Raw genomic sequence first — 50,714 nt, 5'->3', positions numbered from 1 at the left:
CTTCGCTCAGGATGACACGGCTTGTTGTGGGTGGGATTTGTGGTCAGAGGAGCGAAAGGTGTTCGCCCTTCGCTCGATGCCCACCTTAGCGACGAAGAAGCTGTCGCGAAGGTGGTTCCCGACGTTTGTGGTGATAAAGGCGAGATACAGGGATTCTTCGGCTACGCCTCAGAATGACGAGGGCAGGAAATAGCGATGGACTCGGAATGACGAGGGCTGGAGATAGCGATGGGCTCAGAATGACGAGGGCTGGAGATAGCGATGAGCTCAGAATGACGAAGAGATGCGTAGCTCATTCCGATTTATGTGTAGAGCTCGGCGGTGACGAGTTGGTTGCGGAACTTGCCGTTGGGGTCGTACTGCTGGGCGAGTGACTTGAAGTCGGCAAGTTTCGGGTAGACCTGACGGAAGTGTGCGCCGTCGTAGGTGGTGAGCTTGGCCCAGTGCGGACGCGGGTTGAAGGGGGCGAGCTTCTGTTGGATGAGCGGAAGGATCTTCTGGACCTCGGGCCACTGGCGTTTCCAGGTGAAGTGGATGGCGAGGGAGTCCTGCTGGTAGGCCATGCTGAGCCAGAGATCGTCGGCGGCGATGGTGCGCAGCTCGGTGGTGAGCAGGTGCGGGGTGATGTGGTCCTTCAGTGTTTCGACAGCGCGGATGGCCTCGTAGGCGTGGCTGCGGGGGACGAAGTATTCGGTCTGGAGCTCTTCGCCGCTGGACGGGGTGAAGTTCATGCGGAAATGCGGCAGGCGCTCGTACCAGGGGCCGGGGACTCCCATCTGGGGGGTGCAGTTGACCGCGTCGAGAGCGGGGATGGGATGGAGATTTTTCGTGGCCAGTTTTCCGTTGTAGAACATCTCGGGCGTATCGAGCTTCTGGTCAGCGGTCACCTTGCGCTTGAGCCATAGCTCGGTGCCGCGGCCCTGCTGCCAGTCGGTGAAGAGGCTGACGCTGTAGCCGGCGCCGAAGATGTCGTCGAAGTGGTGCTCGAGCTCGGCGAAGGGAAGGTCGGTGTAGACGGTCTGGGCGATCTGGAAGGTGGGTTCGACATCGAGCGTGACCCTGGTCATGACGCCGAGCAGCCCCAGATTGACGACAGCCCCGTTGAATTTGTCGCCGTCGGCGCGCGAGAGGGTGTGGAGGTCACCTTTGGCGTCGACGAACTCGATGGCGGCGACCGAGGAGGAGAGATTTTTGTTGTGGATGCCGGAGCCGTGGGTTCCCGTGGCGATGGCGCCGGGGACCGAGATGTGGGGAAGGGAGGCGAGATTGTGGAGCGCAAATCCCTTCGCGTCAATGACCGGGGCAACATCGCCGTAGCGGACACCGGCGCCGACCGTGACGGTTTTGGCCTTCTCGTCGATGCTGATGTCTTTGAATTTGCTGAGCGATACCTGGGCGTGGGTGCTGTCGGCCAGCCCGTTGAAGGAGTGGCGAGTTCCGAGAGGACGGATGCTGGCGTTGTCCTTGACGACCTGCTGGAGCTCGGCAACGCTGGAGGGCTCGAAGAGATTGTCGGTGTGGTAGGTGAGGTTTCCAGACCAGTTGGTTCGATGTGTCATGTTTTTTTGTTCAGCAGCGGAAAAACCGGGTAAAAGGGCGGTTGCGGCAAAGGCGCCGGAGGTCTTCAGAAATTCTCGCTTATCCATGATCCCTCGAAGGTCAATAACGGAACGCGGCCATGGTAACGGCTGGAGCGCAGGGGAGGGAAGTGCTATGGACGCGAGATTCTTTACAATCAAAGGATATGCCAGAGATCGAGATTAACGAGACAGAACGACAGGCCCGGTACAATCCGGCTGAGATAGAACCGAAGTGGCAGGCGCGGTGGGACGCCGACCCGAAGCTCTACGCAGCCGAAGGACACGATTCGGGCAAGCCGAAGTTCTATTGCCTGGAGATGCTGCCGTATCCGAGTGGCCAGCTGCACATGGGGCACGTCCGGAACTATTCGATTGGCGATGCGCTGGCACGTTTTATGTGGATGCGCGGACACAATGTGCTGCACCCCATGGGCTGGGATGCATTCGGTCTTCCGGCGGAGAATGCGGCGCTCAAGAACAACACGCCTCCGCGGGAATGGACGCTCCAGAACATCGCTGCGATGAAGAAGCAGATGCGCCGCATGGGCCTGAGCTATGACTGGTCGACCGAAGTAACGACCTGCCTGCCGGATTACTACCGCTGGAACCAGTGGTTCTTCCTGCAGATGTACGAGAAAGACCTGGCCTATCGGAAGAAGAGCAAGGTGAACTGGTGCCCTGACTGCCAGACGGTGCTGGCGAACGAGCAGGTGGTGAACGGCAGGTGCTGGCGGCATGAAGATACCATCGTCGAGCAGCGCGACCTGACCCAGTGGTTTCTGCGAATTACGAAGTATGCTGACGAGCTGTTGGATGGCCTCGAGAAGCTGGACGGCTGGCCCGAAAAGGTTCGGACGATGCAGCGCAACTGGATCGGCCGCAGCGAGGGTGCTCTGGTGAACTTCGCGGTCGCCGGGGAAACGGGAACAGAGAACAAGGAACGGGAAGACTGTTCGAAGATCACGGTGTTTACGACGCGCGTGGATACGATCTATGGGGCGACCTCGGTTCAACTTGCTCCCGAGCATGCTGTAGCAAAGGCATTTGCTTCTGAAGATGCGGAGCTGGCTGCGAAGATCGAAGCGCTGCTGGAGGAGCAGAAGAAGGCGCGCGAATCAGATGACTTCGGCGCGATCGAAAAACACGGCGTGAATACCGGGCGTTTTGCAATCAATCCGTTCAATGGCGAGCGCGTTCCGATCTGGGTGGGTAACTACATCCTGGCGGACTATGGCACGGGCGCAATTATGAGCGTTCCGGCGCATGATGAGCGCGACTTCGAGTTTGCGCAGAAGTATGGTTTGCCGGTGCGCCGCGTGATTGCGGCCGAGCAGGGAGATCAACCGGAGCTGCCCTTTACGGCGGAAGAGAATGCCGTGCTGATCAACTCGCGGGAGTGGGACGGGCTGCGCTGCATCGAGGCGCAGCAGAAGATGGCTGCCTTCGCGAAGCAGAATGGTTTTGGCGAGCCCACAGTGACCTACCGGTTGAAGGATTGGGGCGTAAGCCGCCAGCGCTACTGGGGCACGCCCATTCCGATGGTGTACTGCGAGAACGGTCATGACAGCCCTGAGCCCGGAAAACCACGAGTCGAGCCGGGCGGAGTGGTGGCACTGCCCGAGAGTGCGCTGCCGGTGCTGCTGCCGGATTCGATTGCGATTACGCAGGAGGGCGGATCTCCTCTGGGCAAGGTGCCGGAGTTTCTGCACACGACCTGCCCGGTCTGCGGCGGTCCTGCACGGCGCGAGACGGACACGATGGATACCTTCGTGGACTCAAGCTGGTACTTCTACCGCTACACGGACGCGAAGGACGAAGCTGCACCCTTTGCCAGCGATAAGGCGAACTACTGGTTCCCCATCGATCAGTACATTGGCGGGGTCGAGCACGCGATTCTGCACCTTATTTACTCGCGCTTCTGGACCAAGGTGATGCGCGACCTGGGGATGATCACCAACGATGAGCCTGCGGAGCGGCTGTTCACGCAGGGAATGGTGATCAAAGACGGCGCGAAGATGTCGAAGTCCAAAGGCAACGTGGTCTCGCCTGACGACATGATTGCGCGCTACGGCGCAGACGCCACCCGCATGTACGCATTGTTCGCTGCGCCGCCGGATCGTGATCTGGAGTGGCAGGAAGAAGGGGTTGCAGGAATCAGCCGCTTCCTGGGCCGCGTGTACCGGCTGGTGACAAAGTATGCGGAGACGACGCGCAAAGCTGGCATACCGCGCCTTGCAAGCCGAACCATAACCGATCAAGCGCTGCTGAGGACGCTGCACCAGACCATCGCAAAGATCACACTGGACTTCAGCGGTCGCTGGCACTTCAACACGTCCATCGCAGCAATCATGTCGCTGGTCAACGAGATCGTCGCGGCAGAGACAGCGATTGACGCGGAGCAGGCTTCACCCGTTGCCGTGGCCGAAATTATCCGCAACCTGATTCTGCTGCTTGCACCCTTCGCTCCATTCTTTGCGGCGGAGATGTGGGAACAGATCGGCGAAGAGGGCGTCGTCTTCCGGACGCCGTGGCCTGTCGCCGATGAAGAGCTTGCACGCGAGAACGAGATCGAGATTCCCGTGCAGGTGAATGGCAAGCTGGTGAACGTGATCAGAGTGCCTGCAGAGAGCGACGAGGCCGCAATCAAGAGGGCCGCGCTTGCAGATGAAAAGGTAAAGGCGCGTGTGGAAGGGAAGAACGTCGTGAAGGTTATTGTGGTGCCGGGCAAACTCGTCAATCTCGTGGTGAAGTAATGGATCGGGACCGGGGCGAGCTCGTCTCTTCTGCGGATGGGGAGGTCCGAGGGACACAGTCGTTCGTACGAACCCTGTCGGAGTGTTGGTCGCGTCCGTCACTGACGTTGCTCGAGGTCTTGTGGCGCTGGACCTTCGGAGCGCCGGTCGCGCTATTGTTGTGGCACATCGGGAAGCGCATCTTTGCTAACACTCAGCTGGATGCGTCCGCGCTTGAGGCTATGACAGTGACGCGACCTCTTGAAGCGGCGCAGACGCTGGCTTCTGCCGGGGCGCTTCTTCTACCGCCGGTTCTGCGAGAGGCCGTCTGGCTGGTGCCTCTGCTTCTTATCGCGTGGGTGGTGTGGTCGACGCTGGGCAGAACGTTTGTTCTGCGTCGCGCCGATCCTGAGCTGTACGTTCGCCTGGGAACGACGATGGTGCTGCAGCTCCTGCGCGTGGCTGCCCTGGCGGGAGCCTTCGCCTTGTGGCTCGTCTCTCTGCACTGGGCCGCAACAACGGCAGTGACGCGGCCACTCGAGCGTGGCGGTGAACCGAACCTGGTGAGCTACTTCGCCCTGGTCATCGTAGGCACGCTCGCGGTCTTCGCGTTATGGGCGGTGGTCAGCTGGTTTCTCAGCATTGCTCCGCTGCTTTCCATGCTGAGGAACCTGGGGATTGCAGCGAGTCTGTCCGCTGCTCTCCGCCTCGGCGAGGTAAAAGGGAAGCTGGTGGAAATCAATCTGGTGATGGGCATCGTCAAGATTGCGCTGCTGGTGCTGGCCATGGTCTTTTCGGCGACGCCGCTTCCGTTTGAAAGCGTCGCAACCCCGGCCTTCCTCAACGTGTGGTGGACGATCGTGGCCCTGCTTTACTTCGTCGCGTCCGACTTCTTCCATGTGGCACGGGCGGTGGCCTACCTCAAATTGTGGGGAGCGTATGAGCCGCAGAGCATCTCTGGTCCCCGGAACGGTTCCGAAGCGCAGGTGTCGAGCGAAGGCGCCAGACAGACCTCGTTGCGCCCTTAGTTTGCAGGCCCATTTACACTAGGCATGTGGACACCTCAACGATCGTCATCCTGGATTTTGGATCGCAATATACCCAATTAATCGCTCGTCGTATTCGCGAGTTCAATGTTTTCTCGGTCGTTCTGCCCTGCACGGCATCTCTCGATAAGATTCGAGCGCTCAACCCGAAGGGCCTGATCCTCTCGGGCGGTCCGTGCTCCGTGTATGACGCAGAGGCACCTGCGGCTGATCCTGCAGTGCTTTCGCTGGGGGCGCCCGTGCTGGGTATCTGCTACGGGCTCCAGTTCATAACGCATCACCTTGGAGGCAAGGTGGAGTCGGCGTCGGCACGGGAATATGGCCATGCGCAGGTGAACATCGTGGCCGAGACGGCCCTGTTTCGCGGCTTGCCGCAGACCATGGATGTCTGGATGTCCCATGGTGACGAGGCGCGGTCGCTTCCCGAGGGCTTTGAGTTGACGGCGAAGACCTCCAACGCTGTCGCCGGAATTGCGAATGAGGAGCGGCGTATCTGGGCGGTGCAGTTTCACCCTGAGGTCGCACACACGCGTCAGGGCATGGAGCTGCTGAAGAACTTCTGCATCGACATCTGCGGAGCAAAACCGGACTGGACGCCGGAGCACTTTATCCAGGCGACGGTGGAGAAGATTCGCGCGCAGGTCGGTGACGGTCATGCGATCTGCGGTCTCAGTGGTGGTGTAGACTCGTCGGTTGCGGCTGTGCTGGTGGCGCGTGCCATCGGCGACCGGCTGACCTGCATCTTCGTGAACAACGGTGTTCTGCGCAAGGACGAGTTTGCCAAGGTGCAGAAGACGATGCGCGAAGGCCTGGGGCTGAACGTCGTGGCCGTCGACGCCGGGGAGCGCTTCCTTACGCGGCTGGCTGGCGTGACCGATCCTGAACAGAAGCGCAAGATCATTGGGAACGAATTCATCTCCGTCTTCGATGACGAGGCTGCGAAGATCCTCAAGGCCGAGACGAGCGCAGGGCAGGAGATCGCCTGGCTGGTACAGGGAACGCTCTATCCTGATGTCATCGAATCCTCGAGCGTGCACGGACCGTCGCACACTATCAAGAGTCATCACAACGTCGGTGGGCTTCCGGAAGACATGAAGCTGAAGCTGATCGAGCCGCTGCGCGACCTCTTCAAGGACGAGGTTCGACGCATCGGACGCGATCTTGGAATGCCGGCTGAGATTCTGGAGCGGCAGCCGTTCCCCGGACCGGGGTTAGCAGTGCGCATTCTCGGCGAGGTGACGGCGGATCGCGTTGCGCTGCTGCAGGAGGCCGACGACATCGTGGTCAGCGAGATCAAGGCGGCGGGCCTCTATCGCAAGGTCTGGCAGAGCTTTGCCGTGCTGCTCCCGGTCAAGAGCGTAGGCGTGATGGGCGACCAGAGGACGTATGCGTACACCTGCGCGATTCGTGCGGTCGAGAGTGAAGATGGCATGACGGCGGACTGGGCTCCGCTGCCGTATGAGGTGCTGCGGACCATCTCCAGCAGAATCGTCAGCGAGGTACGGGGCATTAACCGCGTCGTCTACGACATTACTTCGAAGCCGCCGGGAACGATCGAGTGGGAGTAGACCGTGCTGAGCTTACGGCTTCAGCACGGCTGATCTGCGTACTGTCGCCTGCAGGACGATGCGGGTGTCGCGCGGAAACGCAACTTGTTTTCCGCTTGCAATCCAGCGGCGATAGACAGACAGGGCGGTACCGTAGGCGCCGATGCCCGCTGCGAAGTAGCGCGATCCTCCGGCTAAGGCGCTGATGTTGCCGATCAGGCCGATTCCATTGGCGCCGACGAAGTTGCGGCCTCCCTGGAAAGCCCCATCCTCGTCGAGAGTTCGAGTAGCGAGGGCTGCGAGAATGAGCGGGACGACGATCTTATCCTTAGGCTTAGGTTTTACTTTGCCTTCGGAGTTCATCTGGAAATCGCTGCCGGCCGCGTCGACTCCCGTCAGGGCTGTCTGAACATTTTCCTTCTCCCCTCCGGGCAGGACGATCTGCTTGAAGTCGAAGCGGAGCTCGCCGGCACGCCCGAACGACCGCGCTCGCTTGCAGGTGGTGACTGCGCCGATCAAGGTGGCTCCCTGAGGAACAGCGATGGAATGGTCCGCGTTATAGATGGGTTCCGCGACGGTTGCCTTGATGGGCTGACCGACCTTCGACGTCGCAGATGAGAGGCTTTGATCGAGGTAGGCCTGGACCAGCCAATCCGCACGACCGGCTGGCAGTTCAGCGGGAGCTGTTGTGCTGTGGGATGGCGTGACCATCTCCTGCTTTGGAACGGAGATAGGTGCGGTCGTCTCTACCGTCCAGGAGGTTCCGCTCTCGATGCGCTCGGGATGGTAGGGAAGTTGATGATAGAAGAGCTGCAGCAGACGGTCACCCTTTTCAGGAGCGGTGAACTGGCGAAGCTGGTCGTGGAAGATCTGCATGCCGGCATCGTACTGCTGATGAATGAAGCCTCCCTTGGGTGGAGGAGGGGCGACAAGCCGGTAGATGGGGGCTCCGTCCGTAGCCGGACCTGCTGAGAATGCCAGCGATGTGCCATCAGCCAGTGTGAGACGGGTAAAGCGAACCTCAGGCGTATGGAAGGGAGTGAAATCTCCGTTCAGCCTTGCGTTGTTGCGTTGCGACCGATTAGGGTGCAGACCTGTGATCGTTCCGGTAAGCGGGGTCTTTTCCGGAAGGATCATGACACCGTTCACAAAGACCGGGTAGCGAAGATAGCCGTGAACCGGTTCATTAAGGCGCATCGGAAGATGCGTGTCGATGCTGACGACGAACGGGGTGCCTGCAGGGATGGTCGCAGCGGGAGTCTGGCACCAGCCTGTCAGCCCAGGGAGAAGGCCCGCAAACGTAAATCCAGCGAGGAGGTTGCGATAGAGACCTGGCATTACATTCAAGCCTAGCAATCGAAGATGAAGGGAGCCTGAAGGCGCTCTGGAGATTTAGATCGAGAAAAATAAGGGATGTAAGCAGTCTGCCATTGCAGAATTACAGCGGATCTGTCACTTTTTAGAAACCCGCTGTTGACTTCTGCGTCTATACGGGTAGACTCCACATAGGATTGCCTGGTATGCGACACAAACCCATTTCGCACAAGCTTCTGTTCGGCGCTATATTCGCCGGACTGAACCTGCTGTGCTTCCTGGGTGCAATGCATGGCCACAAGGTCGTCCACCACACCCGCATCAACTACTCCCACATTCCGGCACAAGGCTCACGCCGGTCTGGTGCTCGGAGTAGCGTAGTTGCATTCGTCGACGCCGCCGTTGAGCATGCGGTCGTCATTCACCCATCGAACAGCCAGGCGATTCATGTAGCCCATGCCGGACCGTCTGCTTTCTCGCAGCCGGCTCTCGCACCTATTCGCTTTGCGCTGCCGGTTCCCGAAGAAAATATCCAGCTGCTGGCATGCGAAAATGTGCTGGCGCTGGGAAGTGCACCTCGCGCTCCCGGTCTCGGTCGCGCTCCTCCAACTGCATAGTCTCTCTCGCACAACTTCGCCAGACGTTGCTGATCTGATTTGCTGATCGGTGAACGTATGCGGAGATCTCCCTGTTGGGATCGATCTCTTCGCTGCTCTGGCGTCTCTGTTATCGCGATATTTCAGAGCTTTCGGCGCACCCTGCGCCAAGGTTCATGGAGAGATCTATGCAGAAACTCATTGATGGTTATGCACGATTCCGTTCTAACGTCTTCCCCAAACAGTCTGGATTGTTTGAGAAGCTGGCCAAAGGACAGCAGCCTCAGGCGCTGTTCATCTGCTGCTCAGACTCCCGCGTAGTTCCCGAAGTTGTCATGCAGTGCGAGCCCGGAACGCTGTTTCCCTGCCGCAGTGTAGGGAACCTGGTTCCGCCTCCGACCGAGACCGCGAGCGGTGTCGCCGCAACGATCGAGTACGCGATCCGCGTTCTCCGAATTCCCGATGTTGTGATCTGCGGGCACTCTGACTGCGGAGCCATGAAGGGAATTCTCGAGAGCGAGAAGATCGAGTCGCTTCCGGCGGTCCGCTCCTACCTTGAGCATGCGGGGCCTTCTTCCAAGTGGCTTACGCGCCTGCTGAAAGATGCCACGTCCCTCTCGTTCGAGCAAAAGCTGAAGCTGCTGACCGAGGCGAACGTGATCGCGCAGCTCCAGAATCTCCGAAACCACCCCGCTGTGGATGACGCCCTGAAGAACAACACGGTGCAGGTCCACGGATGGGTCTACGACATTGGCACGGGCGGCATTCTGCAGTTCGATGCGGAACAGGGCTGCTTCCGGCCGTTGCTGCCGGAAGAGAAGACCGTCGTTGTAACGTCCTCAGACCGCGGACGCAAGATTGCATAAGGGAGAACCCATGTCGACCACACTTCATCACGTCAAGACGGAAGTAAAAAAAGAAGAGAAGAGCGGAGCGTTCATGCGTGATCTTTCCGCCTCGCTTGTCGTGTTCCTGGTCGCGCTGCCCCTGTGCATGGGGATCGCGCTGGCCTCGGGAATGCCTCCGGCGACTGGCCTGGTTACAGGAATTATCGGCGGACTGGTCGTCGGTTTCCTGGCGGGCCAGCCGCTACAGGTCAGTGGTCCGGCAGCGGGTCTCGCGGTCATCGTGTTCGAGCTGGTGCGCGAACATGGCATTGCATCACTCGGGCCGCTGCTGATGATCGCGGGAGCGATTCAACTGGTGGCCGGTCTGCTGAAGACCGGCCGCTACTTCCGCGCCATCTCGCCGGAGGTCATTCACGGCATGCTTGCGGGAATCGGCGTGCTGATCGTGATCCAGCAGTTTCACGTTGTGCTGGATCGCTCGCCCAAGCACAGCGGCCCGGCGAACATTATCGGAATGTGGGATGCGATCTTCGGCGGCCTGTTTCCGTTGAACGGAAGCAAGGAAGAGGCGGCGGCTCTGGTCGGCCTGACCACGATGGCGGTCATGATTCTGTGGGAGAGGTTCCGCCCGGCGAAGCTGAAGCTGATTCCGGGAGCGTTGCTTGGGATCAGTGCTGCTACGGCACTGGCCCAGGTGTTTCATCTTGGAGTGAACCGCATCAAGGTTCCGGACAACCTCTTTCAGATGGTCTCGTTTCCCCACCTGAGCGCACTCGCGGGGATGTCACTCTCCTCGATCGCCGGAACGGCGCTTGCGCTTGCCTTTATTGCGAGTGCGGAGACGCTGCTGTCGGCTGCCGCGGTTGAGCAGATGCAGACGCGCTGGAAGACGAACTACGACCGTGAGCTGACGGCCCAGGGAGTGGGTAACCTGCTCTGCGGGGCGGTCGGCGCGCTGCCGATGACCGGGGTTATCGTCCGCAGCTCGACCAATGTGCAGGCGGGCGCGGAGACACGGCGCTCGGCGATTCTGCACGGCGTCTGGATGCTGCTGGCGGTGCTGGTGTTTTCTTCCGTGCTGCGATTGATTCCGACCGCGAGCCTAGCCGCGGTGCTGATCTTCGTCGGCATAAAGCTGGTGAAGCCTGCCGAGGTACGGAAGCTAGCGCGCTTCGGGAAGGTTCCGGTTCTCATCTACTTTGCGTCCATGCTGACGATCGTTGGCACCGATCTTCTGACCGGCGTTCTGGTGGGAGTGACCCTTTCACTGCTTCGGCTTCTCTACACGGTCACGCATCTGGAGGCGCGAGTCGTAGAAGAGGCCGGCGATACGCACGTTCATCTCTCCGGGATTGGAACGTTCATCTCGATCCCGAAGATCACGCAGGCTCTCGATCAGGTCAGCCCCCACAGCTCCATGGTGCATGTTCACTGCAGCAATCTTCGCTACATCGATCACGCGTGCATCGAGGTGATCGAGAGCTGGACCGAGCGTCTTGAGCGAAACGGACAGACGGTGAACATCGAGATGGAGAAGCTCCACCTTCGGTATCGCGCTCCGGTCAGCGAGACGGTGGTTTAAAGGTTTGATTTTTCGCAAGAGCGGGGCTGCAATCCCGTCGGCCCCGCTCTTTTTTTTACAGATCCTACGAGGTTGTACCGAGAGCAGTTGAACTACAGACGATGCAGTAAGAACAAAGTAAAAAGAAAGAAGCGGCGGACTGGGGTCCGCCGCTTCTTTTTGTGCCGGTCTTCGGTTCAGAGGTTAGCCAAGCTCGTCCATGCTTTTGACCCCGAACTTCTCGTACCAGGGCGAGGCAGCCTTGAGAGCGTTGTTGACGTTGGTGATGTTCTCGACGCCGGTGGTCTCGAGCCAGTCGCGGAATGCCTTGGTTCCCTTGGTCGCGTAGATGGGAATGCCTTCCTTCCAGGTGGCGCGGCCGCAGAGTACGCCGTTGAACCTGGTTCCGGATTCCCCGGCGAGCTCAAGGGTTTCGATGAAGACCGGATTGGAGACGCCAGCTGAGAGATAGATGAAGGGCTTGTGGGTCATCCCCTCAGCGTCGCGGAAGTGCTGCAGCGCCTCGGCGCGGGTGTAAGCCTTTTCACCCTTGAAGGACCGGGTGCCCTCGACGAAGGACATCTCGATGGGGACCTCAACCTTGAGGACGTCGACGTTGTAGCGTGCCTTGCCGAACTCTGCCATGGAACCGGAGACGATCTCAGGCTTCTTCTTAGCGTAGGCAAGCGACTTCTCATCGCCACCCTCGGCGTCGTAGCCTACGGTCTCGAGGAAGAAGGGAATGTCATGGGCGAGGCACTCATCGCCGATGCGCTCGATCCAGGCGTGCTTGTGGTCGTTGACAGCGGTCTTCTCGTACGGGGTGTAGTAGAGGAGGATCTTGATGCAGTCTGCACCGGCTTCTTTGAGACGGCGGACGCTCCAGAGGTCGAGCAGATCGGGCAGGCGGCCCGGAGTCGCGGCATCATAGCCGGTCTTCTCGTAGGCCAGCAGGAGACCCTTGCCGTTCCGAACCTTGGAGGCGGGGAGACCGTACTCAGGATCGAGCAGGATGGCGGAGGCGTAGCGGGTGAGAACATCGGTGACGCAGATCTTGAACTCTTCCAGATCCTGCGCGTTGGCGGCGGCACCCCGCTCTTTCGCCAGCGACTTCTGGAGTGAGCCGCGCTGGTCCATGGCGGCGGCGGCGATCACGCCACGCGGATCGGATACGGCTTTGAGTCCGGCGAGTTTCCCTGGGGTCAGCTTCGACATGTTCTCTTATTCTCCTAAGGTTAGGTCTCTGTGGGGCCATTTTACACAGGGGGCGGGAGTTCTGGCTGGAACTGGATTGCGGAGGCCACCCACCCCGGCAGTTTGTGTGCAAAGTATTCGAAGATTGGGAGTTAGCCTTGGACCTCGTGTTGAAGCCCTTACAGAGAGATCCGATCCACTACTTCCATTCTAGCGGCGACGGTGAATTGATCGGCATTCACAAGCTGCTTATTTCACAGGGTTTGAGCGAGGCGAGAGGTTGACAGGATCAAGAGGTGTTCGCGGGTGGAAGAGAATCCGCCATCCTTCGGCGTCCATAGATGGGATGATACGTGTGGATGGAATCGAGGGCGCGAATGCCTCGGATGAGGTCGATAAAGATGAATGCATGGAGCAGGATCGCAGGAGTGGCGTTGACGGTAGGGACAGGAGTGATGAGCCTGGCGCAGGATCCGGCTGCCCACCCGAAGCAGGTGACCCCTACCACATTGACGGTAGGCGGCTACGATGGGCAGGTTCCGGTCATTCTGCGCAACGGGCACGCCTATGTCGAGGTTGAAGGTCTGGCGCGGATCACGCAATCGTCACTGGCGTTTCACGGCAGCCGGATTCTGCTGACCCTGCCGCAGGCGGCGAGCTTCGCCACTCCTGCGCCTGCAGGTGGTCCTGAGTCGGCGAAGGAAGATAAGGGATATTCGCGTGAATTTCTGCGGGCGGCACTGGAGGAGGTGGGCGTGATCCGGGAGTGGAGGAGCGCGATTGAAAACGCCATTCGCACGAACAATCCGGTAGAGCAGAGCTGGGTAGCGGGATACCGCACGACGGCGGATACGAGACTGGAGATGGCAGCGGCGTCGGCGACGACCGATGCAGACCGGCAGGCCGTTCCGCTGCTGCAGAGCGCGAAGGGAATGGTTCAGCAACTGAGCGACCGCTTTTTGTCGCTGCGATCGAACCTGACGTATGTGTCGCCGGATTCGCTGCAGAACGATGCTCTGGACCAGAAGATCCTGGCGTGCGCGCAGGGGATAGCGGCACAGGCGGCTCCGGGAGGAACATTTCAGGATGTGAACGCCTGCCACTAGGCGCCGCCGCGGACATCTTCAGGCTGAGGTACGCTGCCGGTCTCGAAGCAGAAGCAGGCCGACCATCCAACCGAAGGAACTCATAAATCCGATGTAGGCCAGGACCAGTGCGAGCCGGGTGAGGCTGGTCTGGGTGTCGCCGAAGTAGCTGTCGATGACCGTCTGGTCGAACCCGAGCCGGTCGGCGATGCAGGACTCGCGGGACCGATTTTCGCAGGGAGGCCGTTGCGGGGAGCTGAAGCCGACGGCGAAGGAGACGGTCTGGCCGACGGCAGGCACTTCGATATGAGCTACCGCCATAACCTCGATGGTGATGAAAAGAACCAGGGTGAAGATGGCCGCCGATGCCGCCCTTCGGAACTCTACGGGACTCGAAGAGTCGCGCTTCTTCCACTGAACGAAGACGGCGACGATACCCATCGACGCGATCGAGATGGGAATGGCGATCTGCTGGAGTGTCTGGGGAATGAGTGAGAGAAGAGGCGTAAAGAGGGGAACGCCGACCAGGCCAAGATAAGGTGCAAGACCGACTCCGACGCTGACGGAGAAACCGAGAAGATACCGGAGCCAGTCGGAGGCAAGGTGCGGCAACCTCGGTTTGACGGTCAGCTCGGAGTTTTGAGAGGGCTCGGGCATCACGTGGGTTATTGCGCAGCGACCAGCTCGCACGGAAGCGGGGTTGAAGTGCTGGACGAGTGCACGAAGGTGCAGCGAAGAAGATTGCCCTTTTCGCGCACGAGGTTGATGGTTCCGTTGATGGTCTTCTCCCCATCTTTGACGACGGTGTAGTTGTAGATACCTCGCCAGACGTTGGTGAGGGTTCCGCGCGAGGCCCGAGCCAGTTTGTCTCCTGCGACCGGGGTGAGTTCAAAGACTGCGCCGGCAGGACTGCTGTCGACGATCAGGTCGAGGCGATAGGCGTTTACGCTTTTGAGCGTGCTGAGGACGTCGTTTGCGCTGGCGAGATAGGGTCCGCAGACCCGCATGTCGATCTGCTTGTTGTGGGGAACGTTGGGGATGGAGGCAGGGAAGTTCTCGAGGATGTAGGCGCGAAGTGGAGCGGCGTCGCGGGGAAGACTATCGAGCAATTGCTGGCGGGTAACGGCAAGGATACTGTCGAGCTGGCCGGCGGGATAGGCGTAGCCCTGATAGTAGTAGCGGATACGGCCTTGAAACTGATCCGCAGTTCGAGCGATGCCCATGGCGATCTGAGCATCTGTGGCGGAAGGCTGCTGTGAGTACAGGGGCCCGATAGACAGAAGAAGAAAAAGAGCAATCGCGGAGTGTTCCACGTTCGACTCCTTGCCTGACGGATTGTTGCCTGATGGTACGCACGCCATCAGGAGTATGCAAGGATCAACTTGTCGTGGAACGCCCGGTGTCGGGAACTAGCGGCTGGAAGCGAGTGCCGCCTGATGAACCTCAAGAAGTTTCCGGATGCCCTTTTCCGCATAGTCGAGCATCTCGCCCAGCTGGGTCCGGCTGTAGGATTCCTTCTCGGCGGTGGCCTGGGTCTCGATCAGACCGCCGGAGGCGAGCATCACGACGTTCATATCGACGGTGGCGCGTGAGTCCTCTTCGTAGCAGAGATCAAGCAGGACATTTCCGTCGACGATGCCGACGCTGGTGGCGGCGACCATCTCGCGCAACGGAGAGGTTTTGAGGGTTCCCGCCGCGACGAGCCTGCAGGCCGAGGGCGGAACCCGCACCGCCGCCATCTCAGGGCCTGCGTCGCTCTTGCTATCGCGCTTGAAAAGCTTCTTCGGCCGAGCGTTACGCTCGAGAGGCTGTGCGGTTAGGAAGCGCGATTGGTTTATCGAATGGGTTTGAAGGTGCGGTTCCAGCGGGTTTCGTCGATGAGATGAAGGACCTGGTGGAGGGCGAAGGAGCTTCGCTCGGCGATGGTGGTCTTGTACTGTTCCTCCTCCGGAGTTTTGAACGACCAGTAGATGAACAGAGGGCGTCCGATGAGGTTGGCGCGAGGCACGAGTCCCCAGTAACGGCTGTCATAGCTGTTGGTGCGGTTGTCGCCCATCATGAAGTAGTAGCCGGGAGGGACGACGAGATCTTCGCCCCGGATGTGGGTGGGGAGATCGAGGGACCAGGAGGCGAGGACGTCGCGTCCCTGATCGGCCGGGATGGCGGGGAAGTCGTCGTTGTAAGGGTCGTAGTTGGCCGCGGTGGGCTGGGCGGCGTAGGGTTCGTGCAGCGCGATGCCATTGCGGTAGACGATGCCGTGGAGAAGATGGATGCGATCGCCGGGAAGTCCGATGACCCGCTTGACGAGGATGTCGTGGTCGCCGCCGGCGTTGGGCGCGGGGCGGAAGAAGACGATGGGCTCATCGTGTTGAAGCTGGCCGTAGGGAAGAAAGCCGGCGCGAGGGGAGGACGGCGCGAGGGTAACGCGCTCGACGAGGACGTGATCGCCGACCAGCAGGGTGCTCGCCATGGAAGAGGAGGGAATGGCGAAGTTCTGGAAGAGGAAGGTCATGACGAAGAAGGCGACGGCGAAGGTGGAGCAGAGCGAGGCCAGCTCCTGAAGCCGGGTGGTGGATTTTTCCTGGGGGTTCTTCATCCGGGTCCTCTTGCAGGTTAGACGGCGCTTTTGAGAGCGGTTTGCTGGGCGACGAGAAGTTCCCGGATGCCTTTTTCGGCGTAGTCGAGCATCTCGCCCAGCTGGGTCCGGCTGTAGGATTCCTTCTCGGCGGTGGCCTGGGTCTCGATCAGACCGCCGGAGGCGAGCATCACGACGTTCATATCGACGGTGGCGCGTGAGTCCTCTTCGTAGCAGAGATCAAGCAGGACATTCCCGTCGACGATGCCGACACTGGTGGCGGCGACCATCTCGCGCAACGGAGAGGTCTTCAGGGTTCCCGCCGCGACGAGCTTTTCAAGCGCGATGGCGAGGGCGACGCATGCTCCGGAGATGGCAGCGGTGCGGGTTCCGCCATCGGCCTGCAGGACGTCACAGTCGAGGATGATAGTGCGTTCGCCGAGAGCCTTCATGTCAACGACGGAGCGAAGACTGCGGCCGATGAGCCGCTGAATCTCATGGGTGCGGCCGCCGATCTTGCCGCGCTCGGCCTCGCGGGCGGTGCGGGTGAGGGTAGCGCGGGGAAGCATGCCGTATTCGCCAGTGACCCAGCCGCGGCCGGAGTTGCGCAGCCAGGCGGGCACGCCCTGCTCGACAGAGGCGTTGCAAAGGACCCGGGTGTTGCCTGACTCGATCAGAACGGAGCCTTCGGCCATCGCAATGAAGCCGGGAGTGAGACGGACGGGGCGAAGGGAATCGGCGGAGCGGCCATCGGGACGAAAGAGCTGGGGTGGTGCAACGGGCATTCCGAGATTATAGACGGGGCGAAAAGGGAGGTGGAGATTCCCGAATCGGGCTTGCAGTTCCGTTTTGGGAAGCGATGAAGGGGCGGATTTGTAGCATTTTGGGAGTTTTGCTTCCCATGTATCCCGAATTGGGAATTGCCATTCCTCGTGACCCGTGGTTGTCTGTTAGCAAACATGAAACCTGGATGGGGTTGCACCCGCTGGATCAGTGACTTAGCGTCAGTGTTCCAGTTTGGCACAGCGCGTGATTACGAGAGTTTTGTCTGTGCAGCTTTACGAAAACAGATTGGAGTAAGAGAACGATGACCGTAGCAATGCAGAGCAGGGATGTACGGTACAGAGGTTCGGAGTCGGGCGCGGGGATGCGGATGGCGGAACCTGCGGCGGGGAGCGGAACGCGCAGGGCAGCGGCAAGCGGAGAAGGCGAGAGTACGAGGACTCCCGAACTGCATGTGCTGGTGGTGGACGATGATGCCTCGGTCCGCCAGGCGTGCACGTCGATCGCAGAGAGCATGGGGTGCGCTGTTGCAGGAGCCGAGAGCGTGGCACAGGCGAAACGGATTCTGAAGCACAGGAAGATCGATGTTCTGCTGCTGGACCTGAAGCTTCCGGACGGCGGAGGTCTGACGCTTCTGGAGCAGGTCAATGCGCTGTATCCCGACACGGCGGTGATTGTGATGACGGCGTTCGCTACGGTGTCGTCGGCTGTCGAGGCGATGCGGATTGGCGCCCGGGACTATCTGACCAAGCCGTTTGCGCTTGAAGAGCTGACGACGGTGCTGGAGAGGGCGGGCCAGCGGGTGCGCTTCGACGATGAGAGCCGTCAGCTGCGGGAGCGGCTGCGATCGCAGCACGACACCAATGGCCTGGTGGGACGGTCTCCGGAGATGGAGAAGCTGTACCGGATTCTTTCGAAGGTGGCATTCTCGACCCACCCGGTGCTGATCCTGGGCGAGAGCGGGACGGGCAAGGAGCTGGTGGCGCGGTCGATCCATGAGAACGGACCGAATGCGGCCAAGCCATTTGTTCCCGTCGATTGCGGCTCTCTGGTGCCGAGCCTGATTGAGAGCGAGTTGTTCGGCCATGTGAAGGGCGCGTTTACGGGCGCGGATCGTGCGAAAGAGGGTCTGCTGGCCGCGGCGGAGGGAGGAACGGTCTTTCTGGATGAGATTGGAGAGCTTCCCCTGGATCTGCAGGCAAAGCTGCTGCGAGCGCTGCAGGAGAAAGAGGTGCGGCCGGTCGGTGCGACGCAGGCGAGACCGATCTCGGCGCGCGTTCTCGCGGCGACCAATCGCGATCTGGCGGCGATGGTGGAGCAGGGGAAGTTTCGCAAGGATCTCTACTTCCGGCTGAATGTGGTGAACCTGCGAATCCCGCCGCTGCGGGAGCGGAGGAGCGATATCCCGCTGCTGGCGATTCACTTTCTGGGGCGCATGGAGAAGGAGACCGGCATTCAGCGAACGTTATCGGATGATTCGCTGCGGCTGATGGCGGACTATGACTGGCCGGGAAACGTGCGGGAGCTGGAGAATGCGATTGAGCGCGCCTGTGCGCTCTCGAGCGGACCGGTGCTGCACCTGGGCGACATGCCGACGCAGCTGCAGGATCTGAAGATGCAGCGTGCGGCAGCCGCAGCGGAGGAGGCGCCCGCCCCGACGCTCCAGGCAGAGAATGCCCCGGGCAGGTCGGGTGGCGGAGGCGCGGAGATCCTGTCGATTGCCGCAATGGAGAAACATGCGATTCTGAGCACGATCAAGCAGCTGAATGGAGACAAGCTGCTGGCGGCCAAGCTGCTGGGAATCGGCAAAACGACCCTGTATCGGAAGCTCAAGGAGTATGGAATCGCCGATGTGCCGATGGACTGATCGGCCCCAGACGCTGCAAGCCCTCGGTAATCTTCCAGGCATTTGCGCTAGGATCTGAGGAAGCTGTGGCGGACGGGAGGTTGACGATGAAGTGTAAACACCTGGACCAGATCAGGGATGTGGAACCTTCGGCGGATGGGTGCGAAGACTGCCTGAAGATAGGCGGGCAATGGGTGCATCTGCGCATGTGCGAGATCTGCGGGCACGTGGGCTGCTGCGATTCGTCGCCGAACAAGCATGCGACCAAGCACTTTCACGGAACGAAGCACCCGATCATGCGCTCGATCGAACCCGGCGAGAGCTGGGGATGGTGTTATGTGGATGAGGTAGAGCTGGACTTCAGCTAACGGCGGGGTGATGCTTCCCCCGCTCATCTGAAACGCCATGGTGGAGAGCTTCACGCTCACGAATGGCGTTGATCCCATTGACTGGTTCTATGACCAGCACCTTCCCGCATTCGTCGGATCGGCGACCTCGGGGATCTTCTCGCTCGCGGTGATGGACAATGGGTTCAACCGCATGGTCGTACCCAAATACCTCTTCTGGCACCGACACTCCCTGTTACACAACCGTTCCCATCCTCGATCAACGAGAGTGCGAGAACGGTGACGTTTTTGTTCCACGATGTTCTGCGTCCAGCCAGTACTCTTCCTGGGGCGGCAGCACCACGGCGCTTGCCAACGGAGATCTTGAATACGATCTTTGCGATGAAGGTACGAACTCTGAGGTGGATGAGGTGAAGATTACAGGAGATACGCCGCAGACGGTCTGGCAGCTCAAGACGACAGGCACAAATCTGTATCGTGCAAGCCGTCTGCCCAGTCTGTATCCGGGCGTGCAGTGGTAGATCGACCGGAAGCGGACGGCTCTGCTTCGGTTTTTGCTATGCTGGGCTCATCCTTTCAAGAGAGAGAGTGAGCAACACGATGGCAGACGAGGCAGTAAAGATTACGGTTAAGCCGAATGGACCTCTGCGGGTGGAGGGGCCAATTTCGTTGACAGATGCGGATGGAAAGCACTGGGACCTGACAGGCAAGCCTGCGGTCTCGCTTTGTCGCTGCGGAGCGAGTGGAAAGCGTCCCTTCTGTGACGGTTCGCATAACAAGATCGGATTTCAGTGCTCGGCTTCGCCGGCGCTGCTTACCTAGATCACCGAGACTGCCGCTTTGGCCTCCCCCCGAAAAGAGGGAGGCTCAAGCGGCAGCTCTGTCTTGACAGGAGTAAGACTCCGACAACGCTGACACCGAGGAAGACTTGATGAGACGTTTGACCTGGTCCGTAAAGATGTTGTCGGTTGCGCTGCTGCTCTCTCCCGCTGTTCTTGTGGCGCAGGCAGATGAGGCGGAGCCTCAGTCGATCACGCTGCCGGCGAGCAAGCTGGCGGAGTACGCAGGGCAGTATCGCGGTGTGGTGGAACCGGATATCGTCAACGTGATTCGCGTGCAGGGTGGAGCGCTGTATGCCGAAGGGGAACGTACGCAGCCGGTTGAGCTGACACCGGCTTCAGTGGACCACTTCTTCATCCGGGGAACACCGCTTCGAGTGTCGTTTACGCGTGATGCGAAGGGAAAGATCAGCGGGCTGACCACGACCGTGAGAGGGCCGCGAAGCACGGGCGCAGCCATGGAGATGGTTCGCTTCAGCAACAAGCCCACAGCGATCAATCATTTTCGTGACTACACGCGCAACGAGGTCATGGTTCCGATGCGCGATGGAGTGAAGCTGCACCTGGTGATCCTGCGGCCCAAGGGCTCGGAGAGCGGGGGCGAGCCGCTTCCGTTTTTGATGGAGAGAACACCGTATGGGGTAGATGGCGAGACCTCTACCAGCGTGAACGCCGCCAAGCCGGAGCTGGCGCAGAGTGGCTACATCTTTGTCTTTGGAGACATACGCGGAAGATATAAGTCGGAGGGCCAGTTTGTGATGAATCGTCCCATCGTCGACCACAAGACGAAGAACGATATCGACGAGACGACCGATACGGATGACACGATCGACTGGCTGCTGAAGAATGTTCCAAACAATAGCGGACGCGTGGGCGTGTATGGAATCTCTTATCCGGGATTTCTCGCGATGATGGCCGGGATTGACGCCAACCCGGCGGTCAAGGCGATCTCTCCGCAGGCCCCAATGACCAATATCTGGATTGGTGACGATTTCTTTCACAACGGAGCCTTTCGCGAGACGTACGGTTTTGACTACGTGCAGCAGCTCGAAGGACAGAAGACGGATGTGCGCGTTGAGTCGAGCGAAGATACCTTCGACTTCTTCCTCAAGAATGGGAACTTCGCCGGGGCGGCGAAGAGCGCGGGGATGAGCGATCTTCCGACCGCGAAGGCTTTTCTGACGCAGCCCGCCTATACGAAGTTCTGGCAGGATATGGCGGTGGAGCCGCACCTGACGAAGGTCGAGGTTCCGACGCTTGAGGTCGGCGGTTGGTGGGACCAGGAGGATATGTGGGGACCGCAGGCAGAGTACGCGGCGCTGGAGAAGCACGACAGCAAGCACGAGGTTTTCCTGGTACTTGGTCCCTGGAACCACGGCGGATGGGTGCCAACGACGCGACATTTAGGAGCCGTGGACTTCGGGTCGGCGACCGGCGAGACCTATCGCAAGACGATTGAGGCTCCCTTCTTTGAGAAGTACCTGAAAGATCGTCGAGGGTTCGATCTTAAAGACACCGCCAGCTTTCGCACCGGGGTTAACAAGTGGGAGCGCTATGACGCGTGGCCCCCGAAGTCCGGCTTCAAAGAGACGAAGATGTACCTGGCCGCGGACCACGGCATGAGCTTCGACGCTCCGAAGAGCGAGAGCAAGACGGAGTATGTCTCTGACCCAGCAAATCCTGTGCCTTACCGGCACAGGCCGATCCAGCCTACCTACGGAACCGGATCGAAGTGGCGCCCGTGGCTGGTGGAAGATCAAAGGTTTGTCAGCGACCGTAAGGATCTGGCGAACTTTACGACTGCGCCCCTGGACCATGACGTTACGGTTACTGGCGATGTGATGGCCGACCTGTTTGCAGCGACGACAGGAACGGATAGCGACTGGGTTGTGAAGCTGATCGATGTCTATCCGGACGATGCTCCGGACGGAATGGGCGGCTATCAATTGATGATTGCAGACGAGATTCTGCGAGGCCGCTACCGTAACAGCTTCGAGAATCCGGAGCCGGTGAAGCCGGGCGAGGTGACGGAGTACCGCTGGAGTCTCCATGGAGCCGATCACACCTTCCAGAAGGGCCACAGGATCATGGTGGAAGTGCAGTCGACATGGTTTCCGCTGTATGACCGCAATCCCCAGACGTATGTGCCGAATATCATGACGGCTCCTCCGTCAGCGTATAAGGCGGAGACGATCTCAATTTATGAATCGTCAAAGTATCCATCGCGAATTGAATTTGAGATGCCGGAATAACTGAAGGCAGAGGAGACTGCTTGAGCATTAAAAAAATCAGCAGCCGCGAGGTGTACCGCAACCCGTGGACGAGTGTGCGCGAAGACATCATCGAGCGCGCAAACGGTCAGCGCGGGATTTACGGCGTGATCGATAAAGACCCGGCGTCCATTATTATTCCGCTGGAAAAGACGGATGAGGGCGAGTTTCTCTACCTGATCGAGCAGTTTCGCTACACGGTAGGTGGGCGGTTTGTGGAGTTTCCGCAGGGCGGCTGGGAACAGGCCGATGTTGTCCCGGAGGACCTGGCTCGGGGAGAGCTGCGGGAAGAGACGGGCCTGCAAGCAGAGCGGATGACGCTGCTGAGCACGCTGCAGATAGCGTACGGTGTGATGAACCAGAAGCACTACGTCTTCCTCGCCGAAGGACTGACACGAGGCAAGCCGGACCCGGACGCGGAAGAACACGATCTCGAGGTGCGCCGTGTCAGCGTGGCGGAGTTCGAGCAGATGCTGCTGGATGGCAAGATTGTGGATAACTGTTCGGTGGCTGCCTGGGGTATGTACAAGGTGTGGCTCGAACATGGACGCCCGGCGAGGTAGTGGGAGTGAGCGAACTGAAGAACGAGGACGGTCAGAAGTCTGAGCCGGCACAGGGTCCAGTGGCTGCAGCAGAAGGCACAGAGAGCCGCCTGCGATGGGCGAACGCCGGTAGTCTTCTGTTCGCGCTGATACAGAGTGCGTGCACGGCTGTACTGGCGATCAGCGGATTTCGTGTGCTGATTGGCCTGAGCGCACTGGCGGCGGCGAGTGGAGTGTATGCGCCGCCTAAGGGGCTTCATCAGGACGCTATTCGCATTCCCATGATGTGGCTGGCGCTGCTGGGATCCCTGGCGAATCTCTACTCAGTGTGGAGGGTGCGGTCGCTGCGGGCGCGGCCTGCAGCACAGTGGAGGGTTCGACCGGTCACGCGGGAGAAGATTCGATCGGAACGGCTGCAGATTGTGCTGGCGGTAGTAACGCTGGTTCTTCTGGCGGCAGAGTGGATCACCCATCCGATGATCCATCGGGTGTGAAAGGCAGATCGGCGTCAGAGGCCTCTGCAGACGGGCTCTCGAGCATGGCTTTGGCCAGACGCGCGTGAAGGCGCTCGCTGTATCCGATGGGTAGCTCGAAGACGCGATCATCTGCCGTGAGGATGAGGATGTTCCGCGTGGAGTCGAGAACGGCCGAGCAGATCTCGCAGTGCTCCAGATGATTTTCGACGTCATGGCGGGTCTGGTCGTCGAGAGTGTTGTCCAGATAGCCGGAGATGTATTCCCAGACATGGCGGCAGTTTAGAACCATGGGAACCTCCGTCGGCCCTTAGGCTCGATGTCGGACAGTTGCGGCGCAAGTTGCTTTTGCAGCATCAGGCGGGCGCGATGCAGCCTCATCTTTACAGATGCGATGGTGATGCCAAGAGTCTCCGCGGTCTCCTTTACATTCCGCTCTTCGATCTCGCGGAGGACGAAGACCTCGCGATAGGGAAGTGGAAGCGTAGCAAGTGCATGTTGGATGAGGCTGCGAACCTCTTTCCGCTCCAGGCTCTGCGAGGGAATCTCGCGCCAGTCGGTGAGTTGTGCCGGAACGACGGAGCCTTCCGGATCGTCAATGGAATCTGTCAGGCCGGGCTGTTTGCGGCGTAGACGAGCGCGAGCCTCATTGAGTGCGATGGCGATCAGCCAGGTGCTGAAACGAGCCTCGGAACGGAAGCGGCTGAGATGACGATAGGCCTTGATGAAGGCTTCCTGTGCGACATCCTCGGCTTCGGCCTCATTGTGGAGCATCGAGAGTGCCATGAGGTAGACGCTTCGCTCATAGGGGCGAATGAGCTCGTGGAAGGTCTCGGTATCCCCTGCCAGAATTGCCGAGATCATGGCAGCCTCGTTCCTCTCGCTATCGGCCAAGGGCATCTGCTTCCAACCGTGTTGTGCTTCCCGCAGAGCAGATTGGTTCGACGTGATGCGCAGCATATGCGCATGAATGCTGAACGGCCTGTCTCTGCCGGTAGCGCGGGTGAATCACTGCCGGACTCCGGTGCATGCCCCAGGCATATCGGCCTTCGGAAGCAAAAGATAGTGGCGATCGTTCCCTTTCACATTCTGGAAGTCGACGATCATACAGCGTGACCAGTCCTCGAGGTTGAGGAAATGGCCCAGAGTGCGTTGCTGCTCGGTGGTAAGGAACAGAGCTTTGGCCCTGGATTCTGCGCATCGCTGGTAACGCATGGCTGGGGCCAGCGCAGCGATCTCGCGGCCATTTACCAGCCCATCGACGTCGCATACGTCGCCCTGGGTGAAGTAACTGATGAAGCCTACGTCTCCGGCAACGATGATGTCATCGTGGAGAGAGGCCAATCCGCTATTCCGCATCTGCAGAAAGGTTTTCGTTCGACCCATCATTGCGTGAAAGCCATACCAGGCATCCAGAGGGCCGATCAAGAGGACGAGTAAAACGTAGGCCCAGGTGAGCGCCGTGGTGCTGCGAGGGACCGACGCCCGTGCAGGGAAGTCCGGCCCGAGCTCTTCCAGGGTAAGTATGTTCCATATCGTGCTGAATACGAGGGGCCACAGGATGTAACGGATGCCCTGGATTGCTTGTCCGCGCACGCAAGCGAGAACGACAACGATCCAATAGTTGACGTTGGCGACTGCCCAGAGGAACAGTCGTTCCCTGGAGACACGAGCCCGGATCATTTTGAGCAAAACGATCACAGCCGATGCGATCGACACGACGGTGGTTCCGATTCCAAGCAGGAAGGAGCTTCCCGTAACGTGGGCGATGCCGAAGACAGGGATGATGGACGGACTCCCGCTCTTTGCCAGCGCAGTATCGGGCAGAAGGTGTCCGAACACGATACGGATAGCGAGTACGACGAGCCCAGTGCCGAGCAGGAGAGCGATCGTTCGTCCACGAGCCTGTCGGCCTTCTGCAGAGGAAGACAGCAGCTCAGGACCTCCCAGAAGAATGCTTACCAGGAAGGCGAGCATCACCAGTTCGATACGCATCAAGACGAGGAGTGCGCCGAGAACCGGCAAGGCGATCCATCCCCAGACCGGCATAGTCTTCAGGCGCGGCAGTCTCTTGCAAAGAACGGCGACCCAGGTGATCAACAGGAGGGTGAGACTGGTCTCCATTCCGTCAGTGAGCCATCGAATTGCCATGGGGGTGAGGAGTGCAATCAGAAGCCCGCACCAGAGCCGCTTTGCCCACAGGCTCTCCCGAAGACTGCTGCCGAGAGACCACAGGCTTCCGAGCAGCGCGAGGTACGCGCAGACGGAGACGGCCTTCGGCAGCAGTGGGCTAGTCGTGAGACCGCGCAGGAACGCAAGCAGGCCGACATACAAGAGGCTGGAGGTACCGTAATCCGGATGGACACCGTCGAAGGTGATGTGATGTGTTGTCCTGAGGAATGCGGCGTAGCGCAGGTGGATCAGGGCATCATCCAACATGGCGTAGCGTGTCGTGAAAAGAGCCCATACTAACCAGAGAATCGCAAGAAATAACCATGTTGTACGCTTGAAAAACAGGCTGCGCATGCGAGAACTTTAGCATAGACGACTCATGCCGCCGGGCGGAAAAGCGTGATCGATCCGGACAGCATGTGTCGTGGGTAAAGGTGCTTCAGAGATTGGAGATAGCTGGGGATCTCGGCTAATTCGCTTCAGGATCACGGAGCAGTTTCCCTGAAGGTGAAGAGAATCATTCGATTCCCTCGGCGGTAGTCGAGAGTTCGTGCTCAAGCGATCGAGATATCTCGCCTGGTTTGCAGCGCCACTGTGGAGCGGTGCTGCAGGAGATAGTCGAGCGACAAAAGGCCCGGACCAAACGCAAAGATCAAAATGGCGGCAAACAGAAACGTAAAGGGATCGGCGGCATAGAACTTGCCCGGGTCGGAGAAGATTGCGAGCAGGGCATCGCGGCTCGCAGTCCAATATGCCACCAGCATCGAAAAGGTAAGCATCAGGGAGATAGGACGCGCAAGAAATCCGATGATCAGCAGCATCCCGCCGAAGAACTCAAGGCCAGAGACGAAGTGCGCGTTGAGGGCGGGAAAGGGAATGTTGAGCGAGGTAAAGAACTCAACAACCCGGTCTTGATTCCGCAGCTTTCCGAGGCCGGTCTGGACCAGTTGCCAACCCCAGTAGAGGCGAATTGCAAGAAGCAGGGGGGAGCAGAGCTTTTCGGCGAAGCTGCAGAAGACCGCGTGTATGTACGCAAGTTTTGACAGGACTTTCATGAGGACTCCGTGCTGCGTGACGTGCAGAGCCAGCCCATCTGCATCAGGTAGTGAAAGGACGCCTGGATGTGTGCCGCGCGTTCGGACTCAGAGAGGGGGCTGTGGGCGAACGCAGCTTCAATCGCGCCGCCAAGGGTCTCACCGTGTTCAAAGGCGCGCAGCAGAAGATAGTCCTCTCGAGTGAGACGCTTGTAGTAGACGGAGTTCTCGTGCCTGTGAACGGCGAGATAGGTTCGTCCTGGCACGGGTTTACGCGAACGTGTGCGGCGAACCAGGTGGATGCTGACGGCGTTCGATGCCTGTGCACCGGCCCCTTCCGAGGCATCGCGCACGGCGAGTAGGGTATCGTCGACTGCGCTCGGGGCTTCGAGAAGGCGCAGATAGGGTTGCAGCTCCAGATGCGATCCGTCATCGAGCGCGGCAATCTCGGCCGTCGTCAACGAAGGCCGCTGCTCATTATCGAACGCCTCGATGTGAGCCCATTCCAGTTGCGCCATGGCAACTGCATCAGCGGTCATCGGGTGCGTGTACTGCGGATTGTCCTGCAGCCAGCCGACAAGCGAGGAACCAAGATTGCGCAATGTGAAGGAGCGCGAAGGATGCGCTTCAAGATAGGCGCGCATCAGCCGTTCAAAGCGTCGTGTCCCGACAATAGCCTTTAGGCCGGGGAAGTCTTCTTCGAAGGAAGAGAAGAGGCGGAACCAGTACTGCCGGTTGTAGATCTCGAGCCGTTCAAAAGAGGTGAGGCGATCGTTCGGCTTGATGAACGAGTCGGCCTCCTTCTCGACGGACTGATTCTTCGCGTCTCGCCGACGCATCTGTTCGTCGCGGGTGAGTGGGCTCATTACGGCAGCGGCCATCCGCTGCTGCAAGGCCCGAAGCTCCGGTGCGTCGCTCATGCTGTCACCGCGAGGTCCGGCAGATTTATCTCCGGCCTGAGATAGCGGTTCGCCTTGAGAGCTTCCGCATGGACTTCGTCGAAGGAGGGGATGGAGTCATCCCACTCCAGCAGGGTAGCCGTCGGACCGCAGCGCTCAATGGCCCGGGCATAGAGATCCCAGACGGGATCGAGGACCGGATGATCGTGCGTGTCCAGGATGTATCTCTCGAACTTCGAGTGCCCGGCGATGTGGATCTGGGCGACGCGTTCGGCGGGGACGCTGTTGACGTAGACGTGCGGGTCGAAGCCGTGGTTCTGCGAAGATACGTAGATATTGTTTACGTCCAAAAGAATTCCGCAGTCGGCCTGCTCGACCACCTCGTTGAGGAACTGCCACTCCGTCATCTGGGAGACGTGGAACTCGGCGTAGCTCGAGACGTTCTCGACAGCGATGGGGATCTCGAGGAAGTCCTGAGCCTGACGGATCTTCTCGGCGGTCACGCGGGCAGCCTCGAAGGTGTACGGCATGGGAAGAAGCTCGTGGGTATAGGTTCCGTCGACGGAGCCCCAGCATAGATGATCGGAGAGCCAGGGAGTGTTGGTTCGGCGAACCAGCGCCTTCAGGCGGCGGAGATGTTCGCGTGAGAGGGGTTCGGCTGAGCCGAAGTACATGGAGACGCCATGTTGCACGACGCGATATTGATCAAGGATGCTGTCCAGCACCGTCAGCGGGCGGCCGGCATCGACCATGTAGTTCTCTGAGATGATCTCAAACCAGTCGACCACTGGCTTCTTCTCAAGGATGTGGCGATAGTGGGGTACGCGCAGGCCGATCCCTACACCATAGTCTTTGTAGCCATTGAAGCGATTTGCCGGCATGCCTTGATCCTCTGGAAGGTAGACGCCCAGGCTGTACCGCCGCGAAACCAACATCACGGCGATACAGCATCGTCGTGATGACCTTAGTGCTTCTTTGATCCGTCGGTCGCGCAGCCGCCCTTGCCCTTGCAGCTGTTCTTGCCCTTGCAGCCATTGTCGCCGGCCTTACAACCGCCCTTGCCTTTACAGTCGTTCTTGCCTTTGCAGGAGTGCTTATCCGTGTCCTGTGCCATCATGGCAGATGCACCGAGCATCGCCTGTCCTACCTGAGCACCATTGTGGGTGACCGAAGCGTGAACCGGGGTAGCGGAGCCACTCAACAGTCCGGTGACGGCGGCGCCTAACATCATTGCCTTAAAAGAGTTCTTCATGAAGTCTCCTTGTCGTTCAGGGAGAAATTCTTCCCTGTATGCCTCGTTAGATACGAGGTGACCAAAAGGGTAACAGCTTTCCGGATGTCATTTGTCACAGAAACGGAATGCCTTTTGTCATAGAAAGGCCGAAGAATGAATCCATTAACGCCATGAGGCCGGATCCATGCATCCAATTCTGTGTGAACGATCGTACGCACGACGCTAACAGCACATCATCTTCTTCTCGACGCAAGAAACGGGGAGTTTGGGGCTGGATCTTTATCTCTGCCCTCTTTGTAGTAATCGGCCTTGCTGCAGCTCTGGAGATCATGCTCCATCGGGCGGACCCCATTCTGCGGGGCAGGGTTATCGAGACACTGAGTACGCGTTTCGACAGCAGGGTCGACCTGGATGCGTTCCACGTCTCGGTTCTCAAAGGCCTTGAAGTCACGGGTGACGGGCTGCGCATCTTCCCTACGGATGAAGTTGTCGCCGCCGGCGCCACTGCCCCGCTGATCGCGATCAAACACTTCGCCTTCCACGCGAACGTCTTGGGTCTGTTTCAGAAGCCCATGCACGTTGGAACCGTAGAGGTAAGTGGCATGACGATCAGCGTACCTCCGCGCGAGATGCGGAACCAAGCCCCAAAGAATGGCCGGCACGTTGGAAAGATAAAGATTGTGGTGGATGAGATCGACTGTGATGATTCCAAGCTAATCATCGGCACCATCAAGCCGGACAAGGATCCGAAGCTCTTCGATCTGCGCCATATTGTCATGCACAATGTAGGACCCAACGATCCATGGCGTTACGATGCCACGATTGTTAACGCAATTCCGACTGGAGATATCCATGCCGTGGGAACGTTTGGGCCGTGGGTGAATGACAGCCCCGGCGACTCGACAGTGACTGGCAAATATACGTTCGACCATGCGGACCTCAACACTATCAAGGGGATCGCAGGCATTCTCACTTCGACGGGCGATTTCACGGGCCAGCTGAACCGAATCACAGTCGATGGCAATGCGGACGTACCCGACTTTTCCCTGGACACAGCCCAGCACGCCATGCCGCTGCATACCAAGTTCCACGCAATCGTGGATGGCACCAGTGGCGACACGTATCTCCAGCCGGTTGAAGCCAAGCTTGGAAAGTCGGAGTTCACCTGCAAGGGAGCGGTCATCAACATCAAAGGCAAAGGACACCAGATCGACCTTGACGTTGATGTTCCTAACGGCAGGATCCAGGATTTTCTGGAGCTTGCGGTTAAGCAGCAGCCTCCGATCATGAGCGGCAGACTGAATATGAAGACGAAGCTCTCAATCCGGCCAGGAAAAGAGAGCGTAACCCAGAAGATTGGCTTGAACGGAGGGTTCACGCTGCGGGCGATCCACTTCATCAATCCCGAGTGGCAGGATAAGGTCGATATGCTTAGCCTGCGTGCGCGCGGTGAACCGGACAAGGCCAAGCCGGGAGCCAACGACGTTTACTCGCACATGGTCGGCAGATTTGGAATGGGACATGGGAAGCTGCACATCAGCCGCCTGGACTACACCCTCCCGGGCGCGGACGTGAATCTTGCAGGTATTTACTCGCTGGACGGAAACGAACTGAACTTCGACGGCAAGGTCAGGACGAAGGCCGCCCTGTCCAACATGGTGGCAACCTGGTGGAAGTCGTGGCTGCTGAAGCCAGTAGACCCATTCTTCCGGAAGCACGGAGCCGGGGCGGAGATTCCGATCAAGATCAGCGGCTCAAAGGGATCGCCTAAGTTCGGGCTCGACCTGCACCACAAGGATAACAAGGACAAAGAAGGGAACTGATCGCGGCTAGAAGCTGTTGTCGTCTCCTCCGGAATCGAAGTCATCACTGATATCGGAGCTGTCGTCGAAGTTGGAATCGTCAGCGAAGTTGTCGCTATTGTCATCGCTGTCGTTGGAGGAATCCATGAGGCCGTCGCCGTGATCGTTTTGATCGACTGCCTGGGAGAATGCCGATTCACCACGGCGATCTTCGATGTCAGGCGAAAGGTGGCTGTCGCCCGGTTGGCCGCTGTCGCCGTAGTAGTTGTTGATGATCTCGGGGCGATCGGAGTCGCCGAAGCCCCCGAAGCCGGAACCGTAGCCCGCCGCATGGCCAAACCCGTGCATCAACCCTTCGATTCCCTCAAAGGCTAGAGCGCCCGCGGCGACTCCGGCGGCAGTCTGCATGGCGGAGCGCAGGAATCCACCCGATTGTGGCTGGGCATAGCTCGGCGAATACCCGTAGGACTGAGGCGCGTATTGTGCCTGGGAAGACTGCGGCGGCGGTGGAGGTGGCGGCGGCGGGGCATCTTCGTTACGTCCGAGGAGATTGCCCAGGAAGCTGCCAGATCGGCGTGGCTGCTGCTGACGAAGCTGCTCGATCTGATTTTGAGCCTGATCGAGTGCGTACTGCTGTACGAGCACGGTCTGTGCCAGGATGTACAGGGCGTCAGGATTCCGCCCCAGCGTCTGCTGCAGCATCTGTTCGGCGTCGAAGTCCTTCTCCTGAAGCTGGGTCTGATTGACGCGCTCGATCAACCCCTGAAGCATCTGTTGTTCCTGCGGTGTCATGGAACTCCCTCCGTGCGCTGCGCACACTCGCACGTATGACGCGAGAGATACGAAAAAGGTAGGAGCAAGGTTCCCTTTCGTATCTGACAGGCCGCAGGAGCGGTCCTTCCTAGTGGACGGTCTTCATACGGCGTGACATGAAATCCATCAGGAGATAGTTCCCGAGCGTCTGCGGCGTGGTGAAGTAAGCCTTCCCGCGGCACATCGCACTGACCTTCTGGACAAACTGCATGAGAGTGAAGTCATTGGCCAGCATGAAGGTGTTGATCATGATTCCGGCTCGCTTGCAACGCGAAACCTCTTCCAGGGTCTCTTCGATGACCAGAGGGTCGAGGCCGAAGGCGTTTTTATAGATGCGTCCATCCGGAAGCGAAAGCGCGGAAGGCTTGCCGTCGGTGATCATGACAATCTGCTTCATGTCCTTGTTCTGCTTGGCCAGGATGCGTTGTGCCAGCCGCAGACCGTCTTTGGTGTTGGTGTAGTGAGGGCCTACCTTGACGCGGGAGAGCTGCGATACCGGGATCTCCTCTGCGGTGTCATGGAAGAGAACCAGGTTCAAGGTATCGCCGGGGAACTGCGTCCGGATGAGATGCGACAAGGCCATCGCCACTCGCTTGGCCGGAGTAAAGCGGTCTTCGCCATACAGGATCATGGAGTGCGAGCAGTCGAGCAGGACGACGGTGGCGCAGGAAGACTGATAGTCCGACTGATGGACCTGGAGGTCGGAGTACTCGATGTTCAGCGGCGTGTGCTCTTCTCCTTCAATGGCCGTGCCGATGCCTTCGCGCGCAAAGACGCTGGAGAAGGTGGCCGTGACGTCGAGGTTCAACGTGTCGCCGAACTCGTAGAGTTTGGAAGAGCCATTCACCTCGACCCCGGCGGCCTCGTGGCGGGTGTCGTGACGGCCGAAATTAGATTTGCCGAGCGGGCCCAGAAGATCGCGAAGAGCCTTGTAGCCGAGGAAGTCCATTCCCTTGTCGGTGACCTCGAAGCGGGCCTCGCCGTTACCCTGGCCAAAGTCGCCCTTACCCTCCTCGGGGCTCTCGGCGTTGATGAAGTTCTGATCCTGCATCTTCTGGATGATCTGATCGATCAGCTCTTCAACCTGATCTTCAGACAGAGCTTCGAACTTCTCCTGTGCCTCTTCGTCCAGAAGCTCGCCTGATTCGAGCGCCTGCCGGATGGCATCACGAAGGCTCTCAAGTGTCTGGTCGTTGAATTCGCGGAAGTTAGAGTAGGGATCCGTGAAGCCGGAGTCGAGCAGGAAATCTGAGAGAGCCTGCATAAGATCCTCAAGGCCGAAGCTCGAGGATAGATCGCCGGTGAACTTTGTATAGCGGACGCGCTTCATAGGGCCCCCTATACCTATTCTAGCCTTCATTTCCAAATGCTGAGTGTCGCGAATCTCGCATCGAAGAACGAGAGGAGGATCGACCATGAAAGCAGTCGTTTTTTACGACGTGGGCGATATACGCCTGGAGAATGTCGCCGAGCCAAAGATTCAGCAGCCGGAAGACGCAATTGTGCGCATCACTTCTTCCGCGATCTGCGGGACGGACCTGCACTTTATCCGCGGAACCATGTCAGGGATGAAGAAGGGCCGCATCCTTGGCCATGAGGCGGTAGGGATCGTGGAAGAGGTCGGCAACGCGGTGAGGAACTTCCGCAAAGGCGATCGCGTCATTATTCCGTCCACTGTAGGTTGCGGAAGCTGTAACTACTGTCGTGCCGGCTACTATGCGCAGTGCAATCGCGCCAATCCCGGCGGCCCTCTGGCCGGGACAACGTTCTTTGGCGGACCGGAGGATGCCGGCGGTCTGGATGGTCTGCAGGCCGAGTATGCGCGGGTTCCCTTCGCTGCAACGAATCTAGTCATGCTGCCGGAGGAGATCTCTGACGACCAGGCCATCATGATGAGCGATATCCTGCCGACCTCGTATCAGGCCGCCAGCATGGCTGAGATCAACTCGGGAGATACCGTTGCCATCTTCGGCTGCGGTCCGGTGGGAATGATGGCCATCGCATGCGCTCAGCATCTCGGTGCAGGCCGCGTATTTGCCATCGACCAGGTGGCCTCGCGGCTGGAGATGGCAAGGAAGCACGGCGCCGAAGCGATCGACTTCAGCAAAGAGAGTCCGGTGGAGGTGCTCCGCGAACTTACCATGGGCTCTGGCCCGGATCGCGTCATCGATGCGGTCGGAGTCGATGCCACCTGCGGCTCCGCAAAGCAGCAGGAGAAGAAGAAGTTCGAAGCTGAGATGAAAGAGATCGACCCGCATGCCAACGATGCGAAGAAGAAGGGATGGTGGCTCGGGGGAGCTCCTACGCAGGCGCTGGAGTGGGCCGTGGAGTCTGTCGCGAAAGCCGGGACGCTCTCGGTCATCGGAGTGTATCCGCCCACGCTGAACTCCTTCCCGGTGGGGCAGATGATGAACAAGAACCTTACCGTCAAGTCAGGGAACTGCAATCACCGCAAGTACCTGCCGCGACTGGTTGAGCTTGTTCGTTCAGGTGTCATCCGTCCGGAGCAGTACTTTACGCAAAAGATAGGTGTGACCTCCGCAATCGACGCCTATCATCACTTCGATCAGCACGAGCACGGCTGGCTGAAGGTCAAGCTGGAGCCCGCCGCCGCTGAAAAGGCGGCCTAAAAAGAGATCGAAATGGAAAAGGTCTTCGAGTTTTCTCGAAGACCTTTTTTTCTTTCTCGGGAACAGGCTGCGGCTAGTTGAAGCCTCTCCGCGTACGGTTGCGTGGATTGAATTCGTCCTGCTCGCGCTCGCGCACGCGCTCCGCGTACTGCGAAGCCTGCTCAGTACGCTGCTTCTTCTCTGCTGCCGTGAAGACTCTCTCCTCCGCCCGGCTGATGCGCTTATGCGCCGTCATGCCTTCCAGCAGAAACTCTGCGGCGCTCACGGTCACCTCGGCATCGGATGTGCCGTTGACATTCAGCGGAGAAAGCTTATCGAGCAGTCCCTGGATCTGCTTGAGCTCGCCGAGCGACGCCGCTGCAGGCTGAGTGTCGTTCAACTGGACCGTGCCACCCAGGTTGAACCACTCTTCAATCTGCTGCGTGTCGGTCCCGGCGAAGTACTTGTCGAAGACCTGCGCAACGGCGAGCCGGATAATCTCGCGAACGACGGTATCGGCACCTCGCATCTCGCCTTCATACTCGAGCTCGATCTTTCCGGTGATGCCTGGAAGCGCGGCATAGATATCGCCGATGCGCGGCACCGCCAGCTCCTCTCCATGAAGGAGCGCACGTCGTTCCGCATTCGACAGGACCAGCTCCATCGTCGTGATGGGCAGTCGCTGAGAGACGCCGGAGCGCTTGTCGACCTTCTTGTCCTCGCGTGCGCTGAAGGCGATCTGCTCTACCACCTGCCGGACATAGTGCGGTATCTCGATCTTCGCTGCCGGACGGTCTGACCATGCCTCCTGCGTGGTGATGCGGATGCCTTCTTCGATGTCCTCGGGGTAGTGGGTGCGGATCTCCGAGCCGATGCGATCCTTCAGCGGCGTAACGATCTTCCCGCGCGCGGTGTAGTCCTCCGGGTTGGCGCTGAAGACGATAGCCACATCGAGAGGAAGCCGCACAGGATAGCCCTTAATCTGCACGTCTCCTTCCTGCATGATGTTGAACAGGGCGACCTGGATCTTGCCGGCCAGGTCGGGAACCTCGTTGATGGCAAAGATTCCGCGATTCGCGCGGGGGAGCAGACCATAGTGCATGGTCAGCTCGGAACCGAGGTCCTGGTTTGAGCGGGCCGCCTTGATCGGATCGATATCGCCCACCAGGTCGGCAACCGTAACGTCCGGGGTCGCCAGCTTCTCTACAAAGCGGTCCTCCTGGTTGAGCCATGCGATTGGGGTCTCATCGCCCAGCTTCGCAATCAGATCGCGGGAGTACTTGCTGATGGGCGCGTAAGGATTGTCTCGAACCTCGGATCCGGCGACATAGGGGATCTGCGGATCGAGGAGCGTAGTCAGGGCCCGCAGGATGCGCGATTTGGCCTGTCCGCGGAGTCCCAGCAGGATGAAGTTGTGTTTGGAGAGAATGGCGTTCACGATCTGAGGAACGACCGTGTCCTCGTAACCGACGATTCCAGGGAAGATCGTCTCCCTGGAGCGCAGCCGGGCCATCAGGTTTTCGCGAAGCTCGTCCTTGACGCTGCGGGCCAGGCGTTCGGGAGTGAATTCGCTTTTACGGAGTGCGCCTAGAGTCGACGGGAGTAGATTCGCCATAATTCAAGTATAGACGCCAGCCGTGCCCGGAACGGCTCTAGTCCCGCCAGCAGAGCGCCGAGACCGACGGCAGGGCGGCTAACTCCCGCAGCACCTTGGGCGTATTCGGGTGCATCTGGTCCCGGTGAGGCCAGCGTAGTTCACAACTTAGGGATGCAAGCTCCGACTCCCGATAGCGAACAGTCCAGGTGCGGATCTCATAACCTGAACTCCGCAACCTCTGGCGAAGCTCCTCTTCTGTAGGACGTTCCGCCATCGTCGCCGCCTCAGGTGTGGCGAACTCCACAGAGAGACTGCCGGTGTGAAGCGTGGGGATGTGTCTCTCGACGCGTTTGAGGACCCACAGGATGATGAGCGCAAGACCCGTGCTGAAGGTAGCCAAGATGAGCTGACCTCCACCAAACAGCAGGCCGAGCACCGTCACGAACCATATCGTTGCAGCGGTGGTGACTCCGTGAATCAGGCCGTCCTTGCGCAGGATGGCTCCCGCACCGATAAATCCGATTCCCGACAGGATGCCAAGGGGAAGACGCATCAGGTCCAGAACCACGAAGGAGTTCGGAGCTTTTCCCGTTGTGTTCATCAGCTGGTTCGCCTGCAGCATAGCCAGAGTCGCGGCCAGGCAGACCAGCATGGTCGTACGAATCCCGAGACTCTTGCCTTGCTCGTCTCGGTTATAGCCGATGGCAAAGCTGGCAATGGTTGCCAGCAGGATTCGGAGGGCAATCTGCTCCCATGGCAGAACGACCGACATCTCTGGTTAGATGTGGAATCAACGGCGAAGGTCTTCCCGGAGGGCCTCCATCTCGGCCAGAGCGTGCTGGTTACCGGTGCGGTTGGCTGCAGCGATTCCGCTGTGCAGGCGCTCCAGCGCATCTTTCGTGCGGCCCTGCTTGGCGAGGGTCTGCGCCGACATCTGGTAGGCGGGAACGTAGTCGGGATTGTGCTCGATCGAGCGGGCAAACTCGATGAGAGCGGCGTCGACGTTTCCACTGGAAAGATGAGCCATTGCCAGCCCATAGCGGGCGAACGCATCTTTCGGGTTCTGGTCGAGCACCTGGTTGAGAAGTGCGATTCTGTCCATCCGTTGATGTTCCGACGAGGCGACCCTCCTTGGCAAGCCGGTCAAAGGCTCATGGTCGGATTACACTGGTAGAAATGAGCGAAGTCGTCCTGGAAAGAGCGGTAAGTGAGTCGCAGTCTGAACGCAGCGAGATTATTTTTCCTTCCGACGCAAATGCCCTCGGGAATCTCTTTGGCGGTCGGCTTATGCAATACATCGACCTGGTAGGAGCCATGGCTGCCAGCAGGCACGCCCGGGCGATTACGGTGACGGCCAGCATGGATCACCTGGACTTTGTCGCTCCGGTTCGCGTAGGTGATCTGCTGATCCTCAAGGCAAGTGTCAACCGTGCGTACCGCACCTCCATGGAAGTGGGCGTGAAAGCCATGGTCGAGGACGTCCGTCATAACCGGATGCGTCACGTCTCCTCGGCTTATCTGACGTATGTGGCTATGGATAAAGATGGAAACCGGCTCATGGTTCCGCAGGTGATTCCTCAGACGGAACACCAGAAGCGCCGGTATGAGGACGCCGGTCGCCGACGCGAGATGCGGGCCGGTGAGACACTTCGCAAAAAAGAGATACGTGCCGCCCTCGGCGACGAATGGCACGTCTGAAGATCAGGAAGGATTGTTTATGGGACATATGGGAGCAGGAGTTCCGCCGGCACCGCAGCCGTTGCCGGGAGTAGCGCACGTCGTAGCCATTGGTAGCGGCAAGGGTGGGGTAGGCAAGACCACGGTCGCGGTTAACCTCTCGGTGGCTCTGGCCCGGCTGGGGTACAAGGTTGGTCTGATCGATGCCGATATCTACGGGCCCAACGTTCCAACCATGTTGGGAGCGACACGGCAGCCCAACATCGTAGGAGAGAACCGAATTGAGCCGATTCTGGCTCACGGTGTGAAGTTCATCTCGATCGGTCTGATCTCGCCCGGCGACAAGCCCCTGGTGATGCGCGGACCGATGCTGCACCAGATCATCCGCCAGTTTCTGCAGCAGGTGGAGTGGGGCGAGCTTGATTTCCTGATCGTCGACCTGCCTCCGGGAACGGGAGACGTGGTCATCTCGCTGGTCCAGACGGTCCCCCTGACAGGCGCCGTGGTCGTCTCTACGGGTTCGAACGTCGCTCTGGAAGACGCTCGCAAGGCCCTCGAGATGTTCCACCAGGTAAAGGTCGAGGTGCTTGGGATGGTCGAGAACATGTCCCAGATGACCTTGCCCTCCGGAGAAGTGATCGATGTCTTCGGCGCGGGAGGCACCGAGCGCACTGCAGCCCAGTTCGGTCTGGACTTTCTCGGAGCGCTGGAGCTGAACCCTGCGATCCGCGAGGGAGGGGACAAGGGACTTCCGATTGCGCTTGCCGGGCCCGATTCCAAGCTATCGGCGGAGGTCTATGCCGTGGCGCGGCGGGTGGCAGACAAAGCCAAAGAGGTTGCGTCTAAGAGTGAGAACGTCTTCGAGATCAGCTAGGCTGCAGCGCTCCGCTTGACGGGGACGCGATAGACTGGTCTCGACGGGGGTACGAGATGGCAGACACAGTGCGGATTACGGTTCGGCAACGTGCCATTCTGACCGCCATCATCGAGAGCTATATCGAGACGGGGGAGCCGGTGGGCTCCGGCACGATTGCTCGTCTGCAAAGCCGGGATGTCTCCGGAATGAGCCCGGCGACCATCCGGAACGAGATGGCCGAACTCGCAGAGGCGGGACTCCTCGAGCAGCCGCACACCTCTGCCGGAAGAGTGCCTACGGCGCAGGCCTTTCGGATCTACGTGGAACAGCTGACAGAACGCGTCCAGCCCGCCGGACGTGCCGAACGGTTGCCCGCGCGGTCGCGACAGCAGATCGACCGGAGCTTCGTCGGAGTTGCCGGAACCCAGGCTGTCCTGGAGCGAACCTCTCACGTGCTGGCTATGCTCTCGAGCGGCGTAGGGGTGGCGATCGCAGCAGCAACAGAGGGCGATCTGCTGGAACATGTCCACTTTTCACGGCTGGCCCCTACGAGCGTTCTGGCTGTCGTCGTGACACGTTCCGGCATGGTGCGGGATCGAGTGCTGGCGCTGGATCGCGATCTTTCGCTGGGAGAGCTGGAGATTGCGGCGAACTTCCTCAACGAGAACTTCCGGGGCTGGGGCATCGAAGACGTTCGCATCGAACTCGCGAGGCGGGTCGAGGAGGAACGCAGCGAATACCAGAGGCTCCTGGAATCGGTGCGGCAACTCTGGGGTAAGGCAGTTCCGGCGGCGCAGGCTTCAATGCCCCCGGTTTATGTGGAGGGCGTGGCCAACCTGGTTGGCTCTCGTGTCGATGGCGAACGCCTGCGGGAGATGCTTGGAGCTCTGGAGGCGAAACAGCGTCTCGTAGAGCTTTTGAACGCCTATATCGATACGCAGCAGGAGAGTGTCCGGGTCGTCTTCGACCTGGAAGAGCAGGCTCCCCAAATGGCTGGCCTTGTGCTCATTGCCGCCCCCGCCCGAATGGCAGGGGAGAACAGGGGCACTATCGGGGTGATCGGTACTCCCCGGATGGATTATGAGAACACGATGAACGCGGTCAGCTACCTGTCGCGCGTCTTCGATCGGGTGATGCTGCATCCTTCTGAACAGTAGGAGCTTCCGTTAGAACTCCGCGGGGCCTGACTCGGGCTTGCACAATCAGCGATAATAGAAGAGGAAACCAGATATGAGGAGACATGATCCCATGCAGGATGAGACGACTGTGCAGGCTGTACAGGAGGGCGAAGTTGTCGCCGGCTCTCCGGAAGAGCCAGTGCAGGAAGGGGCTTCCGCCCAGCAGGCGGAGCTGCAACAGGTAAAGGGTGAGCGCGACCAGCTTCTGGATAGGCTGGCGCGGCTGCAGGCCGAGTTTGATAACGCGCGCAAGCGTGAGGCGAAAGAGCGCCAGGATGCGCGGGATTACGTAGTTTCGAGCACGGTAGAGCCATTCCTGGGAGTGATGGATAACTTCCAGCTCGCTCTCAAGGCTGAGGGCTCACTCGAGCAGCTGCGGGCCGGAGTGGAGTTGATTCTAAAGCAGATGGAAGACGCTCTGAAGAGCCTGAACGTGGTTCCGGTCGAGAGTGTCGGGGCGCAGTTCGATCCCCGGGTCCATGAAGCTTTGGCAAGCGTTGAAACCAAGGAGTTCCCCGATCATCAGGTATTAGAGGAGATCCGGCGGGGCTACAAGGTTCGGGAGAAGCTTCTCCGGCCCGCTCTGGTGAAGATTGCTTCCAATTCGTCAGTCGTCAGTGAGTAACCACCAAAACTGCGATTGAGGGTTATCGATTTCAGAAGGTTCTAAAGGATGAGTGCGACGGCAAACGTGACCAAAGTCGATTTTTACGAAGTGTTGAGCGTCTCCCGGGACGCCTCGGACCAGGAACTGAAGACGGCCTATCGCAAGCTGGCGATGCAGTACCACCCTGATCGTAATCCCGGCGATCACGCGGCCGAAGAGAAGTTCAAGGAGTGCAGCGAGGCGTACCAGGTGCTGAGCGATCCGGAAAAGCGTGCAGCCTACGATCGCTACGGGCATGCCGCGTTCAGCGGAAGCTCGAGCGGCAATGGCGGCAGCCCGTTCGGCGGCGGCTTCGGTGGCGCGCAGGACCTTGGCGACATCTTCGGCGACCTGTTCGGCGAGATGTTCAACATGGGCGGATCGGCCCGGGGCGGCAAAGCCTCGCGGGTCCAGCGCGGCCGTGATCTTCGCTATGACCTGACCCTTGAGTTCGAGGAGGCGGTCTTCGGGATGGAGCGGGAGATCAAGATCCGCCGCAACGAGACCTGCACGGAGTGTCATGGGACCGGGGCGGCCAAGGGAAAACAGCCCACAACCTGCACTCAATGCGGTGGCCGAGGCCAGCAGAGGTTCCAGCAGGGATTCTTCTCCGTCGCCAAGACCTGTTCTGCATGCGGTGGGACGGGAACCCTCATAACTGACCCCTGCTTCAACTGCCATGGCGAGACCAGGGTGCAGGCGGAGCATACGATTCTGGTGAAGGTTCCGGCAGGCGTCGAGCAGGATACACGAATCCGCTACCAGGGCGAGGGAGAGGCTGGCAGGTTTGGCGGTCCCTCGGGCGACCTGTATGTCGTCTTGAATGTGAAGCCGCACAAATTCTTCGAGCGCGATGGTGACGACCTGCACTGCGTCATGCCGATCTCGTTCCCTCAGGCTGCCCTGGGAACTGAACTCGATATCCAGACCCTTGAAGGAACCGAGGTCATCCGGATTCCGGAGGGAACGCAGAGCGGTAAAGAGTTCCGGCTACGCGGCAAGGGTGTACCGCACCTGAACGAGCGCGGGAAGGGCGACCTGATCGTTGAGATCCGCGTTCAGACTCCGGCGAAGCTAACGAAGCAGCAAAAGGATCTTCTGAAGCAACTGGGTGATTCCATGAACGTGGAAAATATTCCGACATCTCGCGGGCTGTTCGATAAGGTCAAGGAAATGTTTAACTAAACACTTCATATTATTGAATGCATTGCATTTGCTGTCTTATCTCCCATCCTTTTGCAGCACGCCTTCAGAGCGTAAACAATAGATGAAGGCCCCGATTAAAGTATCGGGGCCTTCATTTTGGCGCAGGCTAAATGGCTGCGATGGTTGACTGGCGGAAATACCTGTTGATTTGGGGACAACTGCCGATGACGGGAAGGACAGAGATGGCGTCTCAAAGGTGAGGCTCCCGTGCCTATGTCCGTCGGTGTCGCTCCGCTCAGTAGGGGAAGACAATCGAACTTCTCAATTTTCCATTGATTTTGATGCTTGCGACCTATAGAACAGTTGCTGCATCCAATAGCTAATAATCTGATAGAAGGACACTCAATGGCAAGCGATTTCGTAAGTGTGATCAAACCGACAGTAAAGAATCCGGAGGGGGGCGAGAGCGCGAACGGTAAACTTCCAGTTCCGGTATTGCCAGTTCGGGACACGGTTCTCTTCCCGCATGCGGTCCTTCCTCTGACGGTAGGGCGCGAGAGCAGTATTCAACTTATTCAGTCTCTGGGAGAGGAGAAGTCGATCCTCGTGGTGGCCCAGCGGGACGCCCGTCAGGACACCCCAGTTGCTGCCGATCTCTATGCGGTTGGCACCCGCGCGACCGTACACAAGGTCGTGAAGATGCCGAACCAGAGCCTGTTTGTCTTCACGGAGGGCAATGAGCGCGTTACCCTGGGCGAGTTCACCCAGCTGCAGCCATTCATGCTGGCCGAGTTTGAGGCCATCCCCGAGACGGAGCCTCGGCAGTCTCCCGAGTCGGAGGCGCTGCAGCGGAACGTGGTGAGCCAGTTCCAGCAGATCGTAAGCTCTTCGCCGACCCTGTCGGACGACCTGCAGACGATCGCGATCAATATCGAGGAACCAGGACGTCTCGCCGACTTTATCTCGGCTTCCTTGCCGTTTCTGACGACGACGGACAAGCAGGAGCTTCTGGAGACGCCGGACGTAACCAAGCGCCTGGAGCGCATCAATCAGCACTTGGCCAAGGAGCTCGAGGTTCAGCAGCTCAGGAATAAGATTCAGACCGAGGTGCAGGACTCGGTGCAGCAGTCGCAGCGGGATTACTACCTGCGCGAGCAGCTGAAGGCGATCCAGAAGGAACTCGGGGACGTAGACGAGACCCAGAAGGACATCGCCGAGCTGAAGGAGAAGATCGAGTCGGCCGGCATGCCGGAAGAGGTCAAGAAGGACGCCCTGAAGGAGCTTGCCCGTCTCAGCCGGATGAACGCGATGGCGGCGGACTACAGCCTGACTCGTAACTATGTGGAATGGCTGGCGGTCCTGCCCTGGGCGAAGAGCTCAGCGACCGAGGTCGACATCCTGAAGGCGAAGGAGATTCTGGACACGGACCACTACGGTCTGAAGAAGGTGAAGGACAGAATCCTTGACTACCTCTCCGTTCGGCGCCTGAAGCCGGATATGAAAGGGCCGATCCTCTGCTTTGTCGGACCTCCAGGCGTGGGTAAGACTTCGCTGGGCCGATCGATTGCAAAGGCACTCGGACGCAAGTTCTCGCGTATCTCACTCGGCGGCATGCACGACGAGGCGGAGATTCGTGGGCACCGGCGGACCTACATCGGCGCGCTGCCCGGACAGATCATTCAGCACCTGAAGAGGGTGGAGGTGAATGACCCGGTCTTCATGCTGGATGAGATCGACAAGCTGGGACGCGACTTCCGAGGAGATCCTGCGAGCGCGCTGCTCGAAACGCTCGACCCGGAACAGAACAACACGTTCCGCGACAACTATCTCGATCAGCCGTTCGATCTGAGCAAGGTTCTGTTCATCTGCACAGCCAACCAGCTGGACACGATTCCGGGACCTCTGCTGGATCGCATGGAGATCATCGAATTGACGGGTTATACCGAAGAGGAGAAGGTCAATATCGCGGAACGGTACCTGATTCCGAGGCAGTTGAAAGAGAACGGCGTCGATACTGCGATGCTGGACTTCCCGACGGAGAGTGTGGCGCTGGTAGCGCGGCACTATACGCGTGAGGCAGGTGTTCGCAGACTTGAGCAGCAGATTGGAACGGTGTGCCGCAAGGTCGCTCGCAGAATCGCCGAGGGTAAGACCGAGAAGATTACGGTTACGCCGGAGGTGATCCACGAGTTCCTGGGCGGAATCAAGGTTCGTGTAGATACGGAGATCGCGGAACGTACGAAGCGTCCGGGCGTCGCTGTAGGCCTGGCGTGGACTCCAGCGGGAGGCGACGTGCTCTTCATCGAGGCGAACAAGATGAAAGGCAAGGGTGGCTTCACCATCACGGGTCAGATTGGCGACGTGATGAAAGAGAGCATGCAGGCCGCTTTGACCTGGGTACGCTCGAACGCTGGTAAGTTCGGCCTGGAAGAAGACTTCACGAAGGACACGGATATCCATATTCACGTTCCAGCGGGAGCGATTCCGAAGGACGGACCTTCAGCTGGCGTTACGATGGCGACTGCACTGGTGAGTCTGCTGACGGACACCCCGGTACACCCGCTCACGGCGATGACTGGTGAGATAACTCTGAGCGGTAATGTGCTGCCGGTCGGAGGCATCAAGGAGAAGTTCCTTGCGGCCAAGCGCGCGGGAGTGCGGGACGTGATTCTGCCTCTGGAGTGCAAGACCCAGGTGGACGAGGACCTGACACCGGATCAGATCGAACACGTGAGGATCCACTACGCTACGCGGATTGAAGAGGTACTGGCGGTCGCGTTGCCTACGACGGTGCAGGAGGAAGCTGAGGATGAGGCAGTGCGCGAAGAGGTTCTTCACGCTACGGCCTAAGGGATGTGGCAGGTATAATTCGGTCGGAGCAATTATGCGCGATACACAGAACGACGAAAAAGAAGGCTAGTAGCGGCTCCACTGAGCGAGAAGTCGATGCTCGTGGAGCCCGGCTGGAATGTTTGTGGCTTCATAGACATAACCATTCCAGCCGGTCTGCTGGTCTTTTCCTTGTGTAAGAGAGTGAGGTCGACCGTTGGTTACGACCTCGCACGAAAGATTCCCTCCGCTGTGATCTTCGAGATAGACCTCGATCCGCACACTCTTTGTTACTTCTGCCGATTTGAATCGGGACTCGAGACGCTCGCTTCCGGTGTTGAAGATCTGCAAGAAGTAACCAGGCCATTTGCAGGAGAGTTGTAGGGTGCGGGGGGGATCGCCAGGTTCGAGACGAGGAAGAAAGTAGATACAGACGCTCTTCTGCCGGGACTGGTTCTCTGTTTGGAGGTAGGTGACAGGTGAGGCTGCAGTGGCGTTGGTGATGTCAGTCACTCGGAACTGGATATCGCTGAGGTACTCCATGGGAGTGGCGTGGTCGGAGGGGATGAAGGAGCTCTCCCAGAAGTGGACCGGTTTGCTGTTGGCCTTCATCTGGTACTCGCGAAGAATATCTGTAGAGAAGTCTTTGCTGATGCGGTAGATGATTCTGGCGCGCTCGATGGTTTTGATGGTGTGGCTGGAGTCGGGTGTCTGCTGTTCGCGGATTCTGGCGGCGGCGTTCATCATGCCGTCGATGCAAGCCTTGGCGCGCCCATTGGACTCTTTGAGGTCGGAGACGGCTTTCTCGTGAGCCGCGACGAGGCCGGCTTCGTTTCCGCGTTGCAGCTTCGCGTGCAGCAGAAGAACGGATAGGGTGAGGAGGCCGGTAATGGCGAGGCCCAGGACGATGAGAAACCAGAGGCGGGGCTCGGGTTCGCCATTCACTTCGTAAACGCCAAACTTAACAAATTTGGACAGGAACTCTGTTCCCTGGGTCGTTCCGTGGACTAGTTCGATGATTACAAAGACGAGGCTAACGCCAAAAAGTGCAGCGCCGGCGACGGTCATTTCATTCAGCTTCCTGAATTTTTCACGAATCTCATTCAGTTCCACGTGGCACCCGTCTTATTGAGATTGTTCGCTTTGGTTGGCAAGAATATCAGATGCCTGAGTTATCGAGGCGGCAGAACAGGAAACACGATGTTGACGATAGGGCATTCAACACTGGCGATTGAAGCGTTTGTGCGAGCGCTGAAGCAGAACGGCGTGGAGACGCTGGTAGACGTCCGGAGATTTCCGGGGTCGAGAAGACATCCGCAGTTTTCGCAGGCGACGTTGTTCGCTTCGCTGAAGACGGTGGGGATTGAGGGAGTGTGGCGCGAAGGCCTGGGAGGACGGCGGAGGGGGCTGCAGGAGAGCGTGAATACCGGGTGGAGGAACGAGAGCTTTCGCGGATATGCGGACTACATGCAGACTCAGGCGTTTGCCGTGGAGATCGAGTGGCTCGCGGGCCTAGCGGAGATAGAGAAGACGGTGGTCATGTGCGCGGAGGCGTTGCCGTGGAGGTGCCATCGGTCGTTAATTGCGGATGCGATGGTGGCGCGAGGGGTAGAGGTGGAGGATGTGTTTGTGAAGCCGGATGGGGAGAGCACGCGAAAGTCGCATGCGTTGACGGCATTTGCCCAGGTGCGGGACGGCAGAGTGTGGTATCCGAAGGAGCCAGTGCTCTTTGGGTAGGCTCCTTCGGAAAGCTACTCAACAGGGCCTTGACGCGATGAAGTGTTCTGGATCCGGGCATCGTAGATTCGCATTTGCCGGACGACGATTTCATTCGCCTTCAGGATCGCTTTCTGCGCCGTGGCATCCAGTTGATCCCAAGTCCTGAAGGTGTCCGTCTGCTGAATCGAGGATGTGTCTATTTGCCCATTTCGATCGACCATGGCGGCAAAGAGGATCTGAACGGACTTCTGGCCTGGTTCAATTTTGACCTGGCGGATGCGGTATCCGATGTCTTTGCAGGCGTCCAAATGCTCTGCATCGCCCATCCCCCAGCTTGTCTGGTTAGCGCGACAGGCCGCAGCGGTCTTGTAGCGAGTGAACAGAGACAGGGTGTAGATTCCCCGGATTTCGAAATCGGAGTAGTTGCGACTGAGCCAGTCGTTTGCTGTGACGTCGGGAATGTAGATTTCGATGTCGTTGTCGGAGGCAAGGAGAAGAGGGGAGCTCCACTGCTGGGTTTCATCGTAGACCGAGATCGGCTTGCCGAAGGGGCCACGCTGGACGACCTGCTGGCCGAAGCTGAGGGCCGGAAAGAGAAGGAGCAGCAGGAGTGCGGCTCTGAAGGTGTGGAAGGATCGACGCGTATGCAAGTCCATGGGGAGTCCCGTTTCTCAGCTCAAATATATAGGGGGAAGATATTCCCTGGCTGCGAAAGTGCGCCGCGCATCGGTAAAAGGCAGGCAATCTTTGGTTGAGTTTGGCTTCGGTTGAGTTTGGGATGTTGCAGGGGTTGAGCCGTCCAACCGCTGTGCTCGCGTGTTCTTTTGGAGATATGAAGGTACGGTTCTTCATTTTGGAGTTCTGTTTGGGCTAGGAGAGAGATGCGGTTTTGGCTTGGAGATTGTCCAGTTCCTTACGAAGCTGGGAGATCACCAGACGTTCCCGGTCATCCTGCTGCTCGCGCTCAGCCACATCGAGAACGCGGCGAAGGCTGGCCATCACGAAGCGGTCTGCGGCGGCATAGATCGCGATGTGGGGCACGGTCTCTTTGAGGACATCCGTCAGATTGGGGGTAGAAAGAACGAGCCGAAGCTCGCCACTTTTGTCCTCACGCATCTCGGAGACTCGCGGCCGCTTGGCGAGGACAGCGATGCCGCTGGCAACCTTGTCGATGCCGTTGACGGCGGTGAAGGGATCGTTGATGCCAGGGGAGAGCGCACGGATGATGACGTCGGTGAGTTGCTGAAACTGGTATCGGATGTCCTGGAGTGGGGTCCGCTCTCCTCCAAAGAGAAAGCAGCCGAGGATGTTGTGTTCAGTCTCTTCCTTGACCTCTCTGGTGCCCCAGAGATGGGCGAGAGGGTCGCCCTGCACCAGATGGTCGCCGGGGGCGGGGGAGAGCTCGATGATGAGGTTGCAGTCGGAGGCGATCTCGAGAAGACGATCGAGATCGAGGGATTGAAGATATCCGGTTCTTGAAGAGGTGAGCGTGAGGCGTTCGCGATGGCGAAAGGCCTCAAAGGCGGGGGTATGGGGAAAAGGGTCTCCGGCCCCGGAGGGGTAGAGGCGCGGGATGGTGTCTTCGAGGTCTTCAGCGATTACGTTGACAATGTGCGAGGCTTGGATGGACGAGGATACGTGGTGAATGAAATAGACCAGAAGGATGAGACTGAAGACCGCCAGAACGATAGCCACGGTGACAGAGATGGCAGGTACGAAGCCGCTGGAGTTGTCGGTTCCGCGAATGGTCCTGACGACGAGGACGCTATAGAGGAATGTCGAGACGAAGGTTCCGAGGAGGATCTGGGTAACTTTGTCGCGCATGAAATTTCGAAGTACGCGAGAGCCGTATTGCTGCGAGGCGATTGAGAGGGCGACGGATGCGAGGGAAAAGGTCACGCTGGCAGCCGTGATCATGGATCCGGCAATCGTGCTCAGAAGGGAACGTGCACCGTCGGGGCCACCTGAGTAGGCCCAAGAGAAGGTTGTATCGACGCCGGGGTCGTAACGCTGATCGATGTACAGAAGGAAGACGGCGAGTGCTCCCGAGGCGAGGAGCATGAGGAGAGGGACGAACCAGAAGTTGGTCTCGAGAACTTCAAGGATCCTGTTCCAACGTGCACGCATGGCCGGTTGGATGCCAGTTTGCGGGACACGGGAAGACAAGGGCCGAACGGCGGCGGCGATGAGGCTGAAGGGTGATGTTCCGGCTGCCGAGACGTCCAACAGGCGGCCTCACGTATTCTTTTCTAGATATGAAGGTGCGGGTTCTTTATTTCGGAGTTCTGAAAGATATGGTTGGCCATCCCAGTGCGGAGATGGATCTACCCTCGGGATCGTCTGTGGGAACGCTGATAGAGATTCACGAAGGGCAAACGGCTGCGATGGGATTCCCGTGGAGGTCGATCGCCGCTGCGGTGAACCGGGAGTACGCGCAGGCCGGGGATCTTCTGCACGATGGAGATGAGGTGGCACTGCTTCCGCCCGTGAGTGGAGGATGGTTATGAAAGTCGAGATCGTGGATGAGGTGATTCCGGCGGCAGAGATTGTTGCGGAGCTGAAGGCCGGAGCCGACGGGGCGGTGTGTGTCTTCGATGGAATCGTGCGGGACAACACGCGCGGTCGCGGGACGCTGCACCTGGATTACGAAGCCTATCGTGAGATGGCGCTGAGCCAGATGCAGGCGCTGGCGCTTGAGGCAGTGACGAAGTTCGGGGTGCGGGATGTTGCTCTGGTCCACAGGCTGGGACGACTGGTTGTGGGTGAGACGAGCGTTCTGGTGGTCGTGGCTTCGGCACATCGCGGTGCTGCCTTTGACGCCTGTCGCTGGCTGATCGACACGCTGAAACGGACGGTTCCTATCTGGAAGAAAGAACAGTTCGTGGATGGAGCAATCTGGGCTGATGGAGAGCCCTTTCCAGAGGGCATAGCCGTTGTTCAGAAAGCTGAGGTGTCGGAGCGATCGGCTGATGGAGAGCCTTCCCCTGAAAGCACAGGCCTTCCTTCCGAGGTGGAGAAGGAGAAGATGTGAAGGGTCTGTTTGGGGTCACGGGATGGTTTCTGGGGGGGATGATGATGGCACAGGCGCCGGTCGTACGCCGGCCACCGATGCAGCCGGTGGAGCCGGATGCAGATCAGCAACAGGCGCCTCCACCGGCGGAGGGAGAGATTCCGACCATCCGTGTACAGTCACGCCTGGTGAACATTGCGGTCAACGTGATGGATAAGAACGGTGCTCCCGTGGGCGGCCTTGGGAAAGATGACTTTCAGATCCTGGAGGATGGCAAGCCGCAGAAGATTGCCTTTTTCGAAAAGGAGTTGTCCGCTCCGCTTTCAGTGGTGCTGGCGATCGATGCCAGCAAGAGTGTTCTGCGGGATGAGCAGCTAGAAAAGACTGCGGCGAAACACTTCGTCAATGCTCTACTACGCGATCAGGATGAGCTGGACCTGATGGACTTCTCCGATAGCGTGCGTGAGATCGTTCCGTTTACGAATCAGAAGAAACAGATCGAAAAGGGATTGAATGAGTTGCAACTCGGAGACGAGACGGCTCTCTATGACGCAATCTATCTGGCTTCGGACAGGCTCTCTCAGACGAGAAACGATGCCGGGCGTCGCCGCGTGGTGGTCGTGATCACGGACGGTGAGGACACTGCCAAGCGATCGCGCTATGGCCAAGCACTGGAACAGGCGCAGCGTGCAGGCGCAATGATTTACTCCATCATCGTTGTTCCTGTTTGGGAGGACGCGGGAAGGAATACCGGCGGAGAACACGCGCTGATCCAGATGGCGAACGATACGGGAGGGAAGTACTTCTATGTCGAAGACAAGAGGGACCTGGAGCCCGCATTTGCCCGCGTCTCAGACGATCTGAGGACGCAATATGTGCTGGGCTATTACGCTCCCCCTCGCAAGGGTGATGGCGCGTTTCGCTCGGTGCGGATAGCTATGAAAGATCCCGCTCTTCAGAGCAAATATCAGCTTCGGCATCGTACCGGATATTACGCGGACGTGCGTTGAGGCTAATCTCATCGCTCTCCGACGCTGAGATCAGGTAATCCGGGGATACGGTATGGCGCGCTGCCGGGTTGTGTCGTAGCAACAGGACAGCATTTAGAGTAGAAGGCGAGAGGATCTGCGTGAATCAATTCGAATTTGCAAACAAGGCCGAGGGGATCGCGCGTGAAGCCGGCGCGCTGCTGAAGAGCTTCTACGAGAAGGGTGTAACGCCGGAGTACAAGGGTGATGTCGACCTGGTCACGGAGGCGGATAAGAGCAGCGAGAAGCTGATAAGGCAACGACTTCAGGAGACTTTTCCGGGCCATGGTATCTACGGCGAGGAAGGCACACGCGACGCTCTGGACAGTGAGTATCGCTGGTATGTCGACCCACTGGACGGGACGACGAACTTCGCGCATGGATTTCCGGCGTTTGCCGTGGTGCTAGGCCTGGAACATCGGCCTGCGGGGCTGAAGCAGGACGAGGACGGTGTCTTGATCGCGGGCGTGATCTACGATCCGTTGCGGAACGAGATGTTCCTCACCGAGCGTGGAAAGGGCGCGTGGCTAAACGGCAAGCAGATCCATGCTTCGAAGACAAAGACGCTACAGGAGTCGCTGACGTCTACGGGCTTTCCGAGCCACAAACGGCATCTGAACCCGAACGCCTATTTCTATTACCAGATCACGTTGCGTTCGCATGGCGTAAGGCGCGCAGGCTCCGCGGCTCTGGACCTGGCGTATGTAGCGTCCGGACGATTGGATGGATTCTGGGAGTTCAACCTGAATCCGTGGGATACGTCGGCGGGCGTCCTGCTGGTTACGGAGGCAGGAGGAACGGTGTCGCATTTTGATGGCGGCAAGTTCACGCTCGACAGCCGCGAGGTGCTGGCGACCAACGGGCTGATCAAGGACGAGATGGTCCACATCTTCAGCGAGATGTTCGCCGGAAGAGAGCTGGATCCAATTCCGACACCTCAGGAGTTTGCAGCGCGTAGAGCGGCTGAAGGCAGATAGCTGGTCGTCCCTGATCGGTTGGTTATGAGTCGCTAGAGATTCAGACTAGCCAAGAGCCGTCATCCTGAGCGAAGCGGAAGAAACCGTTTATTTGCCTGCGGCGTTCATGGTACTCAGGGCTGAATACAGGGATTCTTCCGCTGTGCTCAGAATGACGGATTGGAAGGGTACACCGGAATGAGATCTGCTCTAGCTGGCTACGGAGATCTCTTCCTCGAGTCGCTGCTTCTCAAAGAGGCTGGTGTAGTAGCCGTTGCGGGTGATGAGCTCGTCGTGTGTGCCCAACTCCGCGATGCGGCCATCGACCAGA

General features: G+C 59.1%; 50 protein-coding genes. 27 read left to right on the top strand and 23 right to left on the bottom strand.

What is annotated here, in order from left to right; genetic code table 11:
- Positions 1–302 precede the first annotated feature (302 nt).
- Positions 303–1,646 carry an FAD-binding protein gene (locus tag JAO29_RS20890; RefSeq protein ID WP_334270212.1) on the bottom strand — a complete coding sequence of 448 codons (1,344 nt, stop codon included), beginning with the start codon at positions 1,644–1,646 and terminating at the stop codon, positions 303–305.
- Positions 1,647–1,744: 98 nt separating this feature from the next.
- On the opposite strand from JAO29_RS20890, the gene leuS reads away from it, so the two are divergent.
- Genes leuS through guaA form a run of 3 tightly spaced genes read left to right on the top strand, consistent with a single transcriptional unit; the run spans position 1,745 to position 6,926 of the window.
- A complete protein-coding gene (gene leuS, locus JAO29_RS20885) occupies positions 1,745–4,333 on the top strand; it encodes a leucine--tRNA ligase (RefSeq protein ID WP_334270211.1) in 2,589 nt (862 codons plus the stop codon).
- Positions 4,333–5,340 carry a hypothetical protein gene (locus JAO29_RS20880; protein WP_334270210.1) on the top strand — a complete coding sequence of 336 codons (1,008 nt, stop codon included), beginning with the start codon at positions 4,333–4,335 and terminating at the stop codon, positions 5,338–5,340. Before leuS ends, JAO29_RS20880 begins: the two co-directional genes overlap by 1 nt.
- Positions 5,341–5,366: 26 nt before the next feature.
- Positions 5,367–6,926, top strand: a complete 1,560-nt coding sequence (guaA, locus tag JAO29_RS20875) for a glutamine-hydrolyzing GMP synthase (RefSeq protein WP_334270209.1) — start codon at positions 5,367–5,369, stop codon at positions 6,924–6,926.
- Between the two features lie 12 nt (positions 6,927–6,938).
- On the opposite strand, the gene JAO29_RS20870 is transcribed toward guaA, so the two are convergent.
- A complete protein-coding gene (locus JAO29_RS20870; RefSeq protein WP_334270208.1) occupies positions 6,939–8,243 on the bottom strand; it encodes a hypothetical protein in 1,305 nt (434 codons plus the stop codon).
- Positions 8,244–8,425: 182 nt separating this feature from the next.
- On the opposite strand from JAO29_RS20870, the gene JAO29_RS20865 reads away from it, so the two are divergent.
- The 3 genes from JAO29_RS20865 to JAO29_RS20855 all read left to right on the top strand — a co-directional run bounded on the left by JAO29_RS20865 (position 8,426) and on the right by JAO29_RS20855 (position 11,245).
- Positions 8,426–8,836, top strand: coding sequence for a hypothetical protein (locus JAO29_RS20865; protein ID WP_334270207.1), 411 nt, complete (start codon positions 8,426–8,428; stop codon positions 8,834–8,836).
- A gap of 167 nt (positions 8,837–9,003) precedes the next feature.
- Positions 9,004–9,681, top strand: coding sequence for a carbonic anhydrase (locus tag JAO29_RS20860; protein WP_334270206.1), 678 nt, complete (start codon positions 9,004–9,006; stop codon positions 9,679–9,681).
- A 10-nt stretch (positions 9,682–9,691) separates the two neighbouring features.
- Positions 9,692–11,245 carry a SulP family inorganic anion transporter gene (locus tag JAO29_RS20855; RefSeq protein ID WP_334270205.1) on the top strand — a complete coding sequence of 518 codons (1,554 nt, stop codon included), beginning with the start codon at positions 9,692–9,694 and terminating at the stop codon, positions 11,243–11,245.
- A gap of 183 nt (positions 11,246–11,428) precedes the next feature.
- Here JAO29_RS20855 and JAO29_RS20850 read toward each other — a convergent pair whose 3' ends face one another.
- Entirely contained in the window at positions 11,429–12,439 is a 1,011-nt protein-coding gene (locus JAO29_RS20850) for a tagatose 1,6-diphosphate aldolase (RefSeq protein WP_334270204.1), read from the bottom strand.
- Positions 12,440–12,804: 365 nt separating this feature from the next.
- On the opposite strand from JAO29_RS20850, the gene JAO29_RS20845 reads away from it, so the two are divergent.
- On the top strand, positions 12,805–13,524 hold the full coding sequence (locus tag JAO29_RS20845) for a hypothetical protein (RefSeq protein WP_334270203.1): 720 nt from the start codon (positions 12,805–12,807) through the stop codon (positions 13,522–13,524).
- 18 nt (positions 13,525–13,542) lie between these two features.
- Here the strand turns inward: JAO29_RS20845 and JAO29_RS20840 are convergent, their stop codons facing one another.
- The 5 genes from JAO29_RS20840 to rph form a co-directional block, all read right to left on the bottom strand.
- Positions 13,543–14,160 (bottom strand): hypothetical protein, encoded by a 618-nt coding sequence (locus tag JAO29_RS20840; RefSeq protein WP_334270202.1) that lies wholly within the window; start codon positions 14,158–14,160, stop codon positions 13,543–13,545.
- 8 nt (positions 14,161–14,168) lie between these two features.
- Positions 14,169–14,864: a hypothetical protein gene (locus JAO29_RS20835; protein ID WP_334270201.1), complete on the bottom strand. Its 696-nt coding sequence runs from the start codon at positions 14,862–14,864 to the stop codon at positions 14,169–14,171.
- Between the two features lie 48 nt (positions 14,865–14,912).
- The gene (locus JAO29_RS20830) at positions 14,913–15,242 is read right to left on the bottom strand and encodes a hypothetical protein (RefSeq protein WP_334270200.1); all 330 of its coding nucleotides are present in this window, start codon (positions 15,240–15,242) and stop codon (positions 14,913–14,915) included.
- Positions 15,243–15,337: 95 nt separating this feature from the next.
- Positions 15,338–16,099, bottom strand: coding sequence for a signal peptidase I (gene lepB, locus JAO29_RS20825; RefSeq protein WP_334270199.1), 762 nt, complete (start codon positions 16,097–16,099; stop codon positions 15,338–15,340).
- Positions 16,100–16,116: 17 nt separating this feature from the next.
- Positions 16,117–16,863, bottom strand: coding sequence for a ribonuclease PH (rph, locus tag JAO29_RS20820; RefSeq protein ID WP_334270198.1), 747 nt, complete (start codon positions 16,861–16,863; stop codon positions 16,117–16,119).
- A gap of 302 nt (positions 16,864–17,165) precedes the next feature.
- On the opposite strand from rph, the gene JAO29_RS20815 reads away from it, so the two are divergent.
- The 7 genes from JAO29_RS20815 to JAO29_RS20785 all read left to right on the top strand — a co-directional run bounded on the left by JAO29_RS20815 (position 17,166) and on the right by JAO29_RS20785 (position 23,199).
- Positions 17,166–18,728 carry a sigma-54-dependent transcriptional regulator gene (locus JAO29_RS20815; protein WP_334270197.1) on the top strand — a complete coding sequence of 521 codons (1,563 nt, stop codon included), beginning with the start codon at positions 17,166–17,168 and terminating at the stop codon, positions 18,726–18,728.
- Between the two features lie 86 nt (positions 18,729–18,814).
- The gene (locus JAO29_RS20810) at positions 18,815–19,075 is read left to right on the top strand and encodes a ubiquitin carboxyl-terminal hydrolase 14 (RefSeq protein WP_334270196.1); all 261 of its coding nucleotides are present in this window, start codon (positions 18,815–18,817) and stop codon (positions 19,073–19,075) included.
- A 158-nt stretch (positions 19,076–19,233) separates the two neighbouring features.
- Positions 19,234–19,575, top strand: a complete 342-nt coding sequence (locus tag JAO29_RS20805) for a hypothetical protein (protein ID WP_334270195.1) — start codon at positions 19,234–19,236, stop codon at positions 19,573–19,575.
- A gap of 79 nt (positions 19,576–19,654) precedes the next feature.
- Positions 19,655–19,876 (top strand): CDGSH iron-sulfur domain-containing protein, encoded by a 222-nt coding sequence (locus JAO29_RS20800; RefSeq protein WP_334270194.1) that lies wholly within the window; start codon positions 19,655–19,657, stop codon positions 19,874–19,876.
- A 109-nt stretch (positions 19,877–19,985) separates the two neighbouring features.
- A complete protein-coding gene (locus JAO29_RS20795; RefSeq protein ID WP_334270193.1) occupies positions 19,986–22,145 on the top strand; it encodes a CocE/NonD family hydrolase in 2,160 nt (719 codons plus the stop codon).
- 20 nt (positions 22,146–22,165) lie between these two features.
- Complete coding sequence (locus JAO29_RS20790) at positions 22,166–22,726, top strand: NUDIX hydrolase (RefSeq protein ID WP_334270192.1); 561 nt, start codon at positions 22,166–22,168, stop codon at positions 22,724–22,726.
- A 5-nt stretch (positions 22,727–22,731) separates the two neighbouring features.
- Entirely contained in the window at positions 22,732–23,199 is a 468-nt protein-coding gene (locus tag JAO29_RS20785) for a hypothetical protein (protein ID WP_334270191.1), read from the top strand.
- Here the strand turns inward: JAO29_RS20785 and JAO29_RS20780 are convergent.
- From JAO29_RS20780 to JAO29_RS20750, 7 genes are all read right to left on the bottom strand, one after another.
- On the bottom strand, positions 23,171–23,470 hold the full coding sequence (locus JAO29_RS20780; protein ID WP_334270190.1) for an anti-sigma factor family protein: 300 nt from the start codon (positions 23,468–23,470) through the stop codon (positions 23,171–23,173). The genes JAO29_RS20785 and JAO29_RS20780 overlap by 29 nt on opposite strands.
- The gene (locus JAO29_RS20775) at positions 23,461–24,078 is read right to left on the bottom strand and encodes a sigma-70 family RNA polymerase sigma factor (RefSeq protein WP_334270189.1); all 618 of its coding nucleotides are present in this window, start codon (positions 24,076–24,078) and stop codon (positions 23,461–23,463) included. The genes JAO29_RS20780 and JAO29_RS20775 overlap by 10 nt, the downstream gene beginning before the upstream one ends.
- A gap of 108 nt (positions 24,079–24,186) precedes the next feature.
- Positions 24,187–25,704: a hypothetical protein gene (locus JAO29_RS20770; RefSeq protein WP_334270188.1), complete on the bottom strand. Its 1,518-nt coding sequence runs from the start codon at positions 25,702–25,704 to the stop codon at positions 24,187–24,189.
- 200 nt (positions 25,705–25,904) lie between these two features.
- Positions 25,905–26,405, bottom strand: coding sequence for a DoxX family protein (locus JAO29_RS20765; protein WP_334270187.1), 501 nt, complete (start codon positions 26,403–26,405; stop codon positions 25,905–25,907).
- On the bottom strand, positions 26,402–27,304 hold the full coding sequence (locus JAO29_RS20760) for a DNA-binding domain-containing protein (RefSeq protein WP_334270186.1): 903 nt from the start codon (positions 27,302–27,304) through the stop codon (positions 26,402–26,404). The genes JAO29_RS20765 and JAO29_RS20760 overlap by 4 nt, the downstream gene beginning before the upstream one ends.
- On the bottom strand, positions 27,301–28,164 hold the full coding sequence (gene bufB, locus JAO29_RS20755; protein WP_334270185.1) for an MNIO family bufferin maturase: 864 nt from the start codon (positions 28,162–28,164) through the stop codon (positions 27,301–27,303). The genes JAO29_RS20760 and bufB overlap by 4 nt, the downstream gene beginning before the upstream one ends.
- Before the next feature lie 83 nt (positions 28,165–28,247).
- Positions 28,248–28,535, bottom strand: coding sequence for a hypothetical protein (locus JAO29_RS20750; RefSeq protein ID WP_334270184.1), 288 nt, complete (start codon positions 28,533–28,535; stop codon positions 28,248–28,250).
- A 182-nt stretch (positions 28,536–28,717) separates the two neighbouring features.
- Between JAO29_RS20750 and JAO29_RS20745 the strand changes: the two genes are divergently transcribed.
- A complete protein-coding gene (locus JAO29_RS20745) occupies positions 28,718–30,340 on the top strand; it encodes a hypothetical protein (protein ID WP_334270183.1) in 1,623 nt (540 codons plus the stop codon).
- Positions 30,341–30,346: 6 nt separating this feature from the next.
- On the opposite strand, the gene JAO29_RS20740 is transcribed toward JAO29_RS20745, so the two are convergent.
- Together JAO29_RS20740 and JAO29_RS20735 are read right to left on the bottom strand one after the other, a co-directional pair.
- Complete coding sequence (locus tag JAO29_RS20740) at positions 30,347–31,111, bottom strand: DUF2076 domain-containing protein (protein WP_334270182.1); 765 nt, start codon at positions 31,109–31,111, stop codon at positions 30,347–30,349.
- Positions 31,112–31,220: 109 nt separating this feature from the next.
- Positions 31,221–32,462 carry a vWA domain-containing protein gene (locus JAO29_RS20735; protein ID WP_334270181.1) on the bottom strand — a complete coding sequence of 414 codons (1,242 nt, stop codon included), beginning with the start codon at positions 32,460–32,462 and terminating at the stop codon, positions 31,221–31,223.
- An 85-nt stretch (positions 32,463–32,547) separates the two neighbouring features.
- Between JAO29_RS20735 and JAO29_RS20730 the strand changes: the two genes are divergently transcribed.
- Positions 32,548–33,762, top strand: coding sequence for a zinc-dependent alcohol dehydrogenase (locus JAO29_RS20730; RefSeq protein ID WP_334270180.1), 1,215 nt, complete (start codon positions 32,548–32,550; stop codon positions 33,760–33,762).
- 73 nt (positions 33,763–33,835) lie between these two features.
- Here JAO29_RS20730 and JAO29_RS20725 read toward each other — a convergent pair whose 3' ends face one another.
- From JAO29_RS20725 to JAO29_RS20715, 3 genes are read right to left on the bottom strand one after another with little or no spacing between them, the layout of a single operon-like run.
- Entirely contained in the window at positions 33,836–35,356 is a 1,521-nt protein-coding gene (locus JAO29_RS20725; RefSeq protein ID WP_334270179.1) for a sigma 54-interacting transcriptional regulator, read from the bottom strand.
- A gap of 37 nt (positions 35,357–35,393) precedes the next feature.
- Positions 35,394–36,110, bottom strand: coding sequence for an MgtC/SapB family protein (locus JAO29_RS20720; protein ID WP_334270178.1), 717 nt, complete (start codon positions 36,108–36,110; stop codon positions 35,394–35,396).
- An 18-nt stretch (positions 36,111–36,128) separates the two neighbouring features.
- A complete protein-coding gene (locus tag JAO29_RS20715; protein ID WP_334270177.1) occupies positions 36,129–36,440 on the bottom strand; it encodes a tetratricopeptide repeat protein in 312 nt (103 codons plus the stop codon).
- A 74-nt stretch (positions 36,441–36,514) separates the two neighbouring features.
- On the opposite strand from JAO29_RS20715, the gene JAO29_RS20710 reads away from it, so the two are divergent.
- The 6 genes from JAO29_RS20710 to lon all read left to right on the top strand — a co-directional run bounded on the left by JAO29_RS20710 (position 36,515) and on the right by lon (position 43,691).
- Positions 36,515–37,036, top strand: a complete 522-nt coding sequence (locus JAO29_RS20710) for an acyl-CoA thioesterase (RefSeq protein ID WP_334270176.1) — start codon at positions 36,515–36,517, stop codon at positions 37,034–37,036.
- A 19-nt stretch (positions 37,037–37,055) separates the two neighbouring features.
- Positions 37,056–37,889: an Mrp/NBP35 family ATP-binding protein gene (locus JAO29_RS20705; protein WP_334270175.1), complete on the top strand. Its 834-nt coding sequence runs from the start codon at positions 37,056–37,058 to the stop codon at positions 37,887–37,889.
- Positions 37,890–37,945: 56 nt separating this feature from the next.
- The gene (gene hrcA, locus JAO29_RS20700) at positions 37,946–39,028 is read left to right on the top strand and encodes a heat-inducible transcriptional repressor HrcA (RefSeq protein ID WP_334270174.1); all 1,083 of its coding nucleotides are present in this window, start codon (positions 37,946–37,948) and stop codon (positions 39,026–39,028) included.
- Positions 39,029–39,101: 73 nt separating this feature from the next.
- On the top strand, positions 39,102–39,674 hold the full coding sequence (locus JAO29_RS20695) for a nucleotide exchange factor GrpE (protein ID WP_334270173.1): 573 nt from the start codon (positions 39,102–39,104) through the stop codon (positions 39,672–39,674).
- 48 nt (positions 39,675–39,722) lie between these two features.
- Entirely contained in the window at positions 39,723–40,880 is a 1,158-nt protein-coding gene (dnaJ, locus tag JAO29_RS20690; protein WP_334270172.1) for a molecular chaperone DnaJ, read from the top strand.
- Between the two features lie 366 nt (positions 40,881–41,246).
- Positions 41,247–43,691 (top strand): endopeptidase La, encoded by a 2,445-nt coding sequence (lon, locus tag JAO29_RS20685; protein ID WP_334270171.1) that lies wholly within the window; start codon positions 41,247–41,249, stop codon positions 43,689–43,691.
- Positions 43,692–43,757: 66 nt separating this feature from the next.
- On the opposite strand, the gene JAO29_RS20680 is transcribed toward lon, so the two are convergent.
- Positions 43,758–44,738, bottom strand: coding sequence for a hypothetical protein (locus tag JAO29_RS20680; protein ID WP_334270170.1), 981 nt, complete (start codon positions 44,736–44,738; stop codon positions 43,758–43,760).
- 132 nt (positions 44,739–44,870) lie between these two features.
- Here JAO29_RS20680 and JAO29_RS20675 point away from each other — a divergent pair, with 132 nt between their 5' ends.
- Positions 44,871–45,407, top strand: a complete 537-nt coding sequence (locus JAO29_RS20675; RefSeq protein WP_334270169.1) for a DUF488 domain-containing protein — start codon at positions 44,871–44,873, stop codon at positions 45,405–45,407.
- A gap of 14 nt (positions 45,408–45,421) precedes the next feature.
- Here JAO29_RS20675 and JAO29_RS20670 read toward each other — a convergent pair whose 3' ends face one another.
- Together JAO29_RS20670 and JAO29_RS20665 are read right to left on the bottom strand one after the other, a co-directional pair.
- Positions 45,422–46,045, bottom strand: coding sequence for a hypothetical protein (locus JAO29_RS20670; protein WP_334270168.1), 624 nt, complete (start codon positions 46,043–46,045; stop codon positions 45,422–45,424).
- Between the two features lie 214 nt (positions 46,046–46,259).
- Positions 46,260–47,615: a DUF2254 domain-containing protein gene (locus JAO29_RS20665; RefSeq protein ID WP_334270167.1), complete on the bottom strand. Its 1,356-nt coding sequence runs from the start codon at positions 47,613–47,615 to the stop codon at positions 46,260–46,262.
- Positions 47,616–47,650: 35 nt separating this feature from the next.
- Between JAO29_RS20665 and JAO29_RS20660 the strand changes: the two genes are divergently transcribed.
- From JAO29_RS20660 to JAO29_RS20645, 4 genes are all read left to right on the top strand, one after another.
- Positions 47,651–47,896, top strand: a complete 246-nt coding sequence (locus JAO29_RS20660; RefSeq protein ID WP_334270166.1) for a MoaD/ThiS family protein — start codon at positions 47,651–47,653, stop codon at positions 47,894–47,896.
- Complete coding sequence (locus JAO29_RS20655; RefSeq protein ID WP_334270165.1) at positions 47,893–48,420, top strand: molybdenum cofactor biosynthesis protein MoaE; 528 nt, start codon at positions 47,893–47,895, stop codon at positions 48,418–48,420. Before JAO29_RS20660 ends, JAO29_RS20655 begins: the two co-directional genes overlap by 4 nt.
- Entirely contained in the window at positions 48,417–49,409 is a 993-nt protein-coding gene (locus tag JAO29_RS20650) for a VWA domain-containing protein (RefSeq protein WP_334270164.1), read from the top strand. The genes JAO29_RS20655 and JAO29_RS20650 overlap by 4 nt, the downstream gene beginning before the upstream one ends.
- Before the next feature lie 119 nt (positions 49,410–49,528).
- The gene (locus tag JAO29_RS20645) at positions 49,529–50,404 is read left to right on the top strand and encodes an inositol monophosphatase family protein (protein WP_334270163.1); all 876 of its coding nucleotides are present in this window, start codon (positions 49,529–49,531) and stop codon (positions 50,402–50,404) included.
- Positions 50,405–50,714 lie beyond the last annotated feature (310 nt).

Origin of the sequence: Edaphobacter sp. HDX4, assembly GCF_036877565.1 — a bacterium.
Taxonomy (GTDB): Bacteria; Acidobacteriota; Terriglobia; order Terriglobales; family Acidobacteriaceae; genus Edaphobacter.
The sequence above is the reverse complement of the archived record's forward strand: the minus strand, read 5'-3'. Positions and strand labels throughout refer to the sequence as shown.

Coding starts and splice junctions, on each gene's coding strand:
- JAO29_RS20710 (WP_334270176.1), top strand. CDS start 36,515: ATGAGCGAAGTCGTCCTGGAAAGAGCGGTAAGTGAGTCGCAGTCTGAA.
- leuS (WP_334270211.1), top strand. CDS start 1,745: ATGCCAGAGATCGAGATTAACGAGACAGAACGACAGGCCCGGTACAAT.
- JAO29_RS20880 (WP_334270210.1), top strand. CDS start 4,333: ATGGATCGGGACCGGGGCGAGCTCGTCTCTTCTGCGGATGGGGAGGTC.
- JAO29_RS20715 (WP_334270177.1), bottom strand. CDS start 36,440: ATGGACAGAATCGCACTTCTCAACCAGGTGCTCGACCAGAACCCGAAA.
- JAO29_RS20730 (WP_334270180.1), top strand. CDS start 32,548: ATGAAAGCAGTCGTTTTTTACGACGTGGGCGATATACGCCTGGAGAAT.
- JAO29_RS20675 (WP_334270169.1), top strand. CDS start 44,871: ATGTTGACGATAGGGCATTCAACACTGGCGATTGAAGCGTTTGTGCGA.
- JAO29_RS20890 (WP_334270212.1), bottom strand. CDS start 1,646: ATGGATAAGCGAGAATTTCTGAAGACCTCCGGCGCCTTTGCCGCAACC.
- lepB (WP_334270199.1), bottom strand. CDS start 16,099: ATGAAGAACCCCCAGGAAAAATCCACCACCCGGCTTCAGGAGCTGGCC.
- bufB (WP_334270185.1), bottom strand. CDS start 28,164: ATGCCGGCAAATCGCTTCAATGGCTACAAAGACTATGGTGTAGGGATC.
- JAO29_RS20740 (WP_334270182.1), bottom strand. CDS start 31,111: ATGACACCGCAGGAACAACAGATGCTTCAGGGGTTGATCGAGCGCGTC.
- JAO29_RS20815 (WP_334270197.1), top strand. CDS start 17,166: ATGACCGTAGCAATGCAGAGCAGGGATGTACGGTACAGAGGTTCGGAG.
- JAO29_RS20775 (WP_334270189.1), bottom strand. CDS start 24,078: ATGCCCTTGGCCGATAGCGAGAGGAACGAGGCTGCCATGATCTCGGCA.
- JAO29_RS20865 (WP_334270207.1), top strand. CDS start 8,426: ATGCGACACAAACCCATTTCGCACAAGCTTCTGTTCGGCGCTATATTC.
- JAO29_RS20805 (WP_334270195.1), top strand. CDS start 19,234: ATGGGTTCAACCGCATGGTCGTACCCAAATACCTCTTCTGGCACCGAC.
- JAO29_RS20680 (WP_334270170.1), bottom strand. CDS start 44,738: ATGACCGTCGCCGGCGCTGCACTTTTTGGCGTTAGCCTCGTCTTTGTA.
- JAO29_RS20840 (WP_334270202.1), bottom strand. CDS start 14,160: ATGCCCGAGCCCTCTCAAAACTCCGAGCTGACCGTCAAACCGAGGTTG.
- JAO29_RS20870 (WP_334270208.1), bottom strand. CDS start 8,243: ATGCCAGGTCTCTATCGCAACCTCCTCGCTGGATTTACGTTTGCGGGC.
- JAO29_RS20770 (WP_334270188.1), bottom strand. CDS start 25,704: ATGCGCAGCCTGTTTTTCAAGCGTACAACATGGTTATTTCTTGCGATT.
- JAO29_RS20855 (WP_334270205.1), top strand. CDS start 9,692: ATGTCGACCACACTTCATCACGTCAAGACGGAAGTAAAAAAAGAAGAG.
- lon (WP_334270171.1), top strand. CDS start 41,247: ATGGCAAGCGATTTCGTAAGTGTGATCAAACCGACAGTAAAGAATCCG.
- JAO29_RS20705 (WP_334270175.1), top strand. CDS start 37,056: ATGGGACATATGGGAGCAGGAGTTCCGCCGGCACCGCAGCCGTTGCCG.
- rph (WP_334270198.1), bottom strand. CDS start 16,863: ATGCCCGTTGCACCACCCCAGCTCTTTCGTCCCGATGGCCGCTCCGCC.
- JAO29_RS20795 (WP_334270193.1), top strand. CDS start 19,986: ATGAGACGTTTGACCTGGTCCGTAAAGATGTTGTCGGTTGCGCTGCTG.
- JAO29_RS20780 (WP_334270190.1), bottom strand. CDS start 23,470: ATGGTTCTAAACTGCCGCCATGTCTGGGAATACATCTCCGGCTATCTG.
- JAO29_RS20830 (WP_334270200.1), bottom strand. CDS start 15,242: ATGGCGGCGGTGCGGGTTCCGCCCTCGGCCTGCAGGCTCGTCGCGGCG.
- JAO29_RS20860 (WP_334270206.1), top strand. CDS start 9,004: ATGCAGAAACTCATTGATGGTTATGCACGATTCCGTTCTAACGTCTTC.
- JAO29_RS20670 (WP_334270168.1), bottom strand. CDS start 46,045: ATGGACTTGCATACGCGTCGATCCTTCCACACCTTCAGAGCCGCACTC.
- JAO29_RS20810 (WP_334270196.1), top strand. CDS start 18,815: ATGAAGTGTAAACACCTGGACCAGATCAGGGATGTGGAACCTTCGGCG.
- JAO29_RS20695 (WP_334270173.1), top strand. CDS start 39,102: ATGAGGAGACATGATCCCATGCAGGATGAGACGACTGTGCAGGCTGTA.
- hrcA (WP_334270174.1), top strand. CDS start 37,946: ATGGCAGACACAGTGCGGATTACGGTTCGGCAACGTGCCATTCTGACC.
- JAO29_RS20735 (WP_334270181.1), bottom strand. CDS start 32,462: ATGAAGCGCGTCCGCTATACAAAGTTCACCGGCGATCTATCCTCGAGC.
- JAO29_RS20720 (WP_334270178.1), bottom strand. CDS start 36,110: ATGTCGGTCGTTCTGCCATGGGAGCAGATTGCCCTCCGAATCCTGCTG.
- JAO29_RS20845 (WP_334270203.1), top strand. CDS start 12,805: ATGAGGTCGATAAAGATGAATGCATGGAGCAGGATCGCAGGAGTGGCG.
- JAO29_RS20850 (WP_334270204.1), bottom strand. CDS start 12,439: ATGTCGAAGCTGACCCCAGGGAAACTCGCCGGACTCAAAGCCGTATCC.
- JAO29_RS20800 (WP_334270194.1), top strand. CDS start 19,655: ATGGCAGACGAGGCAGTAAAGATTACGGTTAAGCCGAATGGACCTCTG.
- JAO29_RS20765 (WP_334270187.1), bottom strand. CDS start 26,405: ATGAAAGTCCTGTCAAAACTTGCGTACATACACGCGGTCTTCTGCAGC.
- JAO29_RS20725 (WP_334270179.1), bottom strand. CDS start 35,356: ATGGCGAATCTACTCCCGTCGACTCTAGGCGCACTCCGTAAAAGCGAA.
- JAO29_RS20760 (WP_334270186.1), bottom strand. CDS start 27,304: ATGAGCGACGCACCGGAGCTTCGGGCCTTGCAGCAGCGGATGGCCGCT.
- JAO29_RS20655 (WP_334270165.1), top strand. CDS start 47,893: ATGAAAGTCGAGATCGTGGATGAGGTGATTCCGGCGGCAGAGATTGTT.
- JAO29_RS20750 (WP_334270184.1), bottom strand. CDS start 28,535: ATGAAGAACTCTTTTAAGGCAATGATGTTAGGCGCCGCCGTCACCGGA.
- dnaJ (WP_334270172.1), top strand. CDS start 39,723: ATGAGTGCGACGGCAAACGTGACCAAAGTCGATTTTTACGAAGTGTTG.
- JAO29_RS20835 (WP_334270201.1), bottom strand. CDS start 14,864: ATGGCGTGCGTACCATCAGGCAACAATCCGTCAGGCAAGGAGTCGAAC.